General features: G+C 74.0%; 49 protein-coding genes. 19 read left to right on the forward strand and 30 right to left on the reverse strand.

From position 1 onward, the window contains the following. Window positions 1-1,129, reverse strand: a 1,129-nt coding sequence (locus ABZY91_RS20830) for an alpha-amylase family glycosyl hydrolase (protein WP_355404265.1), incomplete at its 3' end; no start/stop codon positions are given. A gap of 230 nt (window positions 1,130-1,359) precedes the next feature. Beyond that, on the reverse strand, window positions 1,360-3,516 hold the full coding sequence (gene glgX / locus ABZY91_RS20835; RefSeq protein ID WP_355404267.1) for a glycogen debranching protein GlgX: 2,157 nt from the start codon (window positions 3,514-3,516) through the stop codon (window positions 1,360-1,362). 584 nt (window positions 3,517-4,100) lie between these two features. Between glgX and ABZY91_RS20840 the strand changes: the two genes are divergently transcribed. The 4 genes from ABZY91_RS20840 (at window position 4,101) to ABZY91_RS20855 (ending at window position 8,429) form a co-directional block, all read left to right on the forward strand. Next, window positions 4,101-5,381 carry an SAV2148 family HEPN domain-containing protein gene (locus tag ABZY91_RS20840; RefSeq protein ID WP_329881889.1) on the forward strand — a complete coding sequence of 427 codons (1,281 nt, stop codon included), beginning with the start codon at window positions 4,101-4,103 and terminating at the stop codon, window positions 5,379-5,381. Between the two features lie 323 nt (window positions 5,382-5,704). Further along, complete coding sequence (locus ABZY91_RS20845; RefSeq protein ID WP_355404269.1) at window positions 5,705-6,967, forward strand: Dyp-type peroxidase; 1,263 nt, start codon at window positions 5,705-5,707, stop codon at window positions 6,965-6,967. Between the two features lie 93 nt (window positions 6,968-7,060). Continuing rightward, window positions 7,061-7,762: an exonuclease domain-containing protein gene (locus ABZY91_RS20850; protein ID WP_329881891.1), complete on the forward strand. Its 702-nt coding sequence runs from the start codon at window positions 7,061-7,063 to the stop codon at window positions 7,760-7,762. Between the two features lie 205 nt (window positions 7,763-7,967). Further along, window positions 7,968-8,429 carry a GNAT family N-acetyltransferase gene (locus ABZY91_RS20855; protein ID WP_355404273.1) on the forward strand — a complete coding sequence of 154 codons (462 nt, stop codon included), beginning with the start codon at window positions 7,968-7,970 and terminating at the stop codon, window positions 8,427-8,429. Here the strand turns inward: ABZY91_RS20855 and ABZY91_RS20860 are convergent. From ABZY91_RS20860 to ABZY91_RS20880, 5 genes are all read right to left on the reverse strand, one after another. After that, the gene (locus tag ABZY91_RS20860) at window positions 8,408-9,265 is read right to left on the reverse strand and encodes a DUF3592 domain-containing protein (protein ID WP_355404275.1); all 858 of its coding nucleotides are present in this window, start codon (window positions 9,263-9,265) and stop codon (window positions 8,408-8,410) included. The two genes, ABZY91_RS20855 and ABZY91_RS20860, sit on opposite strands and share 22 nt — an antisense overlap. A gap of 96 nt (window positions 9,266-9,361) precedes the next feature. Further along, window positions 9,362-10,270, reverse strand: coding sequence for an SHOCT domain-containing protein (locus tag ABZY91_RS20865; protein WP_355404277.1), 909 nt, complete (start codon window positions 10,268-10,270; stop codon window positions 9,362-9,364). A 55-nt stretch (window positions 10,271-10,325) separates the two neighbouring features. Beyond that, a complete protein-coding gene (locus ABZY91_RS20870; RefSeq protein ID WP_355404279.1) occupies window positions 10,326-11,378 on the reverse strand; it encodes a polysaccharide deacetylase family protein in 1,053 nt (350 codons plus the stop codon). A gap of 219 nt (window positions 11,379-11,597) precedes the next feature. Next, on the reverse strand, window positions 11,598-12,491 hold the full coding sequence (locus ABZY91_RS20875) for an aminoglycoside phosphotransferase family protein (protein ID WP_355404281.1): 894 nt from the start codon (window positions 12,489-12,491) through the stop codon (window positions 11,598-11,600). 189 nt (window positions 12,492-12,680) lie between these two features. After that, entirely contained in the window at window positions 12,681-14,948 is a 2,268-nt protein-coding gene (locus tag ABZY91_RS20880; RefSeq protein WP_355404284.1) for an MMPL family transporter, read from the reverse strand. A gap of 533 nt (window positions 14,949-15,481) precedes the next feature. Between ABZY91_RS20880 and ABZY91_RS20885 the strand changes: the two genes are divergently transcribed. The 4 genes from ABZY91_RS20885 to ABZY91_RS20900 all read left to right on the forward strand — a co-directional run bounded on the left by ABZY91_RS20885 (window position 15,482) and on the right by ABZY91_RS20900 (window position 21,316). Next, a complete protein-coding gene (locus tag ABZY91_RS20885) occupies window positions 15,482-17,659 on the forward strand; it encodes an MMPL family transporter (protein ID WP_355404286.1) in 2,178 nt (725 codons plus the stop codon). 361 nt (window positions 17,660-18,020) lie between these two features. Next, window positions 18,021-18,224 carry a cold-shock protein gene (locus tag ABZY91_RS20890; protein WP_329881899.1) on the forward strand — a complete coding sequence of 68 codons (204 nt, stop codon included), beginning with the start codon at window positions 18,021-18,023 and terminating at the stop codon, window positions 18,222-18,224. 159 nt (window positions 18,225-18,383) lie between these two features. Then, entirely contained in the window at window positions 18,384-20,081 is a 1,698-nt protein-coding gene (locus tag ABZY91_RS20895; protein WP_355404288.1) for a DEAD/DEAH box helicase, read from the forward strand. A 404-nt stretch (window positions 20,082-20,485) separates the two neighbouring features. After that, window positions 20,486-21,316 (forward strand): ricin-type beta-trefoil lectin domain protein, encoded by an 831-nt coding sequence (locus ABZY91_RS20900; RefSeq protein WP_355404290.1) that lies wholly within the window; start codon window positions 20,486-20,488, stop codon window positions 21,314-21,316. A gap of 15 nt (window positions 21,317-21,331) precedes the next feature. Here the strand turns inward: ABZY91_RS20900 and ABZY91_RS20905 are convergent, their stop codons facing one another. Further along, complete coding sequence (locus ABZY91_RS20905; protein WP_355404293.1) at window positions 21,332-21,940, reverse strand: helix-turn-helix domain-containing protein; 609 nt, start codon at window positions 21,938-21,940, stop codon at window positions 21,332-21,334. A gap of 127 nt (window positions 21,941-22,067) precedes the next feature. Between ABZY91_RS20905 and ABZY91_RS20910 the strand changes: the two genes are divergently transcribed. Then, the gene (locus ABZY91_RS20910; protein ID WP_355404295.1) at window positions 22,068-22,736 is read left to right on the forward strand and encodes an NAD(P)H-dependent oxidoreductase; all 669 of its coding nucleotides are present in this window, start codon (window positions 22,068-22,070) and stop codon (window positions 22,734-22,736) included. 4 nt (window positions 22,737-22,740) lie between these two features. Further along, window positions 22,741-23,061: a multidrug efflux SMR transporter gene (locus ABZY91_RS20915; protein WP_329881904.1), complete on the forward strand. Its 321-nt coding sequence runs from the start codon at window positions 22,741-22,743 to the stop codon at window positions 23,059-23,061. A gap of 372 nt (window positions 23,062-23,433) precedes the next feature. On the opposite strand, the gene ABZY91_RS20920 is transcribed toward ABZY91_RS20915, so the two are convergent. The 11 genes from ABZY91_RS20920 to ABZY91_RS20970 all read right to left on the reverse strand — a co-directional run bounded on the left by ABZY91_RS20920 (window position 23,434) and on the right by ABZY91_RS20970 (window position 33,525). Further along, on the reverse strand, window positions 23,434-24,216 hold the full coding sequence (locus ABZY91_RS20920; protein ID WP_355404297.1) for a CbiX/SirB N-terminal domain-containing protein: 783 nt from the start codon (window positions 24,214-24,216) through the stop codon (window positions 23,434-23,436). Between the two features lie 11 nt (window positions 24,217-24,227). Next, window positions 24,228-25,142, reverse strand: coding sequence for an ABC transporter permease (locus ABZY91_RS20925; protein ID WP_355404298.1), 915 nt, complete (start codon window positions 25,140-25,142; stop codon window positions 24,228-24,230). Further along, the gene (locus ABZY91_RS20930) at window positions 25,129-25,932 is read right to left on the reverse strand and encodes an ABC transporter ATP-binding protein (protein ID WP_329952128.1); all 804 of its coding nucleotides are present in this window, start codon (window positions 25,930-25,932) and stop codon (window positions 25,129-25,131) included. Before ABZY91_RS20930 ends, ABZY91_RS20925 begins: the two co-directional genes overlap by 14 nt. Before the next feature lie 215 nt (window positions 25,933-26,147). Next, window positions 26,148-27,314 (reverse strand): aliphatic sulfonate ABC transporter substrate-binding protein, encoded by a 1,167-nt coding sequence (locus ABZY91_RS20935; RefSeq protein WP_355404300.1) that lies wholly within the window; start codon window positions 27,312-27,314, stop codon window positions 26,148-26,150. Window positions 27,315-27,585: 271 nt separating this feature from the next. Next, window positions 27,586-28,932, reverse strand: a complete 1,347-nt coding sequence (locus ABZY91_RS20940; RefSeq protein WP_355404302.1) for a GTP-binding protein — start codon at window positions 28,930-28,932, stop codon at window positions 27,586-27,588. Beyond that, window positions 28,932-29,888, reverse strand: coding sequence for a sulfate adenylyltransferase subunit CysD (cysD, locus tag ABZY91_RS20945; RefSeq protein ID WP_329952131.1), 957 nt, complete (start codon window positions 29,886-29,888; stop codon window positions 28,932-28,934). Before cysD ends, ABZY91_RS20940 begins: the two co-directional genes overlap by 1 nt. Then, a complete protein-coding gene (gene cysC, locus ABZY91_RS20950; RefSeq protein WP_329881912.1) occupies window positions 29,885-30,484 on the reverse strand; it encodes an adenylyl-sulfate kinase in 600 nt (199 codons plus the stop codon). Before cysC ends, cysD begins: the two co-directional genes overlap by 4 nt. Window positions 30,485-30,563: 79 nt before the next feature. After that, window positions 30,564-31,268 (reverse strand): phosphoadenylyl-sulfate reductase, encoded by a 705-nt coding sequence (locus tag ABZY91_RS20955; RefSeq protein ID WP_355404304.1) that lies wholly within the window; start codon window positions 31,266-31,268, stop codon window positions 30,564-30,566. After that, entirely contained in the window at window positions 31,249-31,521 is a 273-nt protein-coding gene (locus ABZY91_RS20960; RefSeq protein ID WP_355404337.1) for a hypothetical protein, read from the reverse strand. Before ABZY91_RS20960 ends, ABZY91_RS20955 begins: the two co-directional genes overlap by 20 nt. Continuing rightward, on the reverse strand, window positions 31,518-33,242 hold the full coding sequence (locus ABZY91_RS20965; RefSeq protein WP_329881914.1) for a nitrite/sulfite reductase: 1,725 nt from the start codon (window positions 33,240-33,242) through the stop codon (window positions 31,518-31,520). The genes ABZY91_RS20960 and ABZY91_RS20965 overlap by 4 nt, the downstream gene beginning before the upstream one ends. Before the next feature lie 199 nt (window positions 33,243-33,441). After that, window positions 33,442-33,525: a putative leader peptide gene (locus tag ABZY91_RS20970; RefSeq protein ID WP_310593185.1), complete on the reverse strand. Its 84-nt coding sequence runs from the start codon at window positions 33,523-33,525 to the stop codon at window positions 33,442-33,444. Window positions 33,526-33,836: 311 nt separating this feature from the next. Here ABZY91_RS20970 and ABZY91_RS20975 point away from each other — a divergent pair, with 311 nt between their 5' ends. Beyond that, window positions 33,837-35,132, forward strand: coding sequence for a YihY/virulence factor BrkB family protein (locus ABZY91_RS20975; RefSeq protein ID WP_355404307.1), 1,296 nt, complete (start codon window positions 33,837-33,839; stop codon window positions 35,130-35,132). A 390-nt stretch (window positions 35,133-35,522) separates the two neighbouring features. Then, window positions 35,523-36,653, forward strand: coding sequence for a ribosome small subunit-dependent GTPase A (rsgA, locus tag ABZY91_RS20980; RefSeq protein WP_355404309.1), 1,131 nt, complete (start codon window positions 35,523-35,525; stop codon window positions 36,651-36,653). 181 nt (window positions 36,654-36,834) lie between these two features. Here rsgA and ABZY91_RS20985 read toward each other — a convergent pair whose 3' ends face one another. Then, the gene (locus ABZY91_RS20985) at window positions 36,835-37,290 is read right to left on the reverse strand and encodes an ASCH domain-containing protein (RefSeq protein WP_355404311.1); all 456 of its coding nucleotides are present in this window, start codon (window positions 37,288-37,290) and stop codon (window positions 36,835-36,837) included. Window positions 37,291-37,506: 216 nt separating this feature from the next. Here ABZY91_RS20985 and ABZY91_RS20990 point away from each other — a divergent pair, with 216 nt between their 5' ends. After that, window positions 37,507-39,021: an AlkA N-terminal domain-containing protein gene (locus ABZY91_RS20990; RefSeq protein ID WP_329881917.1), complete on the forward strand. Its 1,515-nt coding sequence runs from the start codon at window positions 37,507-37,509 to the stop codon at window positions 39,019-39,021. A 2-nt stretch (window positions 39,022-39,023) separates the two neighbouring features. Continuing rightward, the gene (locus tag ABZY91_RS20995) at window positions 39,024-39,662 is read left to right on the forward strand and encodes a methylated-DNA--[protein]-cysteine S-methyltransferase (RefSeq protein WP_355404313.1); all 639 of its coding nucleotides are present in this window, start codon (window positions 39,024-39,026) and stop codon (window positions 39,660-39,662) included. Window positions 39,663-39,738: 76 nt separating this feature from the next. On the opposite strand, the gene ABZY91_RS21000 is transcribed toward ABZY91_RS20995, so the two are convergent. Together ABZY91_RS21000 and ABZY91_RS21005 are read right to left on the reverse strand one after the other, a co-directional pair. Beyond that, window positions 39,739-40,257, reverse strand: a complete 519-nt coding sequence (locus ABZY91_RS21000; RefSeq protein WP_355404315.1) for a GNAT family N-acetyltransferase — start codon at window positions 40,255-40,257, stop codon at window positions 39,739-39,741. Between the two features lie 58 nt (window positions 40,258-40,315). Beyond that, window positions 40,316-40,831, reverse strand: coding sequence for a MarR family transcriptional regulator (locus ABZY91_RS21005; RefSeq protein WP_355404318.1), 516 nt, complete (start codon window positions 40,829-40,831; stop codon window positions 40,316-40,318). Window positions 40,832-40,973: 142 nt separating this feature from the next. Here ABZY91_RS21005 and ABZY91_RS21010 point away from each other — a divergent pair, with 142 nt between their 5' ends. Continuing rightward, a complete protein-coding gene (locus tag ABZY91_RS21010; protein WP_355404320.1) occupies window positions 40,974-42,539 on the forward strand; it encodes an MFS transporter in 1,566 nt (521 codons plus the stop codon). Between the two features lie 73 nt (window positions 42,540-42,612). Here the strand turns inward: ABZY91_RS21010 and ABZY91_RS21015 are convergent, their stop codons facing one another. From ABZY91_RS21015 to ABZY91_RS21025, 3 genes are all read right to left on the reverse strand, one after another. After that, complete coding sequence (locus ABZY91_RS21015; RefSeq protein ID WP_329952138.1) at window positions 42,613-43,323, reverse strand: DUF305 domain-containing protein; 711 nt, start codon at window positions 43,321-43,323, stop codon at window positions 42,613-42,615. Next, on the reverse strand, window positions 43,320-43,997 hold the full coding sequence (locus tag ABZY91_RS21020; protein WP_329881922.1) for a DUF3105 domain-containing protein: 678 nt from the start codon (window positions 43,995-43,997) through the stop codon (window positions 43,320-43,322). Before ABZY91_RS21020 ends, ABZY91_RS21015 begins: the two co-directional genes overlap by 4 nt. A gap of 142 nt (window positions 43,998-44,139) precedes the next feature. After that, window positions 44,140-44,691: a hypothetical protein gene (locus tag ABZY91_RS21025; protein WP_355404322.1), complete on the reverse strand. Its 552-nt coding sequence runs from the start codon at window positions 44,689-44,691 to the stop codon at window positions 44,140-44,142. 282 nt (window positions 44,692-44,973) lie between these two features. Here ABZY91_RS21025 and ABZY91_RS21030 point away from each other — a divergent pair, with 282 nt between their 5' ends. Further along, entirely contained in the window at window positions 44,974-46,740 is a 1,767-nt protein-coding gene (locus ABZY91_RS21030) for a hypothetical protein (RefSeq protein ID WP_355404324.1), read from the forward strand. Between the two features lie 40 nt (window positions 46,741-46,780). On the opposite strand, the gene ABZY91_RS21035 is transcribed toward ABZY91_RS21030, so the two are convergent. Next, window positions 46,781-47,389, reverse strand: a complete 609-nt coding sequence (locus tag ABZY91_RS21035; RefSeq protein ID WP_329952142.1) for a TetR family transcriptional regulator C-terminal domain-containing protein — start codon at window positions 47,387-47,389, stop codon at window positions 46,781-46,783. Window positions 47,390-47,564: 175 nt separating this feature from the next. Here ABZY91_RS21035 and ABZY91_RS21040 point away from each other — a divergent pair, with 175 nt between their 5' ends. Then, on the forward strand, window positions 47,565-47,789 hold the full coding sequence (locus ABZY91_RS21040) for a hypothetical protein (RefSeq protein WP_355404325.1): 225 nt from the start codon (window positions 47,565-47,567) through the stop codon (window positions 47,787-47,789). A gap of 162 nt (window positions 47,790-47,951) precedes the next feature. On the opposite strand, the gene ABZY91_RS21045 is transcribed toward ABZY91_RS21040, so the two are convergent. The 4 genes from ABZY91_RS21045 to ABZY91_RS21060 all read right to left on the reverse strand — a co-directional run bounded on the left by ABZY91_RS21045 (window position 47,952) and on the right by ABZY91_RS21060 (window position 52,330). Then, window positions 47,952-48,455, reverse strand: coding sequence for an FxLYD domain-containing protein (locus ABZY91_RS21045; RefSeq protein WP_355404327.1), 504 nt, complete (start codon window positions 48,453-48,455; stop codon window positions 47,952-47,954). 337 nt (window positions 48,456-48,792) lie between these two features. Further along, window positions 48,793-49,836: an agmatine deiminase family protein gene (locus tag ABZY91_RS21050; RefSeq protein WP_355404328.1), complete on the reverse strand. Its 1,044-nt coding sequence runs from the start codon at window positions 49,834-49,836 to the stop codon at window positions 48,793-48,795. 65 nt (window positions 49,837-49,901) lie between these two features. After that, entirely contained in the window at window positions 49,902-51,614 is a 1,713-nt protein-coding gene (locus ABZY91_RS21055; RefSeq protein ID WP_355404335.1) for an urease subunit alpha, read from the reverse strand. Between the two features lie 5 nt (window positions 51,615-51,619). Continuing rightward, window positions 51,620-52,330 (reverse strand): urease subunit gamma, encoded by a 711-nt coding sequence (locus ABZY91_RS21060; RefSeq protein WP_355404330.1) that lies wholly within the window; start codon window positions 52,328-52,330, stop codon window positions 51,620-51,622. 564 nt (window positions 52,331-52,894) lie between these two features. On the opposite strand from ABZY91_RS21060, the gene ABZY91_RS21065 reads away from it, so the two are divergent. Continuing rightward, a complete protein-coding gene (locus ABZY91_RS21065; RefSeq protein WP_355404332.1) occupies window positions 52,895-53,338 on the forward strand; it encodes an ATP-binding protein in 444 nt (147 codons plus the stop codon). A 261-nt stretch (window positions 53,339-53,599) separates the two neighbouring features. Continuing rightward, the gene (locus ABZY91_RS21070) at window positions 53,600-55,870 is read left to right on the forward strand and encodes a SpoIIE family protein phosphatase (protein ID WP_329881931.1); all 2,271 of its coding nucleotides are present in this window, start codon (window positions 53,600-53,602) and stop codon (window positions 55,868-55,870) included. Window positions 55,871-55,909 lie beyond the last annotated feature (39 nt).

Genomic DNA, 55,909 nt, shown 5'->3' on the forward strand with positions numbered 1-55,909 from the left:
GCGCAGCTGCCGTGAAGCCCGTCCGGGGGCCGCTCCCAGCGTGCTCCGCTGGTCGTCCAAGCTCGGCGCACGGTTCGCCGGCCGGGGCCGCGCCGTCGGCGGGCGACGCGCCGGTGACGAACGCCTCGTACGCGCCGGCCAGCCGGCAGGCGCCCGCGTGGTCGGTGAGCACCCCGTCGATCCGGCGCAGCGCGTCGTACCCGGTGGTGCCGGCGCACGGCCAGTCGGCGGGGAGCCGCTCGTCGCCGGTGAGGATCTTCTCCACCACCGTGTACGCCCCGCCGGTGGCCCGGGCCAGCCGCTCCAGGTACCCGCGCGGATCGGCCAGACCGTCCGGGTGGTCGATCCGGAAGCCGTCCAGGACGCCCTCGCGGTGCAGCCGCAGCAGCACGCCGTGCGTCGCCTCGAACACCTCGGGCTCCTCGACCCGGACGGCGATCAGCTCGTTGACGGTGAAGAACCGCCGGTAGTTGAGTTCGGTGCGGGCCAGCCGCCACCAGGCGAGCCGGTACCACTGCCGGGCGAGCAGCTCGGGCAGCGGGAGCCGCTCGGTGCCGGGGCGCAGCGGGAGGGCGTGGTCGTGGTAGCGGAGGGTGTCGCCGTCGACGGCCAGGTCGCCGAGGACGGCGCCGAGCCGGTCGCCGAGCAGCGGCAGCAGGACCCGTCCGCGCCCGGGGGCGTCGGGCGGGCCGGGCTGGGCGCTCCAGTCGATGTCGAACCAGCGCGCGTACGGCGAGTCGGGTCCGTCCCGCAGGACGTGCCAGAGCGGCCGGTTGAGGTGCTCGGGTGCGGGGACGGCCATGTGGTTGGGCACCACGTCGGCGATCAGCCGCAGGCCGTGCCGGTGCGCCTCGGCGGCCAGCGCGCGCAGGGCGTCCTCACCGCCGAGCTGCTCGCCGATCCGGCCGTGGTCGACGGTGTCGTAGCCGTGGGTGGAGCCGGGGACGGCCTCCAGCAGCGGGGAGAGGTGCAGGTGGGAGACGCCGAGGGCGGCCAGGTAGGGGACGGCCGCGGCGGCGTCGTGCAGGGTGAAGCCCGGCTGGAGCTGGAGGCGGTAGCTGGCGGTGGGGACGCCGGCGGGAGGGACGACGGCCGGGCGGGGCTGCGCGGGCTCGGCGGCGTTGGTCATGTGTCCATGCCTACCCGGCCGGGCCGGTACGCAAGACCCGTTGCTGACCCGAACAGGTGAGCGGCGCGGTGGACGGCCGGGCCCGGAGGCTCCCGCCGGGGCCGGTCGCGCCCTCGCGGCCCGGTCCCCTGCCACCCGGTGCCCGCCACCGGCCGGCAGGGCTCTCGCCGGCCGGTGGCGGGCACCGTCCTTCCTGCGGGGGAGGCGGTGCGCCGGACCCCCGGGGGATCTCACGCGGGCCGTTGCAGCACCATCAGCGAGCGGTCGGTGAGCCAGAGGGTGTCCCCGGCCTTGACCCGGGCGCCCGACCCCGGCGGGGGCAGCCGCGGCTGCGCGGTGTCCACCACCACCTGCCACTCCTGCCCGTGCCCGGCCGGGACGGTGAACTCCAGCTGTTCGAAGTGCGCGTTGAACAGCAGCAGGAAGGAATCGTCGACGATCCGCCCGCCGCGCCGGTCCGGCTCCGAGATGGCGTAGCCGTTGAGGAAGACGGTGAGGGACTTGGCGTAGCTGGCCCCCCAGTTGCGCTTGGTCATCTCCTCCCCGCCGGGTGTGAACCAGGCGATGTCGGTGAGGTCCTCGTACCCGCCGGTGCCGTCCCCGGCGGGGCGGCCGGAGAGGGCGGGGCCCGAGACGGGGCGGCCGTGGAAGAAGCGGCGGCGCCGGAAGACGGGGTGGTCGCGGCGGAGCCAGACCATGCCCTGGGTGAACTCCAGCAGCCGGGCGCCGGGCCCGTCGCCGTCCGGCCAGTGCACCCAGCTCAGCTCGTTGTCCTGGCAGTAGGTGTTGTTGTTGCCCAGCTGGGTGCGGCCGAACTCGTCGCCGTGCGAGAGCATCGGTACGCCCTGGGAGAGCATCAGGGTGGCGAGGAAGTTGCGCTGCTGGCGCGCGCGCAGCTCCTCGACCGCCGGGTCGTCGGAGGGCCCTTCGGCGCCGCAGTTCCAGGAGCGGTTGAAGGACTCGCCGTCCCGGTTGCCCTCGCCGTTGGCCTCGTTGCGCTTCTCGTTGTAGGAGACGAGGTCGCGCAGGGTGAAGCCGTCGTGGCAGGTGACGAAGTTGATCGAGGCGATCGGGCGGCGGCCGTCGTCCTGGTAGAGGTCGGAGGAGCCGGTGAGCCGGGAGCCGAACTCGGCGAGGGTGGCGTTCTCGCCGCGCCACAGGTCGCGGACGGTGTCCCGGTACATGCCGTTCCACTCGGTCCACAGCGGCGGGAAGTTGCCGACCTGGTAGCCGCCCTCGCCGAGGTCCCAGGGCTCGGCGATCAGCTTGGCCTGGGAGACCACCGGGTCCTGCTGGACGAGGTCGAAGAACGAGGACAGCCGGTCGACCTCGTGGAACTGCCGGGCGAGGGTGGCGGCGAGGTCGAAGCGGAAGCCGTCGACGTGCATCTCGGTGACCCAGTAGCGCAGCGAGTCCATGATCAGCTGGAGCACGTGCGGGCTGCGCATCAGCAGGCTGTTGCCGGTGCCGGTGGTGTCCTCGTAGAACCGCTGGTCCCGGGCCAGCCGGTAGTAGGAGGCGTTGTCCAGGCCGCGCATCGACAGCGTCGGACCGAGGTGGTTGCCCTCGGCGGTGTGGTTGTAGACCACGTCGAGGATGACCTCGATGCCGGCCGCGTGCAGGGCCTTCACCATCGACTTGAACTCCTGCACCTGCTGGCCGCGGTCGCCGGTGGAGGAGTAGGAGGAGTGCGGGGCGAAGAAGCCGATCGTGTTGTAGCCCCAGTAGTTGGAGAGGCCGAGGTCGCGCAGCCGGTGATCACGGACGAACTGGTGCACCGGCATCAGTTCGATCGCGGTGACGCCGAGCTTGGCCAGGTGCTCGATCACGGCGGGGTGGGCGACGCCCGCGTAGGTGCCGCGGATCTCCTCCGGGATGCCGGGGTGGAGCCGGGTGAGGCCCTTCACGTGGGCCTCGTACAGGACGGTGCGGTGGTAGTCGGTGCGCGGCGGTCGGTCGGTGCCCCAGTCGAAGTAGGGGTTGATCACCACCGAGTGCATGGTGTGGGGCGCCGAGTCGAGGTCGTTGCGGCGCTCGGGCGCGCCGAAGTGGTAGCCGTAGACGGACTCGTCCCAGTCGATGTTCCCGCTCATCGCCTTGGCGTACGGGTCCAGCAGCAGTTTCGCGCTGTTGTGCCGCTGACCGAGCCCCGGGTTGTGGGGGCCGTGGACGCGGAAGCCGTACCGCTGGCCGGGCTGGACGCCCGGGAGGTAGGCGTGCCGGACGAAGGCGTCGGTCTCGCGCAGCTCGACGGAGGTCTCCGCACCGTCCTCGCCGAGCAGGCAGAGCTCGATCCGGTCGGCGCTCTCCGAGAACACCGCGAAGTTGGTGCCGGCCCCGTCGTAGGTGGCACCGAGGGGGTAGGGCTTCCCTGGCCAGACCTGCATGGCTCCTCAACTTCCTTGCTTAGAAGGAGAACTGACAGATAGTCCGATGGTCGGGCCGGACCCCGACGCTCTCTTCCCGGCCGGGCGGCCGGGCATGTGCGACGGTCGTGTGCCGTGACGCACGGCACAGTCCGCATACTCCCCGACGCGTCCCCCGAGGGCGGGGCCATTTGTGCCGTATTCGCCCGAACGGGTGTCCGCCCGGACTCCCGGGACCGGTCCGGGACCGGTCCGGGGTGCGTCGGGGGCCCGGCCGGAGCGGTTCCGGCGCCCGTGCGCGGCCCTGCGCGATCCGGCGCGTCCCGGTGCCGTCCGGGGGCTTCCGGGCGGGCGGGGCAGGTGAGACGGTTGGGGCGGGCGGGGGTCGGGGCGCCGCCGTGGCCGAACCGGCTGCGGGCGGTTCGCGGCGGGCAGTACTCTTGATCGTCCGGCCGCCCCGCACTCGTGGCGCAGTATCAGAAGGCCCGGCGGTGAGCCGTTCCGGACGAGCCGGACGGGCAGCACACAGACAGCAGCAGAGCCGGCCGTACGGCGAGCCGTACAGCGAGCAGGCAGCTCCGAGCAGGAACCAGGTGAGGTGGCGCATGGTGTTCCCCGCCGGCGGACGTGGCGGTGGGCCCGGCGGCCCCGACCGGGGCAGCGCCCGCAGCGAGGCGCAGACGGTCGTCATGCGCCCCGCCCTGACCGGCCGGGCGGTCGTGCCCGCGCAGGGCGGCCCGGTCGAGGTCCCCGCGCTGGCCTGGTCCGGCGCCGAGTGGGAGGACGCCTACCAGCGGGTCCGGCTGTCCGGCCGCGCCTACGTCTGGCTCAACCTCGTCGAGCAGCGGCTCCGCTCGCTCGTCGACGAGGTGCTGCACCCGATCTACGCGCCCGCCCACGGCGAGGACTGGGTCACGGCCGCAGCCGGCCCGGCGGGCGAGGAGTGGGCGCACCGGGCGGGCGCCGTCCGCGAGGTCAGCCGCCGCAAGGGCTACCTGCTCGACCCGGCCGACGACGACCCGCTGGTCTTCCTCACCCTGCCCCAGCTGCGGGAGCTGATGGTCCAGCACTGGCCCTGCTTCGAGCCCTACCTGGCGGACCGTCGGGAGATAGAACTGGCGTTGGACGAGCTGGAGGTCGCCCGGCACGTCGTCTCCCGCAACCGCGTCCTCACCGGCACCGTCCTCGCCCAGACCGAACGCGCCGCCGCCCGGCTGCTGGCCCTGCTCGACGGCGGCGCCGGCGGCGTCCCCGCCGACGTCGTCGAGTCCCTGGTCGCCGGCCGCTACGCGGACGTCGTCGCCGTCCACCCCGACCGGGTCCGGCTCCAGCGCGACCTGCCCGTCGAGGACCTGCTCGACGGCGCCAGGCGGCTCGACGCGCTGGGCATCGGCCTCGGCATGCTCTGCCAGAACTACACCGGCAAGCGGCTCGTCCGGCTCGCCACCGACGGCTGCCGGGTCCGGCTGCTGTTCCTCAACCCGACCAGCAGCGCCGTCCGCCGCCGCGAACGCGAGCTGGGCCTCGGGCGCGGCGAGCTGGCCCGCTCGATCCAGATGAACATCCTGCACGTCCGCCGGGTCCGCGCCCGGCTGCGGGACCAGGGCGGCTTCGAGATCAGGGTCTTCGACGAGACTCCCCGGTTCACCGCCTACCTGGTCGAGGGCCCGGCCGGTGCGGGGCAGCTCGGCGCCGGCGGTCGCCGCCAGACCCGGGACCTCGGCGTCGTCCAGCCCTACCTGCGCCGCGCGCGCGGCATGGAGTCGCCCGCGCTGGTGCTGCGCGGCGGTGCCGGCCAGCAGCCGGGCGGGACGGACGCCGGGCTGCTGGAGGTCTACCGCGAGGAGTTCGAGGGCATCTGGGCGGACTCCCGGCCGGTCTCCTGACGCCCGCCTCCCCGGGCGAGGAGCCCGCGCCCCGGGGCCTCACCGAGGCGACCTCGTGACGGGACCTCGGCGAGGGGCCTCGTGACGGGTACGGGCAGGGCGGCGGACGGGCCGTAGGCCGGACGGATGGCGACCGGCGGCTGATCGGCCGACGGACGGTCAGCCGGGGTGCCCGTTCCGGGGGCGGGCCGGGCCGGGGCTTGCTAGCGTCGATTTCATGATCAGCAGGCCGGTTCCGGGCCTGCCGCGCGTCCCCCCGGCTGCCGCGAGGCCCCCTTCGGCATGCCCGCGCACCCCTGCCCGTCGATCCGGAAGGCCCGCCGTTGTCCAGTCAGTACGCGACCGACCCTGGCGCCCCCGGCGCCTCCCGCCGCAGCTTCGTCCGCACCGCCCTCGGGGCCGGCGCCGCCGGGGCGCTCACCCTCGGCACCGGCGGCGCCGCGCCCGCGGCCCCCGGGCCGCGCGCGACCACCGGCCTGATCCCGTTCCACGGCCTCCACCAGGCCGGCATCCTGAACCCCCCACCCGGGTACGGCACCTTCCTCGCCGTCGACGTCAACGTCGCCGACCGCACGGCGCTGGGGGCGCTGCTGCGCACCCTCACCGACCGGATCCGCTTCCTGACCGGCGGCGGCACCCCGCCCGACCTCGGCCCCGACGCCCCGCCCGCGGACAGCGGCACCCTCGGGACCGCCGCCGCCCTGCCCACCGACGACCTCACCGTCACCGTCGCCGTCGGCGCCTCCCTCTTCGACGCCCGCTACGGCCTCGCCGACGCCCGCCCCCGCAAGCTCACCGCGATGCGGACCTTCCCCAACGACGCGCTGCGCCCCGCCGAGTGCCACGGGGACCTCTCGCTCCAGGTCTGCGCCACGAGCCGGGACACCGTCGAGCACGCCGTGCGCGACCTGCTGCGGGCGCTCCGGGGCGCGGTCCGGCCGCGCTGGCAGCTGGACGGCTTCCAGAACCGCGCCCGTCCGTCCGGCGCCGCACGGAACCTGCTCGGCTTCAAGGACGGTATCGAGAACCCCGACACCGGCTCCGCCCGGGACATGGACGAGCTGGTCTGGGTCGGCGCGGGCGGCGGCGAACCCGCCTGGGCGGTCGGCGGCAGCTACCAGGTGGTCCGGGCCGTCCGCACCCTGACCGGGCCCTGGGACGAGGTGCCGCTGACGGACCAGGAGCGGATGATCGGCCGCCGCAAGTCCGACGGCGCCCCGCTCGGCCGCGCCAAGGAGAACGACAAACCGGACTACGGCCAGGACCCGAAGGGCGCCGTGATCGCCCTCGACTCGCACATCAGGCTCGCCAACCCGCGCACCGACGCGGCCCGGGGCAGCCGCATCCTGCGCCGCGCCTTCACCTACGACCGGGGCCTCGACGCGGACGGCGTCCCCGAGCACGGCCTGGCGTTCTGCTGCTACCAGCAGGACGTGGTCCGCCAGTTCGAGGCGGTCCAGACCCGGCTCGCCGACGAGCCGCTGGCCCGCTTCCTCCGCCCCACCGGAGGCGGCTACTTCTACGTCCTCCCCGGAGTCCGGGACGCCGCCGACTGGCTCGGCCGGACCCTGCTCGACGCGGCCTGAGCGCCGCCCCCGCCCGCCCCACCGGCCGGATTGTCGGAGGGGCGGGCGATGATAGGGGCTGTTTCGACCAGTAGGACGGAAGGACACACCCCTATGAGCTGGTGGCAGCAGCCACTGGTCGGCTTCGACCTGGAGACCACGGGCACCGACCCGGCCGTGGACCGCATCGTCACGGCCGCCCTCGTGGACACCGTCGGGGCCCGCCGGCTGAGCGCCACCGGCTGGCTCCTCGACCCGGGCGTCCCGATCCCCGCCGAGGCCGAGGCGATCCACGGCATCGGCGACGGCCTCGCCCGCGCCAAGGGCCGCCCGGCCAAGGAGGCGGTGGACGAGATAGCCGCCGCCCTCTGCGAGCGGCTCGCCGCCGGGCGTCCGGTGGTGGCCTTCAACGCCACCTTCGACCTCTCGCTGCTCGACGCGGAGCTGCGCCGGCACGGACTGCCGTCGCTCGCCGAGCGCCTCGGCGGCCCCGTCGGACCGGTCCTCGACGCGCTGGTCATCGACCGCGCCGTGGACAAGTACCGCAAGGGCTCCCGGACGCTCCAGCGGGTCTGCGAGGTGTACGGCGTCGAGCTGACCGACGCGCACGAGGCCGGCAGCGACGCGCTCGCCGCCGTCCGGGTGGCCGTCGCGCTGGGTGAGCGCTACCCGGCCGAGGTCGGCGCCGTCCCGCCCGCCGAGCTCCACACCCGCCAGATCGGCTGGTACCGGGTCTGGGCCGAGGACCTCCAGGCGTGGTTCCGCCGCGGCAAGGACCCGCAGGCCGTCATCGACCCCCGCTGGCCCCTGCGCTGAGGCGGCCGGCGACCGGCGACCGGTGATCGCACTGCGCCCGCCCGCCCGCCCGCCCGACGCGGTGCGGGCGGCGGTGCGGGCGCCGGTGCCCGGCGGCGCACCCGGTCCGTGACCGGAGCGCGGGCCGGGTGCGGTCGCGTTGCCGATCCGCCGCCGGGCCGCCCGGCAGCCTGCCGTGCGGAGGCCCGTCTGCGACACTGCCGCAATGATCATCAGACTGGCTGAGCACGATCTCCCCGTCTTCCTCGGGCTCGCGGCCGAGGTGGAGGAGTGGTTCGGACCGATGGTGGCCGAGCCCGGGTTCCACCGGGCGGTGGCCGGGCACACCGAGCGCGGGCTCGCGCTGGTCGCCGACGGCCCGGACGGCCCGCTCGGCGGGCTGCTCTTCGGGACCGGCCCGGACGGCCGCCACCACCTGCACTGGCTGGTGGTGGCCGAGCGGGCCCGGGGGACGGGCGTCGGGCGGGCCCTGGTCGACGACGCGCTGCGGCGGTACGTCCGCGGCCCCGCGACGGTGGAGGTGATCACCTTCGGCGCCGACCACCCGGGTGCGGTGGCCAGTGGCGCCAGGGTCTTCTACGAGCGGCTCGGCTTCGCCCCGGGCGGGCCCGCCGCGCCGGGGCCGGAGGGCGGCTCGCGACAGGTCTACCGGCTCGCCGTGGAGTAGCCGGCCTCCGGCGCGGGGGCGAGGAGGCGTGTCTTGGCGAGGGCGAACTCGGCGCCGTCCAGGAGGCCCTCCCGGTGCAGCACGGCCACTCGCTCCAGCTCCCGGGCGAGGACGGCGTCGCCGGACTGCTCGTCGGGCGGGCGGACGGCGATCTCGGCACCGTCCGGGTGCTGAGGGTCGTAGCGGACGGTCACCCGGTCGCCGACCCGGGGCAGCGCGTAGGCCGGGAACGCCCCCGGCTGGGTGGTCGCGCGCTCCTCGCCGTCGAGGGTGCGGTACTTCACGGTGAGCCGCAGACCGACCCGGCGAGGAGCGGGGGTGGCCGCCTCCGCGAGCGCGGTGACGGTGCCGGCGACGGTGACGCCGTGGTCGGCCAGTCGTCGGGCGAGGGCCCGTGCCCGGCGGTGCACCGCGGTCTCGCGGGCCACCCGCCGTTCCGCGGGGACGCCCGCCAGGAGGGCGATCAGGGCAAACGCACCGATCGGGACCAGGAGCCAGGGGCGAGGGGCCCCGTCGGCGCCGTAGGCGCCCACCAGGGTGAGCAGGAGCCAGACCGGGAGGATCAGGCCGCCCGACATGCGGTGGCAGCGGTCGTCCTCGTCGGCGTTGTTGGCCAGGGCAGCCGCGCAGACCATCGAGAGCAGCCAGCACACCAGGCCGCAGGTGATCTCCAGCACCATGGCGTTGGCGTCGCAGCCCGTCTCCCGGCCGCAGGGGTCGGCGGCGGGCACCCGCACCAGTCCGGCGGTGCCGAGCCGACCGGCCGCCACGGCGAGGCCGCACAGGAGGACGAGGGCCAGCAGACGGGGTCCGGTGATCCGGCGCTCTGTCGTCATGCGGGGACGGTAGTGCCGTTCGACCGTCCCCGGGGTGAACCGGGGCGGCCCGCGGGGGAAGACCCGGGTGAACGGGAGGCGTCGGCGGTGCGGCGTCTACGGCAGCGCGGGCCGGCGGTCCTCGGGGGCGCGTCCGAGCAGCTGGGCCTTGGCCAGGGCGAACTCGACCTCGTCCAGGGCCCCTTGACGGTGCAGGGCGGCGAGGCGCTCCAGGCCGTCCACGATCTCCGGCGGTGCGGCTCCGGGGGTGGTGGTGGGGACGGCGTCGTCGGGGCCGGGGTCCGTGACGGTGGCCCGGGCCACCGACGGGTCGGCCGGGTCGTAGCGGACCTCGGCGGGGCTGCCGCGGCGCGGGCCCCCGGGGGCGGGGAAGGCGCCGGTCACGGTGGTGGTGCGGACGGTGCCGTCCGCGGTGGTGAACTCGACGGTCAGCCGAAGGACGGGGTCGCCGTCGTGAGTGCTGCCGTCACCGGCGACGCCCACCACCGTGCCGGTGACGGTGACACCGGACCCGGCCAGCCTGCGCTCCTGTCCGGCGGTGCGGAGCTGCTCCGTCCGCGTGGTGCGCCACCGCCGGGCGCCGAAGCGGTCGAGTCCGATCGTGGCCAGCGCGAGCGGGGCGACCGGGGCGAGCAGCCACGGGTGGAAGGTGTTGTCGGCGAAGGAGGCGCCGACCAGACCGAGGGCGACGCAGCCGAGCAGGACGCCGCGGTCGGAGGTGGCCGAGTCGCCGTCCAGCGGACCGTCCCCGTGCGCGGTGGTGGCGGTGCCCACCAGGGCTGCCAGCCAGCACAGGAGGCCACCGGCGAGGTGGACGGCGATGTCGAGGCCGCCGCAGGACCGTTCGGGCCCGCAGGCGTCCTCGACGAAGGCCCGGACGAAGCCGGTGCCGGTGATCCAGCCGGCCGCCGCGACGGGGGTGGCGAGCGCGAGCAGTCCGAGGACCCGACCGGTACTCAGGCGTGGTCCGAGCGGTCCGAGTTCCGTGGGGTGATCGGTGGCCATGGGCCGGATCCTAGGGGGCGTGGGTGACGGGACGGACGGTGCCCGGGTGACCGGATCAGCTCGCCGGGACGTCGAAGCGGTAACCCTGGACCACCAGCCAGGGCAGCAGTTGCCGGAGCGCGGCGACGGTCTGGCTGCGGTCGCCGCCGCCGTCGTGGAGCAGGACGACGCCTCCCGGCCTGAGCCCGGTCCGGACGGCCGAGACGATCGCGGCCGTGCCGGGGCGGGACCAGTCGCGCGGGTCGACCGACCAGCCGAGCGGTCGCAGGCCGTTGTCCGCGGCGATCCGCCGGTTGTCCTCGGTGAACGCGCCGCCGGGGGCGCGGAACCAGCCCACCGTGGAGCCCGGGCCGCCGGCCCGGACGATCATGGTCTCGGCGTCGGCGATCTGACGGACCGCCCGGTCGTGCGGGAGGGCGGCGAACGGCTGCGGGTGGTCGACGCTGTGGTCGCAGAGCCGGTGGCCGGCTGCCACGATCCGCCGGACGGTGGCCGGATCGGCGGCGGCCTGCTTGCCGACCAGGCAGAACGTGGCCTTGGCGTTGTACTGGGCGAGCAGGTCCAGGACCTGGCCGGTGGCCGGGCCGGGGCCGTCGTCGAAGGTGAGCGCGACCGTCCGGCCGCCGGACGCGGTGGAGCTGACGATCGCGGTGGAGACCCCGGCGGAGGGCGCCGGGGGCGCCGGCGTCCTGGGCGCGGTGGTGGTGGGGGACGGCGCCGGTGCGGGGGGTGTCGTCGGCCTCGCGGTCGGGGGGCGGGGGGTGGTGGGCTTCGGGGCGGGCGTGCGGGTGGGCGGTGACGTGACCGGCGGGGTGGCCGGGGCGGAGCCGGACACCGGAGGGCCGGACGGCGGAGGCACGGACGCCGACGACCCGGGCGACGGCGGTCCGGACGGCGGTGGCGCGGACGGCGACGCGGGGGCGGTCGGTACCGGGCCCGTCGGCGACGAGGGTGCGGCGGTGGTCGTGCCCGGTTCGGGCCGGAGCGCGCCGTTGGCGGTGCCGCAGGCGGCGAGCGCCAGCGAGGCGGCGAGCGCGGCGCAGCCCGTGGCGAGTCGGCGGCGCCGGGCGGAGGACGAGGGGCGCGGCGGGGCGGAGTGCTGCGGCATGGCGGCGGCTCCTGAGGTGCAGAGGCGGATGCCGATCCTAGGTCGGTATGACTGTCGGATAAGACGCCGGCAGCATCGACCCGGTTGCGCCCTCCTCGGGGGACACCCCCGCCCCGACGGCCCTTCAGGGCCGCCGCCACGCGCGGTCCGCCGCACCCCCGCCCGTGCCCCCGCCCGCACCCCCGCCCGCCGGACCGGCCCGCCGCACCGGCCGCAGGGTCAGAACGGGTACCAGCGCACGTCCGTCGCCCCCGAGCGCAGCGAGTCCACCCGCCGCCGGAACTCGGCGAGCGCGGCCGGGTTGCCCGGCACCTGCTGGGCGACCCAGGAGGCGCTCGCCGTCTCGCGGGCCCCGCGCAGCACCGTGAAGCCGGACCACTCGCGCACGTCCCAGCCGTACGCGTCGGTGAACGCCCGGTACTCCTCGGCGGGGACGCCGTAGCGGTCGTGGCTGAGCGCCAGGACCACCAGGTCGTGCTCACGCAGGTCGCGCGAGACGGTCTCCAGGTCGAGCAGGACGGGCCCGTCCGGCCCGATGTGGACGTTGCGCGGCAACGCGTCGCCGTGGATCACCCCGGTCGGCAGGTGCGGGTGGAGGTCGGGCAGGGCCGCGGCGAAGGTGTCCCGGCGGTGGCGCAGGAAGTCCACGTCGGCCGGGTCGACGTGGCCCTCGGCGGAGGCGAGCCAGCGTTCGACGGGGGCGAGCAGGTCGCGCCGGGCGAGCCGGAACGGCGGGTCGGGCAGCAGGTGCAGGGCGGTCAGCAGCGGGGCGAGGTCGGCCGGGCGGGCGGGCCGCCCGGCGGGCGGGAGCCGGTGCCAGAAGGTGACGGGGTGCCCGAGGGTGTGCCGCGGTTCGGCGGGCAGCGCGTCGTACGGGCGGACCACGGGGATGCCCCGGCCGGCCAGCCAGTCGGCGACGGCGAGTTCACGGCGGGTGCGCTCGGCCAGTTCGGGGCCGCGCCCGACCTTGGCGACCACGGCCGGGTCGCCGAGGTCGAAGACGGCGTTCTCGCCGAGCGCGAGCAGCCGCGCGCCGTCGGGCGCGGGAAGGCCGGCGGACTCGCAGGCGTGGGCGAGGATCAGCCGGGCCCGGCTCTCGTCGAAGGGGAGCATGGGGGTCCGTTCCGTGGTGGCGGTCAGGGCCCGCCTTCGTCCTGCGGCCTGCCGGGCTCCGGACGGACGGCGGGGGTGTGCGGGCGGGGGTGAGGGCGGGCTCCGGGGGGAGACGGCGATCATTCTGGCAAAGAGGTGCCGGGCCCCGCGTGTCGCGGGGCCCGGCGGGTGTGAGGTCGGAGGGGAAGGTCAGACCTCGATCCGGCGGTGCCGGGCCTGGAGGGCCGGCTCGGGGGCCGGCGGGGCGATCGTCGCGGCGGGGGCGCCGACCGGCGGGAAGGTCTCGCCGTGCGAGAGGTTCGGCAGCCAGCCGAGCCAGCGGGGCAGGTACCAGTTGTGGTCCCCGAGCAGGGTCATCACCGCGGGCAGCAGGACCGCGCGGATGATCGTCGCGTCGATCAGCACCGCGACCGCGAGGCCGACGCCCATCTGCTTCATCGCCTGCATGGAGAGGGTGCCGAAGACCCCGAACACCGCCACCATGATCACCGCGGCGCTGGTGACCACCCCGGCCGTGGAGCGGATGCCGTGCGCGACGGCGGCCCGGGTCGGCATGCCCCGGTCGTGGCCCTCCTTGATCCGGGAGACCACGAAGACGTGGTAGTCCATCGAGAGGCCGAAGAGGATCACGAAGAGGAAGAGCGGCACCCAGGACTCGACCGCGCCGACCCCGGCGGTGCCGAGCAGCGAGGCGCCGACACCGTGCTGGAAGACCAGGGTGAGCACGCCGTACGCGGCGCCGACCGAGAGCAGGTTGAGCACCACGGCGGTGCCGGCGACGGCCAGCGAGCGGAACGAGGTCAGCATCAGGAGGAAGGCGAAGGCCACCACGAAGCCGAACACCAGCGGCATCGAACCGGTCATCTTGGCGTTGAAGTCGTACGAGCCGGCGGTGCGACCGGTGACCGGGGCCTCGGTGCCGGGCACCTTGAGGACGGTGGAGGGCACCAGGTCCTCGCGGAGGGCCTTCAGCGCGCCGTTGCTGACGTCGTCGTTGCCGGTGCCGTTGAGCGGTATGTCGACGGTGGCGACGTTCTGCTCGGCGTGGACGGTGACGTCCACCGGACCGTGCATCCGGCCGCTGGCCAGGGCCTTCGCCTTGAGGTCGGCGATCGCCGCGGTCATCGCGGGGGAGTCGATGTCGGTGGACTTGATGACCACGGAGGCGGGGGCCGGGCTGCCGGGGAAGGCGGCCTCGATCTTCTGCGAGACGGCGACCAGCCGGTTGCCCTCGGGCAGCTGCTGCTGGAACGTGAGGTTGGCGGTGTGCATGGTGAGCATGGGCGCGGACAGGCCGAGCAGGACGGCGCCGGCGAGGACGGTGGCGGCCAGCGGGCGGCGCAGCACGGGGGTGAGGACGGCGTTCCAGAACCGGCCGCCGGTGGTGGCGGCGTCGGCGCGGCGGAGCTTGCGGAGGAAGGGGACGCGGCCCTTGTCGACCCGGTCGCCGAGCATGGACAGCAGGGCGGGCAGCACGGTGAGCGAGCCGAGCACCGCGGTGACGACGACCACGATGGTGGCGTAGGCCATGGCCTGGAACTCGGCGATTCCGGTGAGGAACATGCCGGCCATGGCGACCACCACGGTGACGCCGGAGACCAGGACGGCCCGGCCGCTGGTGGCGGCGGCGACCTTCAGCGCGGTGTCCAGGTCGCGGCCGGCGGCCCGCTCCTCGCGCTCGCGGCGCAGGTAGAACAGGCAGTAGTCGACGCCGACGGCGAGGCCGACGAGGAGCATCACGGAGCTGGCGTTGTTGCTGGTGTGGAGGAACCCGCTGCTGAGGGCGACCAGCCCGCCGGCCGCGACGAAGGCGGTGATGGCGAGGACCACGGGGAGGACGGCGGCGACCAGCGCGCCGAAGGCGATCAGCAGGATGCCGAGGGCGAGCGGGACGGCCGTCCACTCGGCGCGGGCGAAGTCGTCGGCGAACTGCTGGTCGATCCACTTGCCGGAGCTGGCGTCGCCGAGTTCGACCACGGTGAGGTCGGGGTGCTGCTTCTGCACGGCGGCGACGGCGTCCACCACGGCGGTGACGTTCTCGACCGCCTCGTCGTGATCGCCCTTCACGGTGAGCTGGACGAGGACGGAGTGGCCGTCCGCGGAGATCGCCCGGGTGTCGTACGGGGAGCGGATGCCGTCGGCCTTGCCGGTGCCGTCGACGCCCTTGATCACCTGCTCGACGGTGGTCCTGAAGGCGGGGGCCTCGGAGGTCAGGGTGGCGCTCTGGATCAGCACGGTCTCGCTCGCCGGGGACTTGAGTCCGGCGTCGTCGAGGATCTTGGCGGCCCGGGAGACCTGGCCGGGCATCGCCTCGGACTCCTTGACCTGGGTGCTTCCGTGCAGGCCGCCGAGGAACGCGGCGGCGACGACGAAGATCAGCCAGCCGAAGACGGCCGTCTTTCTGTGCCGGGCGCTCCATGCGCCCATCGCGGCGGCCATGCCGAGCTTGGTCTTCACGAGGTCCCCCTGGGAGAGCGGCCGGAGCCCCGGTGAGCGGGTGCGGCCGGTGGTACGGCGGTGGTCGGCCGCCGGGAGCGGAAGCCGGCTGCGGATCCGGCGTCGCAATCGACCTTAGGGAGACGGAGGTTGACGGAGTATCCGGCTGGCGGGGGAGTTTCCCCTGTGGTCTTCCTCGGGGGAGGGGTGGGGTTTTCCCTACCAGGGAACCCTGACTTCTCCTCCCTGCGGGAGGGTAAAAACTCCACCCTGAGGGGGATCGGTCTCCACCCGGAGCACGAGGTCACGGGTGTCGTACGCGCGCGAAGATGGGTGCGGCCTCCGTACGGCGGCCTCAGGGGGATCGGCTACAGGGTTACGGGGGTTGCTTGCCGGCCGGCAAGCAAGCGGTCGTAGGATGATGCTCCCTGAATACTTACCTGCCGACCGGCTAGGTGCTGTGCCCCTGCACGGCCCGGGCCGGTCTCGATCCGTCGCCCGGCGTCCCGTCCCCCAAGGGCTGCGGTGAACCATGCCCAGGAGGCATCACGAGCATGTTCCACCGACTAGGACATTTCGTCGTCCGTCGCGCCTGGTGGGTGATCGCGGCGTGGGTCATCGCGATGATCGCCATCGCCGCCTCGGCCCCGAAGATCACCGCGCAGACCGACGAGGCCTCGTTCCTTCCCAAGCACTACGAGTCGATCCAGGCCTCGGTGCTCCAGGAGAAGGCGTTCCCGGCCAACTTCACGCCGTCCGCACTCGCGCTCTTCGAGCGCAACGACGGTGCCCCGATGGACGCGTCCGACAAGGACGCCATGGCCAAGATCGTCCAGGGTCTCACCGACAAGAAGATCGAGCACGTCGAGAAGATCGTCCCGGCGAGCGAGCAGTCGACCTCCAAGGACGGCAAGTACGCGCTCGCCCCGATCGCCATCGACAAGGCCACCCAGCAGTCCGACGAGTTCGGCGAGGCCGCCAAGAAGCTCCGGGACGAGGGCAAGTCCCTCACCTCCGGGACCAACCTCAAGTTCCAGCTCGGTGGCGCAGCCGCCCAGGCGCTGGACCAGAAGGAGTCCTCCGGAGCCGCCGACGCCGTGATCGCGCTGGCCACCCTGGTGCTGGTCGTGATCATCGTCGGGATCATCTTCCGCAGCGTCCTCGCCGGACTGCTGCCGATCGTCGTCTCGCTGATCATCGCCATGCCGGCGGCCAACGGCCTGATCGCCTACGCCACCAAGGCGTTCAAACTGGAGAGCACACCGGTCCTGTCGGCGATCCTGATCGTCGTGGTGCTCGGTGTCGGCACCGACTACTTCCTGTTCCTGGCGTTCCGCTACCGCGAGCGGCTGCGCGCCGGTGACGACCGCAAGGAAGCCGTCGCCAACGCGGTCGGCCGGGTCGGCGAGGCCATCGCCTCCGCGGCCGGCGCGGTCACCGTCGCCTTCGCGGTGCTGATCCTCTCCAGCCTCGGCATGTTCAAGGCGCTCGGCCCGGCCCTGGCCATCGCCGTCGTCGTCACCGCGTTCGCCTCGCTCACCCTGGCCCCGGCCCTGCTCGCCGTCATCCCGGCGCGCGCGGTCTTCTGGCCCGGCAAGAAGTGGATGAACGAGCCCAAGGACGCCCGCTTCCTCGCCCTCGGCCGCCTGGTGCAGAAGCGCCCCGCCCTGGTCGCCGTGGCCTCCGGCGGCGTGCTGCTGGCCCTCTCGGCCGGCGCCCTCGGCTACAACGGCACCTTCGACCTCGCGGGCAGCTCCATGCCCAAGGACAAGGAGTCGATGGTCGTCCAGGACAAGCTGGTCAACGGCTTCTCGGCCGGCGCCGCCGACCCGAGCCACGTCTACCTGACCACCACCGGCGGCGGCAAGCTCGACGCGGGTGCGTTCGAGGGCTTCGCCGCCAAGCTCGGCGGCGTTCCCGGCGTGGCCACCGCCGCGTCGAAGCCCCAGCTCAGCGAGGACGGCGCCACCGCCGACTTCACCGTGCTGCTCAAGAACGAGCCGTCCAGCAACGAGGCGATAGACACCCTCACGAAGCTGCGCGAGGTCGCCCACGCGCAGGCGCCGAGCGGCACCGAGACCAAGGTCGGCGGCCTGACCGCCGTCTACAAGGACATCAACCTGGCGATGAGCCACGACTACAAGCTGGTGTTCCCGATCGCAGGTCTGCTGATCCTGCTGATCCTCGGGCTCCAGCTGCGCAGCGTGGTCGCCCCCTGGTACCTGATGGCCTCGGTGGGCCTCGGCTTCACCGCCACCCTCGGGTCCTCGACCCTGCTCTTCCAGAACATCAAGGGCGAGCACGGCATCATGTTCATGCTGCCGATCCTGATCTACCTCTTCGTGGTGGCGATCGGGACCGACTACAACATCCTGATCATCGCCCGTCTGCGTGAGGAGGCCCGCGAGGGCCGCTCCCCGCGCGAGGCGGCCCGGGAGGCGCTGCGCCACGGCGGTCCGACCGTCGCGGCGGCCGGCTTCATCCTGGCGGCGTCGTTCGGGACGTTCATGCTCGCGGGCAACATCTTCATGCTGGAGTTCGGCTTCGCGATGGCCTTCGGCATCATCCTGGCGGCCTTCGTGATGGCGATGTTCTTCACCCCGGCGCTCACCGCGCTGATCGGCCGGGCGGCCTGGTGGCCCGGCCACGGCGACGCCCCGGGCGCCGGCCACGCCCCCGTGGGCGGCTCGCAGGACGCGCACGGACTGCCGGAGGCGGCCGGGCGCCGCTGACCGACCGGTCACCCGGCGGGTACGGCGCAGCACGTACGGCGTATCCGCCACCACGCACCACGCACGCGCACACGGCGCCCGCTCCGGCGGGCGCCGTGTGCGCTTTTCGCCGCCGGGTTGCCCCTTTCCCGAGGGCTGCAAACGTGATCTGTAGAGCAGAAAATCCCCGGTCAATCGGGGTGCGGCCGTGCTACAGTCGAACCAGTTGCAGTTTTGGTTCCCATGAACGCTTGTGTGCGCCTGCTGGTTCCAACCAACAGGCGCATTTGTTTTGTCCGGTGTTTCAGCCTCCGGATGGGGATCGCGGCTACACGGGGTCCACGAGGTGTGGGCTCCGATGCCCCAGTTAGAGGAGACGGTTATGGCTACCGGCACCGTGAAGTGGTTCAACAGCGAAAAGGGCTTCGGCTTCATCGAGCAGGAGACCGGCGGCCCGGACGTGTTCGCCCACTACTCGAACATCAGCGCCCAGGGCTTCCGCGAGCTGGTCGAGGGTCAGAAGGTCGAGTTCGACGTGACCCAGGGCCAGAAGGGCCCGCAGGCCGAGAACATCCGCGTCATCTGAGTCCGGCTTCCGAGCTGACTCGCGATCTCGCGTAGCGAGGGCCCGTACCGCACGGTGCGGGCCCTCGTCCATGCCGCCGAACGGCCGGGGCGGCGCACTCCTTTCCCGACGGCCGGGCAGCCCTTTGAACGGGGCTGTTGACCGACGGATGGAGAAACCGTGACCACCCCTGCCCAGCCGCCCCGCGACGGCGGTCGCACCCGCAAGCCCCGCACCACCCGCACCGGCGGTGCCCCGCGCACCGGCGCGCCCCGCACCGAGGGCGCCCGTTCCGGCGCCCCCCGCGGCGGCGCCCCCCGCACCCCTCGCCGCAACGCGCCCCGCGTCGCCGAGGCCGCCGACTTCACCGTCGTCGAGGGCACCCCGGCCCGGCCCCCGGCGGCGAGCTTCGCCGAGCTGGAGCTCCCCAAGGGCATCCTGAGCGCGCTCACCCGCGAGGGCGTCACCGAGCCGTTCCCGATCCAGGCGGCCACCCTGCCCGACTCGATCGCCGGCCGCGACGTGCTCGGCCGCGGCCGTACCGGCTCCGGCAAGACCCTGGCCTTCGGCCTGCCGGTCCTCGCCCGCACCGCCGGCAAGCGCGCCGACGCCCGCCACCCGCTGGCGCTCGTGCTGACGCCCACCCGCGAGCTGGCCCAGCAGGTGACCGAGGCGCTCACGCCGTACGCCACCGCCGTCAACCTGCGGATCGCCACCGTCGTCGGCGGTATGTCGATCACCCGGCAGGCCAACGCCGTCCGGCGCGGCGCCGAGGTGCTGGTCGCCACCCCCGGCCGGCTGGACGACCTGATCGGCCGCGGCGACGTCAACCTCTCCGACGTCGCGATCACCGTGCTGGACGAGGCCGACCAGATGGCCGACATGGGCTTCCTGCCGCAGGTCACCAAGCTGCTGGAGCAGGTCGCCGAGGGCGGGCAGCGGATGCTGTTCTCCGCCACCCTGGACCGCAACGTCGACCGCCTGGTCAAGCGCTTCCTGACCGACCCGGTCACCCACTCGGTGGACCCCTCGGCCGGTGCCGTCACCACCATGGACCACCACCTGCTGCAGCTGGAGCAGGCCGACAAGGCCTCCGCCGCCGCCCACATCGCCTCCCGCGACGGGCGCGTGATCATGTTCGTGCACACCAAGCACGGCGCGGACCGGCTCGCCAAGCAGCTGCTCGCCACCGGTGTGAAGGCCGCGGCCCTGCACGGCGGCAAGTCCCAGCCGCAGCGCAACCGGGTGCTCGACCAGTTCCGTGACGGTCATATCACCGCGCTGATCGCCACCAACGTCGCCGCGCGCGGCATCCACATCGAGGGCCTCGACCTGGTCGTCAACATCGACCCGCCGATCGACCACAAGGACTACCTGCACCGCGGCGGCCGCACCGCCCGGGCCGGCGAGTCCGGCACCGTGGTCACCCTCGTGCTGCCCGACCAGCGCCGCGAGGTCAACCGGCTGATGACGGTGGCCGGCATCCGCCCGACCACCACCAGGATCCGCCCCGGTGACGCCGAGCTGACCCGGATCACCGGCGCCCGTACCCCCAGCGGCGTCCCGGTCACCCTGGCGGTGCCCGCCCCGGCCGCCGCCCCGGCGGCCGAGGGCAAGTCCTCCGCCCCGCGCCGTCGCCCCGGCAAGCGCTCCGCGCTGCCCGCCGACGTCGACATGAACGGCAACCCGCGCCGCCCCCGTCCGAAGCAGCGGCTCGGTGCCGGTGGTTCCGGCAGCGGCCAGGGCGGCCAGGGCGGCGGCGGTTCCCGCCAGGCGGCCGGATTCATCGGCCGCTCCTCCGGCCGTGCCAAGCCCGGCAGCGGCGCCAAGTCCGGCTCCAACTACGGCACCGGCCGCCAGCGCCGCCAGGCCGACTGAGCGACTCGACCGTGAACGGCCCGGCTCCCCCGGTGAACGGGGGAGCCGGGCCGTTCGGCGTTGCCCCCGCTGACGCGGTGCGGGCGGCCACTGCCGACGTGACACGTGCGTACCCGGGGGCGGTGGCGGGTGCGGGGCGGGTGCTTTCCGGACGGATCGGCCCGTCCGGCGGGTGCGGTCCGGTGGCGGGTCCGGCTCCTCGCGGGTGCTGGTCCCGGGTGGTTCGTCCACCCGGGACCGGGGCCGCTCCGTGGACGGAGGGTTGGCGGATATCGGACGGCGGTCATTGACGGCCGTCCGGTATCCGCTGAGGCTTTCACGCGACCCGCACAACTGGCGCACCGTCACCACACGGCTGCCGCCGGCGGGTTGACCGGCCCACCCGTCTCCGGAAGGACCTTCCGATGCGCCGTACCGCCGCCCTGTTCAGCACCGTTCTGCTCGGAGCCGCCGCCGCGATCGTCGCGCCGGCCGCCACCGCCCAGGCCGCACCTGTCGCACCTGTCGCGCAGGCCGCACCCACCGCGCAGGCCGCGCAGGCCGTACCCGCCGGGCAGGCCGCGCAGGCCGTACCCGCCGGGCAGGCCGGTGCGGAGGTGCTCGCCGGGACCTGCTACGCCTACACCTCCGGCTGGAACGCCTACGGCCAGTGTTCCGGCATCGACCCGCTGCAGACCTGGTACGTCACGGCCACCTGTCAGTACCTCTCCAACGGCCACCCCTACAACCGGTTCGTGAGTAGCTACAGCTGGGTCGGCGACGGCTCCGTCTCGCTGTCGTGCAGCGTCAACGAGACCGCGATGGCGGCCGGTGTGATCGCCGGCCCCAAGCTCCCGCCGCAGCCGGCCGGCCCGATCGGTCAGATCTCCGGGTACGCCGGCAAGTGCGTGGACGTGAAGGGTGCGAGCAGCGCCGACCGCACTCCCGTCCAGATCTACGACTGCAACGGCACCAACGCCCAGCAGTGGAAGATCGCCGTCGACGGCACCGTCCGGGCGCTCAACAAGTGCCTGGACGTCACCGGCGCCGCGACGGCCAACGGCACCAAGGTGCAGCTGTTCACCTGCAACGGCACCGGCGCCCAGCAGTGGCAGGTCCGGGCCGACGGTTCGATCCTCAACCCGCAGTCCGGCCGCTGCCTGGACAACCTGGGCTTCGTCGCCACCAACGGCAACCAGCTCGGCATCTGGGACTGCAACGGCGCGGACAACCAGATCTGGCACGTCCCCTCCTGACCGGGCGCCCGGGCCTCACCGGCCCAGGGTGCCGTGCGCGAGGGTCGAGAGGCCGGCGGTGATCTGCTCGGGGGTGCGGCCGCTGTCGCGCTGGTGGCGGAAGAGTTCGGGGGCGAGCGGGGCGAGGAGCTGGTCGGCGAGCGTCTCCGGGTCCGGCAGGCCGGCCTGCCGGGCGAGGTGGGCGAGGTGCAGCCGCCAGAACGCGTAGGCGCCGGTCCGGAAGCGGGCGATGCCGGTCTCCGCGCCCAGCACCAGGTGGACGTGGGTCTCCAGGAGGTCGACCATCGCCCGGTAGAACGCGGCCAGCCGGTCGGCCGGCGTCGGATGCGCCTCGCCCGCCCCGCCGCCCGGTCCGAGCGGCGGGGCGCCGCGCAGCAGTTGCTCCTGGAGGGCCCGCTCGTGCTCGTCGAGCAGGGCGCGGGCGATCGACGCGCGGTCCGGGTAGCGGCGGTAGAGGGTGCCGCGGCCGATGCCGGCCGCCTTGGCGATGTCGTCCATGGTGACGGCGGCCGGATCGCCCGCCGCGAACAGCCCCTCGGCGGCGGCGAGGACCTTGGCCCGGTTGCGGGCGGCGTCGGCCCGCTCGCGCGGTGGGGGGCCGTCGGCCATCGGGAGTTCCGTCATGGCTTCACCGTAGAGCGAAGTGGACACCTGGTCCACTTCGCTCTACGGTGGACGGCGGACGTAAGTGGACGGAGTGTCCACTTATTGCCCAGGCCCTTCCGTACCCGTCTCCACCCGGGGGTTCACCGTGTCCCACCTCCTGCACCTCGACAGCAGCGCGCGCTCCGACTCCTTCACCCGCCGTCTCGGCGAGGCGTTCGCCGAAGCCTGGCTGGGGGGCGGGGGCGAGGTCACCCACCGCGACCTCGCCGCCGAACCCCTGCCCCCGATCCGCGAGGGCTGGACCCGGATCTGCGACACCCTGCTGCGCGAGGGCATCACCGAGACCGACCGCTACCCCGAGGCCGTCCGCACCGCACAGGAGCAGGAGGCCTGGGCGGTCGTCCGGCCGCTGCTCGACGAACTGGTCGCGGCGGACGTGGTGCTGATCGGGGCGCCGATGTACAACTTCGGCATACCCGCCGCGCTCAAGGCCTGGATCGACCAGGTGACGTTCCCGAAGATGGTCCTCGCCCCGCGGAAGTTCGTGGTCGTCGCCGCCCGCGGCGGCGCCTACGGGCCCGGCACCCCGCGCGCGCCCTTCGACCACAACGGCCGCTACCTGCTCGACTTCTTCCGCGGCCACTACGCGGTCGAGGACGGCGAGGTCATCGCCGCCGAACTGGTCAACTCGCTGGTCGACCCCGCGCTGGCCGGCCGGCTGGCCCAGCACCGGGAGTCGGCCGCCGACGCGCTGTACCGGGCCCAGGAGCTCGGCAACAAGCTCGTCGGCTACCGCATCCCGCGGGCGGGCTGACGCCGTGCCGTGGATCTGGCTGCTGCTGGCGGGAGCGGTGGAGGTCGCCTGGGCGCAGTCCATCAAGCCGACCGAGGGGTTCACCCGGCTCCCGCAGACCGCGCTCTGCCTCGTCCTGATGCTCGGTGCGGTCTACCTGCTGTCGCGCGCGCTCCAGGACCTGCCGGTGGGCACCTCGTACGCCGTCTTCACCGGCATCGGCACGATCGGAGCCGTCCTGACCGGGCTGGTCCTGCGCCACGAGACGCCGTCCCCGGCGGCCCTCGCGGGCCTCGCCCTGATCACCACCGGCCTGGTCACCGTCCACCTCGGCACCACCGACTGAGCCGGGGCCTCCGGATCGATGGTGGTGGCGCACAGTCCCATGTGCATAACCAACATCGATACAGCGGAGGCGTGAATGTCCGTGACGGCCGGGAGTACGACGAGATCGCCGAGATGTTCACCGAGCTCTACCCGGACGTCTCGGTGCCCGAGGGCGCGGGGCGCTGGATCGGGGCGGTGCAGCGTCGGACGGCTCTCACCGGCCGGCACCGGAGCGCTTCCGCGGTCGGCCTCCTGATCGCGGCGACTGCCGCGCACCACGGGCTCACCGTGCTGCACGACGACGCCGACCACCGCACCGTGGCCCGCCACGCCCCCGACCTCGGCGAGCACAGCATCCTGGACCACGCCCGAGCCCGAGCCGCGCTCCGGATCAGGCGGTCAGTGCGGGGGCGGCCGACGCGGTCCGGCGGGCCGCGTCGTAGCGGTGGAGGAGGAGACGGGCGACCTCGGGGGCGGCGCCGAGGACGTCGGCGAGGAGGTCCGCGCCGTCGGCGGCCCCGGCGATGCGGTCGGGGAGACGGCCGGGGGCGAGCAGGTAGGGGGCGACGGCGGTCCGCCGGGCGCCGGCGCGGCGCAGCGCGGCCAGGGCGTCGTGGACGCGGGGGCCGTCGGCGGAGGCGTAGGCGACCTCGACGGCGGCCCAGCCGCGGGTGCGGCGCCACTCGGCGGCGACGGCGCGGGTGGCGGCGTCGGCGGCCGGGTCGGAGGAGCCGGCGGCCGCCAGGACGACGCCGGTGCGGGCCCGGACGGCGGCGGACGCGAGCTCCGGGCCGGCCTCGGTGAGCCGGCGGTCGAGGGCGGCGAGCAGCAGCGGGGACGGGCCGAGGACGTCGGCCGTCGGCAGTCCGGCACCGGCCGCGCGCAGGGCGGCGGGGATGTCGTGCTTGGCGTGGAACGCGCGGTTGAGGAGCAGCGGCACGGCCACCGCGGCGGAGCCGAGCCGGGAGACGACCTGCGGGATCCGCGGGGCGCAGTGGTCCAGGTAGGCGGTGGCGACGTCGAGGCCGGGGCGCAGCGCGCGGACCCGGGCGACCAGGTCGGCGACGGTGGCGGCGTGCCGGGCGTCGCGGCTGCCGTGGGCGATCAGCAGCAGGGCGGGGCTGCCCGCCGCCACCGGGGTGGCGGGGGCGGCGGACAGCCGGCCTTCGTTCATGCGGAGCGGCCTTACTTGACGGCGGCCAGCAGGCCGCGGTTGCGCAGGACCCGGCGCTCGACCGGGGTGAAGACGAGGAGTTCGATGGCGATGCCGACGAACAGGATGAGGATGATGCCGAGCAGGACGCCGGCCATGTCCGAGAACTCGCGCTGGTTCTCCAGGTACCGGCCGAGGCCGAGGCCCAGGTCGGGGGAGGAGGCGACGAGTTCGGCAGCCATCAGCGAGCGCCAGGAGAACGCCCAGCCCTGCTTGAGTCCGGCCAGGTAGCCGGGGAGCGCGGCGGGGAGCAGGATGTGGCGGGCGCCGGTCAGGCCGGTGGCGCCGATGGTGCGCCCGGCCCGCAGGAACAGCGGCGGCACCTGGTCGATGCCGGCCACCAGGCCGTTGGCGATGGACGGGACGGCGCCGAGCAGGATGACCGCGTACATCATCGAGTCGTTGATGCCGAGCCAGATGACGGCGGCCGGCACCCAGGCGACCGAGGGCAGTGACTGGAGGCCGGAGAGGACCGGTCCGAGAGCGGCCCGGATCGGCTTGACCCGGGAGACCAGCAGGCCGATCGGGGTGCCGATGATGACGGCGACGACGAAGCCGGAGAGGCCGCGCCAGACGCTGGTCCAGATGATCGAGAACAGCGTGCCGGCCGACCACAGGTCCGTGGCGGCCTGCCAGACGTCGGCCGGGCTGGGCAGCTTGTAGGAGCTGGTGATCTCCAGGCTGTAGGCGCCCTGCCACAGGGCGAGCACCAGGAGCACGCCGAGCAGCGGCGGCAGCGCCTTCTGCCGCAGGGTGTCCGCGACCGAGCTGCCCTGGGTGCTGACGGCGTCGAGCGCGTCGAGGCCGGCGCCGACGTCGGCACTGTCCGCACCGGGGGCCTTGTCCAGGGTGGCCCGGCTGGTGGGCGTGGTGTCAGTGCTGGCCATGGCGGCGGATCTCCCCACGCAGTTCTTCGGTGATCTCGATGGACAGGTCGGCCACGCCGGAGGACTCGATCCGGCGCGGCTGCGGGAGGTCGATCCGCCACTCGCGGGCGACCCGGCCGGGGCGCGAGGAGAGCAGCACCACGCGCTGGGCGAGCCGGACGGCCTCCCGCACGTTGTGGGTGACGAAGAGGACGGAGAGCTTGCGCTCGGCCCAGATGCGGGTGATCTCGTCGTGCAGGACGTCGCGGGTGATGGCGTCGAGGGCGGCGAACGGCTCGTCCATGAGCAGCAGCGAGCTGCCCTGGGCGAGCGCGCGGGCCAGGGCGACGCGCTGGCGCATGCCGCCGGAGAGCTCGTGCACGCGCTTGCCGTGGGAGCCCTGGAGGCGGACGAGTTCGAGCAGCCGCTCGGCCTCGGCGCGGCGCTCGGCCCGGGGGACACCGGCGAGCTTGAGGGCGAGTTCGATGTTCTTTCCGGCCGTGAGCCAGGGGAAGAGCGCGTGTTCCTGGAACATCAGCGCGGGGCGTCCCCCGGGTACCTCGATGGTGCCCGCGGTGGGCGCGTCGAGGCCGGCGACCAGGTTGAGCAGGGTGGACTTGCCGCAGCCCGAGGCGCCGAGCAGCGTGACGAACTCGCCCGGTGCGACATCGAGGGTGATGTCGTCCAGGACGTGCGTCTGCGCGCCGGGGCGGCCGAAGGACTTGTGCACGTGCGATATCCGGACGGCGGGCGCGCCGTTCCGGGTGCCGACGCCGGGGGCGTCGTCCGAGGTGGTCAGTGCCGGGGTCATCCGGGCACCTCCTGCGTGGTGTGGTCATGGGCCCCTCCGGCCCGCCGGCGGGCCGTGGAGGGGTGGTGGCGAAGGGAGCCGGGGTCCGGGCCCCCGCCCGCACCGTGCTCGGGGCATCGAGCGGGCACGGGGCCTGGGCGGGCGGGGGGTCCGGACCGCGGGGCTTGAACGCGGTGGGCACGCTGCAGGCGCGCCCACCGGTGCCGTGGGGGGTGTTACTTGGTGCCGAGTCCGGCGTCCGCCACGGTGGTCTGGCCCTTCTCCTTGAGCACCTTGTTGAGCAGGGTGAGGTCGTAGATCCCGCTCAGGTTCGGCTTCTTGAGCAGACCGGCGGTCACCGCGTTGTCGGCCTCGGTCTGCAGGGTGGCGGCCAGCGGGTCGTCCAGGAAGTCGATGTCGGCCCACGCGGGGTCGAGGATGGCGGCCTCCAGGGCGTTGCCGGCCTCCTTCTTGATGGCCTCGTTGGCGATGGCCTTGGCCTTGTCCGGGTTGGCCTTGATGAAGGCGTTGGTGGTCACCGAGCCGCGCAGGACGGCCTCGACCACGTCGGGGTGCTCGGCCAGGAACTTCTGCGAGACGATGATGTTGGTGATCACGAACTGCTTGTTCGGCCAGATGTCCTTCTCGTTGAGGAGGACCTTCGCGCCGAGGGTGACCAGCTTGGACGCGGTCGGCTCCGGCACCCAGGCGCCGTCGATCGAGCCCTGCTTGTAGGCGTCCGGGGTGACCTTGTTGTCCGAGCGGACCACGCTGACGTCGCCGGCGCCGGACTGGGCGTCGACCTTGTAGCCCTTGCCGGCCAGGTAGTTGAGGAGCGCCACGTCCTGGGTGTTGCCCAGCTGCGGGGTGGCGATCTTCTTGCCCTTGAGGTCGTCCAGGGTGGCGATCTTCTCCGGGTTGACCACCAGTTTGACGCCACCGGAGGCCGAACCGCCGATGATCTTCAGCGACTTGCCCTCGGACTTGGTGTAGCCGTTGATCGCGGGGGAGGGGCCGATCCAGCCGATGTCGATGGAGCCGGCGTTGAGCGCCTCGATCTCGGCCGGGCCCGCGTTGAAGACCTGGGTCTTGATCTGGGTGGCGCCGAGCTCCTTCTGGAGGATGCCCTCCTGGAGGCCGACCAGCGGGGTGCCGTGGGTGAGGTTGGCGAAGTAGCCGATCTTCACCGAGTCGGCGGAGAGCTTGGCGGCGCTGGCGGAACCGGCGGCAGCGGTGCTGGGCTTGCTGTCGTCGCTCTTCGAGCCGTAGCCGCAGGCGGAGAGCAGGGTCACGGCGGTCAGCCCGGCCACGGCTGCGGCGGCGGAGCGTCTGATCCGGCCGGCGCCGGGATGTGCCGGGCTATGCGGCTGGTGGGCGTGCGGGAGCGCCTGGTGCGGTGCCATGGTGGAAGTCCTTCTCGCGGACGGACCGCCGGGATGCGGTCTCGGGGCGGACAACGGTCAGGGTGGTGCTTGCGGCATCGAGTGATGCGGGGCAAGCCGGGTCGGCACTGCTGTTCCGGCTGTGGGGCGGAACAGTGACCGGCCCGGTGACAGGGCTGTTGTCAGCCCTGTCGGCTCACACATCGCGTCAGGCCGCCCTGGCCGCTGCCGAGGACGCCGCTGCCTATGCGGCCGCCTTCCTTGTCCATGCCCGAGAACGCCTCGCTGGGCATCAGACCCAGTCCTCCTCGTCCGGTGTGTCGGAAGCGTCGTTGCTGCGTACGGTGTCGAACGCCTCGCCCGCCATGCCGGCGGTGAGGGTGGTGCCGTCGGCCGGGTCGATCAGCAGGAACGACCCGGTCAGACGGTTGTCGGAGTAGCCGTCGAGCGTCAGCGGTTCGGCGGTGCGGAGCACCACGTGGCCGATGTCGTTGACGTTCAGGCCGTCGGCGCCGGAGCCCTGTTCGAGCTTCCCGTCGCGGATCGGCGCGGTGATGTCGATCCGGTAGGAGATCTCCTTGACCAGCGCGCGGACCGTGCGGGTGGTGTGCTTGAGCAGCACCTTGTCGCCGGCCCGCAGCGGGCGCTCGCTGAGGTGGCTGACGGTGGCCTCGATGTCCTTGGTCGGGACGGGGGCCGGGCCGGCCGCGATCAGGTCGCCGCGGGAGATGTCGAGGTCGTCGGCGAGGCGGACGGTCACCGACTGGGGGGCCCAGGCGGCGTCGGTCTCCCGGCCGAGCGCGTCGATGCCCACGACCGTGGTGGTGTGGCCGGAGGGCAGCACCGTCACCGGGTCGCCGACCCGCAGCACGCCGGAGGCCAACTGCCCCGCGTAGCCGCGGTAGTCGGGGTGGTCCTCGGTCTGCGGGCGGATCACGTACTGGACCGGGAAGCGGACCGGCTCGATGCTCGGGTCGCTGCCGACCGGGACGGTCTCCAGGTGCTCCAGCAGGGTCGGACCGCCGTACCAGTCCATGTGCGCGGAGGGCTCGACGACGTTGTCCCCGGCCAGGGCCGAGATCGGGACGGCCACCACGTCCTTGACGCCGAGCGAGGCGGCGTAGGCGGTGAACTCCTCCGCGATGGCGGCGAACACGGGCTCCGCGTACTCGACGAGGTCCATCTTGTTGACGGCCAGCACGACGTGCGGCACGCGCAGCAGCGCGGCGACGGCGGCGTGCCGGCGGGTCTGCTCGACCACGCCGTTGCGGGCGTCCACCAGGACGACGGCGAGCTCCGCCGTGGAGGCGCCGGTCACCATGTTCCGGGTGTACTGCACGTGCCCCGGGGTGTCGGCGAGGATGAACCGCCGCCGCGGGGTGGCGAAGTAGCGGTACGCGACGTCGATGGTGATGCCCTGCTCGCGCTCGGCGCGCAGGCCGTCGGTGAGCAGCGCGAGGTCGGGCGTCTCCTGGCCGCGGCTGCGGGAGGCGTGCTCGACGGCCTCCAGCTGGTCGGCCAGCACCGACTTGGAGTCGTGCAGCAGGCGGCCCACCAGGGTGGACTTGCCGTCGTCGACGGAGCCGGCGGTGGCGAAGCGCAGCAGCGAGGTGGCGGTGGTTTCCTGGGTGGTGCTCATTAGAAGTATCCCTCGCGCTTGCGGTCTTCCATCGCGGCCTCGGAGAGCTTGTCGTCGGCGCGGGTGGCGCCGCGCTCGGTGAGGCGGCTGGCCGCGATCTCGACGATGACGGCCCGGATGTCGGTCGCGTCCGAGTCGACGGCGCCGGTGCAGGACATGTCACCGACGGTCCGGTAGCGGATCAGGCGCCGCTCGACCGGCTCGCTCTCCTTGGGGCCGCCCCACTCGCCGGCGGTCAGCCACATGCCGTCGCGGGCGAAGACGTCGCGCTCGTGGGCGTAGTAGATCTCCGGGAGCTCGATGGACTCGCGCTCGATGTACTGCCAGACGTCCAGCTCGGTCCAGTTGGAGAGCGGGAAGACGCGGACGTGCTCGCCGACCGCGTGCCGGCCGTTGTAGAGCGACCACAGCTCGGGGCGCTGGCGGCGCGGGTCCCAGGCGCCGAACTCGTCGCGCAGCGAGAAGACGCGCTCCTTGGCGCGGGCCTTCTCCTCGTCGCGGCGTCCGCCGCCGAAGACGGCGTCGAAGCGGCCCGTCTCGATGGCGTCCAGCAGCGGGACGGTCTGCAGCGGGTTGCGGGTGCCGTCGGGGCGCTCGCGCAGCCGGCCGTCGTCGATGAAGTCCTGGACGTGGGCGACGTGCAGGCGCAGGTTGTGCTCGGCCACCACGCGGTCGCGGTAGGCGATGACCTCGGGGAAGTTGTGGCCGGTGTCGACGTGCAGCAGCGAGAACGGGACGGCGGCCGGCCAGAAGGCCTTGAGCGCCAGGTGCAGCATGACGATGGAGTCCTTGCCGCCCGAGAACAGGATCACCGGGCGCTCGAACTCCCCCGCGACCTCGCGGAAGATGTGCACCGACTCAGCCTCCAGCGTGTCCAGGTGGGACAGCGTGAAGGCCCCCCCGGCGTTCTGGTCGGGGTCGTCGGCCTGCACCGGGTTCTGGGTCGCGGTGGTCATGCGAGGCCCCTCTCGGTCAGGAAGGCGTGCAGCTCCGCGGCGGACTCGGCCACCGCGCGGCCCTGCGTCTGCAGGCGCAGCTCCGGATGCTCCGGCGCCTCGTACGGGTCGTCAACCCCTGTCAGGCCGGAGATCTCGCCGGCGGCCTGCTTCGCGTAGAGCCCCTTGACGTCGCGCTCGGCGCAGAGCTCGACCGGAGTGGCGACGTGGATCTCCAGGAAGTCCGTGCCGTTCGCGGCGTGCCGCTCGCGGACGGCGGTGCGGGAGTCGGCGAACGGCGCGATCACCGGGGCGAGCACCTTGACGCCGTTGGCGGCGAGCTTCTCGGCGACGAAGCCGATCCGGGTGACGTTGGTGTGCCGGTCCTCGCGGGAGAACCCGAGGCCCTTGGAGAGGAACTCGCGGATCTCGTCGCCGTCCAGCACCTCCACCCGGTGGCCCTCGGCGCGCAGCCGCTCGGCCAGGGCGAAGGCCAGCGTGGTCTTGCCCGCGCTCGGCAGCCCGGTCAGCCACACGGTGGCGCCGCGCTCGCAGGGGGCGGCCGCACGGGCCGCCTCTGCGGCTCTCTCGGCGACCGGGGTGTGGACTGTGCTCACGGTGACTTCTCCAGACGGAAGGGGTGTTGACGATCGATCATGTGCGGCAGGGGTGGCACGGAGGATGCCCGGAGGTGGCTCAGAGGTGAATGCCGCACTCGGTCTTGCCGGTGCCGGACCAGCGGCCCGCCCGGGCGTCCTCGCCCTCCCCGGGCTTGCGGGTGCAGGAGAGCGGCGAACAGCCGATCGACGTGTAGCCCTCCCACAGCAGGGGGTTGAGCAGCACGCCGTTGGCGTTGACGTAGGCGTCCACGTCCTCCTGCGTCCACCGGGCGATCGGGGCGATCTTGACCTTGCGGCGCCGGGCGTCCCAGGAGACCACCGGGGTGCCGGCGCGGGCCGGTGAGTCGTCGCGGCGCAGCCCGGTGGCCCAGGCGTCGTAGCCGCCGAGGCCGCGGTTGAGCGGCTCGACCTTCCGCAGCGAGCAGCACAGGTCCGGGTCGCGGTCGTGCAGGTGCGGCCCGTGCAGGGCGTCCTGCTCGGCCACGGTCAGCGCCGGGGTGAGCGTGATGACGTTGACCGGCATCACCGCCGCCACCGCGTCCCGGGTGCCGATGGTCTCCGGGAAGTGGTAGCCGGTGTCCAGGAAGACCACGTCCACGCCGGGGAAGACGGAGGAGGCGAGGTGGGCGACGACCGCGTCCTCCATGGAGGAGGTGACGCAGAACCGCTTGCCGAAGGTGTCGGCGGCCCAGCGCAGGATCTCCTGCGGGGTGGCCTCCTCCAGCTCCCGGCCGGCCTGCTCGGCCAGCGCCCGGTAGTCATCAGTGGTCGCGGTGGTCATGCGGTGCGCTCCCCCCACTGGTCCGACTCGCGTTGTCCTGGTCGCCGTCGCCCTGGGCCCCACCGGTCTGGTTCCCACCGGTCCGGGCGCCGTCGGCCTGGGCCCCGTTGGCGGGGGAGAGCAGGCCGAGGAACTTCAGCTGGAAGGCCCGGCGGCAGCCGTGGCACTCCCAGGCGCCGTGTCCGACCTCGGAGGGGCGCAGGTCCTCGTCACCGCAGTACGGGCAGAAGAACGGTGCGGCGCGCTCGCTCACGACAGCTGCTCCTCGCCGGCCCTGGCCGCCCACTGGGCGAACCGCTCGCCCTCGGCGCGGTCGGCTTGGTACCGGGTCAGGACGCGCTCGACGTAGTCGGGCAGGCCGTCCTTGGTGACCTTGAGGCCGCGGACCTTGCGGCCGAAGCCGGCCTCCAGTCCGAGCGCGCCGCCCAGGTGGACCTGGTAGCCCTCGACCTGGTTGCCCTGCTCGTCGGTCACCAGCTGGCCCTTGAGACCGATGTCGGCGACCTGGATGCGGGCACAGGCGTTCGGGCAGCCGTTGATGTTGATGGTCAGCGGCTCCTCGAAGTCGGGGAGGCGCTTCTCCAGCTCGTCGATGAGCGTGCGGCCGCGCTCCTTGGTCTCGACGATGGCGAGCTTGCAGTACTCGATGCCGGTGCAGGCCATGGTGCCGCGGCGGAACGGGGAGGGCGTGACCCGCAGGTCCAGCGCCTCCAGGCCGGCCACCAGCGACTCGACCCGGTCCTCGGTGATGTCGAGGACGAGCATCTTCTGCTCGGCGGTGGTGCGCAGGCGGTCGCTGCCGTGGGCCTCGGCGAGGTCGGCGATCTGTCCGAGCAGCTTGCCGTCGACCCGGCCGACGCGCGGCGCGAAGCCGACGTAGTAGCGGCCGTCCTTCTGCCGGTGCACCCCGACGTGGTCGCGCCAGCGGCCGGCGGGCTCCGCCGGGGCGGGGCCGTCGACCAGCTGGTACTTGAGGTACTCGTCCTCCAGCACCTGGCGGAACTTCTCCACGCCCCAGTCGGCGACCAGGAACTTCAGCCGGGCGCGGTTGCGCAGCCGGCGGTAGCCGTAGTCGCGGAAGATGCCGATCACGCCGCCGTAGACGTCGGCGACCTCGTCGAGCGGGACCCACGCGCCGAGCCGCACGCCGAGCTTGGGGTTGGTGGAGAGGCCGCCGCCGACCCAGAGGTCGAAGCCGGGGCCGTGCTCGGGGTGGACGACGCCGACGAAGGCGATGTCGTTGATCTCGTGCGCGACGTCCAGCAGCGGGGAGCCGGAGACGGCGGACTTGAACTTGCGCGGCAGGTTGGAGAAGTCCTTGTTGCCGATGAACCGGCGCTGGATCTCGTCGATGGCGGAGGTGCCGTCGATGATCTCGTCCTCGGCGATGCCGGCCACCGGGGAGCCGAGGATGACGCGGGGGGTGTCACCGCAGGCCTCGGTGGTGGAGAGGCCGACGGCCTCCAGCTTCTGCCAGATGGAGGGGACGTCCTCGATCCGGATCCAGTGGTACTGGACGTTCTGCCGGTCGGTCAGGTCGGCGGTGTTGCGGCCGTACTCCTGCGAGACCTCGGCGACGGCGCGGAGCTGGGCGACGGTCAGCCGGCCGCCGTCGATGCGGACGCGGAGCATGAAGTACTCGGCGTCGAGCTCGTGCGGGTCGAGGATCGCGGTCTTGCCGCCGTCGATGCCTTCCTTGCGCTGGGTGTAGAGACCCCACCAGCGCATCCGGCCGCGCAGGTCGGCCGGGTCGATCGAGTCGAAGCCCCGGTGCGCGTAGATCGTCTCAATACGTGTCCGCACGTTGAGACCGTCGTCGTCCTTCTTGAACTGCTCGTTGGCGTTCAGAGGGGTGAAGTGGCCCATGCCCCACTGGCCCTCACCGCGGTGACGGGTCACCTTGCGAGGCGCGGCGGGGCGTCGCGCGGGGGCGGCGTCGGCCGTGGGCTCGGCGGTCTCGGGAGTGGTGGCCATGGTGAAGTCCTTCGGGGCAGGTGGCTCTGACGCCGGGTGGGTCGCTGGACGAGCTCGGCGGTTCGGTGCTGCTGTGACCTGCGGGTTCTCAAGGCCTGCGATGCAGTGACCGGCTGACCGGGCGGGCGCCTGCGCGTCCGCTGCGGCGGGGACGGCGAGGTGGTGGCGCCGGGTGCGGTGGGTGGCGGCGGGGTGGGGCTCAGGTCACCGGACAGATGGCGCTGGACACGCGAAGGAGATCGACGTGAAGTCGACCTACTAGGGTGGTTCCGGCGCTCGGCATGGCAAGAGATTCGCACGGAGCACGACTCGCGGTCCACTAACGTCCGTATTCTGGACCAGAAGGTTTCGAATGCTGAGATGTCGGAGCGTTCCCGCCGCTCCCCGTTCCGGGCCCCTCGGCAGATCGTCGACGGACGGTCGGCACGGCCTCGCCCCGGGGCCGGCGCGAGGCCGGCAGGTGGTCGGCGGGTGGTCGGCGGGTGTTCGGGAAGTGTCCGGCGCGCGGCCGCCGCGGGTCGGACGACGGGTCGAACGGCGGCTCCGCGCCACGGGAGATCAGTGGACCGGCCACGGCCCGATACCGTTAGCCCTGTGCAAGCAGCAGGCGAAACGACCAGACCGAACCCCGAGCGGCCCTCCCGTCGTCGGGGCAAGGGCTCCCGGCGGGCGGCCAGACAGGTCACCTGGCGGTCCACCACCTGGGCCCTGGTCAAGGACACCACCAACACCTGTGTCGAGTACCGGGTCACCGGCCTCGCGGCGGAGGCGGCGTTCTTCACCCTCCTCTCCATCCCACCCCTGCTGCTCTGCCTCGCCGGCACCCTCGGCTACCTCGACGACTTCCTCGGCGCCGGCACCATCGACAACCTCAAGGCCGACATCGTCAAGGCCGCGGGGACCGTCCTCTCCGACTCCTCGATCACCGAGGTCGTGCAGCCGCTGCTGGGCCAGGTCTTCGACCAGACCCGGCCCGACCTGATCTCGATCGGCTTCCTGCTCTCGCTCTGGTCCGGATCCCGGGCGCTCTACATCTTCATCGACACCATCACCGTGATGTACGGGCTCGACGGCAAGCGGGGCATCGTCAAGACCCGGCTGATGTCGCTCGGCCTCTACCTGGGCGCCCTGGTCATCGGCTCGCTGGTGCTGCCGCTGCTGATGGCCGGGCCCGGGCTGGTGATGAACGCCGTCCCGGAGATCGCCGGGCTGGTCAACGCCGCCTACTGGCCGTTCGCCATCCTGCTGCTGATCGTCTCGCTGACGACCCTCTACCACCTCGCCGTGCCGGTCTCCACGCCCTGGCGGGAGGACATCCCCGGGGCCCTGGTCGCGCTGGTGGTGCTGGTCTTCTGCAGCGTCGCGCTCCGCCTCTACCTGGTCAGCTCCATCGAGGGCCACTCGGTGTACGGCTCGCTGGCCGCCCCGGTCGCCGTCCTGCTCTGGATCTTCGTGGTGGCGCTCGCGGTGCTCATCGGCGCCGCGATGAACGCGGCCATAGACCGCCGCTGGCCCACCCTGGAGACGGCCGACGCCCGGGCCGAGAACGAGCGCGCCCACGAGGAGGCGGCCGCCGCGGTGGTCCGCGAGGTGGCCGCCCGCCGTGCCGTCGAGCGGGCCCGCCGGGCGCGTGAGCTCGGCCTCGCCGAGGGCGGCGAGGAGGAGCACTGGGAGGACGAGGGCGAGGAGGTCGACGTCCCCTCCGAGTACCCCGAGCGGTGGGCCGACGTGCTGGCCGCCGACAACGTCCGCGGCCGGATCGCCGCGCGCGGGGGCGGTCCGCACCACCGGCCCGCGCCACCCCCGCCGGACAGCGACCGGCCGGTCGCACCGCCCCCGGAGTACCCGCTGCCCAGCCACCCGCCCCGCCCGCCGTGGGACCGGCGCTGAGGCGGGTCCCACCCCGGGACGCGGGCGGACCCGGGGCGGGGCGGCGGCGGGGGCGGGACGGCGCCGGGCTCGCGTCCGGGTCCGGGACCGGCTTCGGGACCGGCTTCGGGGCAGGGTCGGGGCCGGGTTCGTCGCGGTGAATCCGCCGGTGAAAAACCGGTTGGCAGGCGGGGGCGGCTTGGCTACGGTGTGAGTCGTCCGGTTCGGGCCGTGCCAATGCCGGTCCGAGGAGAGAAAGCAGGAGGTGGGTCCCATGGCCACGACTGTCATGACGGCTGCCCTGGGCAGCGCCCGCATCCACCTCTCCCTGCCGGCCGTCGGCTGACGTAGCCCCTCGCACGTGCAGCCGCAGCCCGGCGGGATCACTTTCCTCCCGAAGGGCCCACTGCGTTGTTCAACGCTGCCTCCGCTTCCGTTTCCTCTTCTCTTCCCGTCTCCTCCTCCCCCGAGGACTCCCCGCTGGCCGGGTACGGCTGGACGGCCGAGCTCGACGACCTGTTCGCGCCCCTCGCCGAGGCCGGTCTGACGCCTGCCCGGATCGTCCGGGTCGACCGTGGCCAGTGCGACGCCGTCCTGACCGACCCGGAGACCGGCACGCTGCGTACCGTCCGGGCCGACACCCGGCCGGTCGGCGACGCCGACATGATCAACTGCCCCTGCACCGGGGACTGGGCCGCCGTCGACCTCGCGGCCCGGCCGATGGCCACCGTCGTGGCGCTGCTGCCGCGGTCCACCGCGATCATCCGCAAGGTCGCGGGCAAGCGCTCCGACGGCCAGGTGCTGGCCGCCAACGTCGACACCGTGGTGATCGCCGCGTCGCTCGCCGCCGAGCCCGACCTGGGCCGGATCGAGCGCTTCCTCGCCCTCGCCTGGGAGTCCGGCGCCGAGCCGCTGGTCGCGCTCACCAAGGCCGACCTGGTCGACGACGCCGACTTCATCCGGGCCGACGTCGAGGCCGCGGCGCCCGGCGTCACCGTGCTGGTGGTCAGCGCCGAGACCGGCGAGGGGGTGGACGTGCTGCGCGCCTGCACGCCCGGCACCACCGCCGTGATCGGACAGTCCGGCGTCGGCAAGTCCACCCTGACCAACGTGCTCGCCGGGGCCGACGTGATGGCCGTCCAGCAGGCCCGCGCCGTCGACCAGAAGGGCCGGCACACCACCACCACGCGCGAGCTGGTCCCGCTGCCCGGCGGCGGCGTGCTGATCGACACGCCCGGTCTCCGCGAGGTCGGCCTCTACGGCGGCGAGGGCGTGGCACTCGCCTTCGCCGACATCGAGGAGCTGGCCGAGGACTGCCGCTTCCACGACTGCAACCACCACACCGAGCCCGGTTGCGCGGTGATCGCCGCGCTGGCCGAAGGGAGCCTCCCGGAGCGTCGGCTGGAGAGCTACCGCAAGCTCCAGCGGGAGGGCGAGTGGATCGCCTCCCGCTCGGACGCCCGGCTCGCGTCGGCCCGGCTGAAGAAGTGGAAGACCATCACCAAGTCGATGCGCGCGGCGGGAGGTCCCGTGAAGCGGTGACGTCCTGCTCCGCGGCCGGTCGGCCGCCGGCCGGTCGGTGGTGGGTGGTGGGTGGCGGCGGGCGGCGGGTCCCCCGGGGGCTCGTCCCTCCGCCCCGCCGACCGTGGCCGCCCAGCCGCCGGCCTGCCCCGTTGACGCCGGCCCGCCCGACTGGCCGCCTGGCCGGCCGGGCGGGCGGGCGTCAACGGAGGTCGGCCACCAGCCGGAAGCGCTCCAGCACGACCGGGGTGACGTCGTCCACGGTGAAGTCCGGGTCGCCGAGGGCCGCGCGCAGCTCGTCGCCGTGCCAGAACCGCTCGTGCGCGGCCCGCCACTCCGCGACCGTCGCATAGCCCTCACCCTCGTCCAGGGCGTGCTGCAGTCCGACCTCGCCGAGCAGGACGACCCGGACGTCCGTCGTCTCGGTCACCGCGACGACCCGCCCGGCCGAGTCGACCACCGCGCCACGGGTACCGGCCCTGGGGAGCGGCTCCCCCTCGTGCTCGTACTCGACGACCAGCCCGGTGGTGCTGGTCTTGGCGCCGGAGAGCACGGCCGCGACCAGCTTGTCCCGGAGCGGTCCGGGGAACGCGAACTCCTCCACCCGCAGCCCGGCGATCCGAGGGTCGTCCGGGCCGGTGTAGGACTGCTCGGGCATGCGGGGCTCCTCAGGACGCGGTTCGGCCGGGGTCGGCCGGGGCGGGATCGAGCGCAGCGTAGCCGTTCCGCCGTCGGGTGGCGCGCGGTTTTCCGACCGGTCGGGCGGCGGCTCGGCGGGCCCGTCCCGCCCGCCGCCCCGGCGTCCCCACGGGTCCGGACGGTCACGTCCGATTTCCGCCAGTCGAGCCCCCTCCGGTGCCGCAGACTGGACAGCGTGATCGACGACGACATCCGGTACCGAGCCGTGGACAGCCGGGACGCCCGCTTCGACGGCGTCTTCTTCACGGCTGTCACCTCGACCGGGATCTACTGCCGGCCGAGCTGCCCGGCCGTGACCCCCAAGCGCGTCAACTGCACCTTCTACCCCAGCGCCGCCGCCGCCCAGAGCGCGGGCTTCCGGGCCTGCCGCCGCTGCCGCCCCGACTCCGTCCCGGGCTCGCCGGAGTGGAACCACCGGGCCGACCTGGTCGGCCGCGCGATGCGGCTGATCGGTGACGGCATCGTGGACCGCGAGGGCGTCGCCGGCCTGGCCCAGCGCCTCGGCTACAGCTCCCGCCAGCTCCAGCGTCAGCTCACCGCCGAACTCGGCGCCGGCCCGATCGCGCTGGCCCGTGCCCGCCGGGCGCAGACGGCGCGGCTCCTGCTCCAGACCACCGAGCTGCCGGTCACCGAGATCGCCTTCGCCTCCGGGTTCGCCTCCGTGCGGCAGTTCAACGACACCGTCCGCGAGGTGTACGACCGCACGCCGAGCGGCCTGCGCGCCGAGGTCACGGCGGGCCGGCGGACCGCCACCCCGGCGGGCGGCCTCGCCCTGCGGCTGGCCTACCGGGGCGCCCTCGACAGCGACCACCTGATCGACTTCCTCGCCCTGCGCGCCGTCCCCGGCGTGGAGGAGGTCGTGCCCGGCTCCCGGCCGGGCGTCCGCACCTACCGCCGCACCCTCGCGCTCCCGTACGGCCACGGCATCGCCGAGGTGGACGGCCTCGCCCCCGGCGAGCCGCGTGCCCGCGGCTGGCTGGACTGCCGGCTCTTCCTCACCGACCTGCGTGACCTGCCGACCTCCGTCCAGCGCCTGCGGGTCCTGTTCGACCTGGACGCCGACCCGCTCGCGGTCGACGACCAGCTCGGCGCCGATCCGCTGCTCGGCCCGCTGGTCCGGGCCCGCCCGGGCCTGCGCTCGCCCGGCCACGTCGACCCGCACGAGCTGGCCGTCCGGGCCGTCCTCGGTCAGCAGGTCACCGTCGTCGCGGCCCGTACCCTGGCCGGCCGGCTCGCCGTGAAGTACGGCTGCGCGCTGCCCGAGCCCAGCGGCGGGCTGCGGCTGCTCTTCCCGACCGCCGCAGCCCTCGCGGTCGCGGATCCCGAGGACTTCGCGATGCCGGCCGCCCGTCGCCGGGCCCTCACCGGCCTCTGCGCCGCCCTCGCCGAGGGCGTCGTCCGGCTCGACGGCGGGGTCGACCGGGAGGAGGCGGCCGCGCAGCTGCTCGCCCTGCCCGGCATCGGCCCGTGGACCGTCGGCTACCTGCGGATGCGGGCCCTCGCCGACCCGGACGTCTTCCTGCCGACCGACATCGGCGTCAAGCACGGTCTGCTCCGGCTCGGCGCCGACGGCGACCCGAAGTCCGCCGCCCGTACGGCAGAGGCCTGGGCCCCCTGGCGCTCCTACGCCCTCCACCGCCTCTGGGCGGGCCCGGCCACCGACCCCAGCACTGGAACGGAGAACACCTGACGATGAGCAGCACCGAGCAGACCGGCACCGAGCCGAGCACCACCGAGCCGAGCACCACCGAGTACACCGAGCAGACCGGCACCGAGCAGACCGGCACCGAGCAGACCGGCACCGAGCCGAGCACGGCCGGCGCCGGCACCACCGTCTTCACCTTCATGGAGAGTCCGTTCGGGCGGCTGATGCTCAGCGGCGTCCGCCCCGTGGACGGCGGTCCGGCCGCGCTGGCCACCGTCACCGCCCCCGGCCAGAAGTACGCGCTCGCCGAGCCCGACGACGACTGGGTGCACGATCCGGACGCGCTGACCGAGCCGGTGGCCCAGCTGACCGCCTACTTCGCCGGGGAGCTGACCCACTTCGAGCTCCCGCTCGCCCCGGTGGGTACCGACTTCCGCCGCCGGGTCTGGGCCGCCCTCGACCGGATCCCGTACGGCGAGACCGTCACCTACGGCCGGCTCGCCGCGCTGGCGGGCGAGTCCCCGAAGGCCGTCCGCGCGGTCGGTGGCGCGGTCGGCGCCAACCCCCTGCTCATCGTCCGCCCCTGCCACCGCGTCCTCGGCGCCAACGGCGCCCTGACCGGCTTCGCCGCCGGGACCGACCGCAAGCGCTGGCTGCTGGACCTGGAGAGCGGCGCCCTGTTCTGAGCCCGGCCCCACCGGCCCCACCGGCCCGGCCGGCGGTGCGGTACGCGGACGGTCGGCGGCCCGCCGCGGGAGCCGGTCAGGCCGGGTCGGCCGTCAGCGCCACGCGCCAGTCGTTGCTGCGCATCCGGCGGCCGGGCGGGAACTCGAAGTCGGTCTCGCCGAGGAGGGTGAAACCCGCCTTGCGGCAGACCGCGTTGGACGCGGGGTGGCCGACGGAGGGGAAGGCGTGCAGCCAGGGGTGGCGGGCGGTGCGGGCGGCGGCCCTTACGGCGGCGCGGGCCGCCGCCGCGGCGATGCCCCGGCCCTGGTGGCCCGGCAGGACGTTCCAGCCCATCTCGTAGACGGTCGCCCCCTGCCAGTCTCGCTCGGCGTAGCCGACGCTGCCGACGGCCTCGCCCTCGGGCTCCAGCACGATGCGGTACATGCAGCCGATGCCGGACGGGACGAGGTCCAGGTAGCGGCGGTGGCGGACGAGCATCCGCTCCTCGCTCTCGGGGCCGCCGACGTGCGCGCGCATGTCCGGGGTGTTGATCCGGCGCAGCAGCCCGAGGTCCACGTCGGTCCAGGGTTCGAGACGGAGGAGGGAGGGGTCCATGGCCGGACGGTAGTCGGCGGTGCGGCCTCCGGCGACCGGTTTTCGCGGTGCCCGCTGCTCAGAGGACCGGTTCGGCGAGCGCCCGGGCGAGGTTCTCCAGGGCGGGCAGGGCGTGCATGACGGCGTCGCGGTCGGCGGGGGACAGGGCGTCGAGCGCGGTGGCGATGCGGCGCTCGTGGGCGCGCTGCCAGTCGTCGAGCTGGCGCCGGCCGGCCGGGGTGAGGGCGATCCGGGCGGTGCGGCGGTCGCCGGGGTCGGCCTGGCGGTCGACGAAACCGGCCTCCAGCAGTTTGCCGACCAGACCGCTGACGGTGTTCGGGGCGAGCCGTTGCCGGCTGGCCAGTTCGCCGACCCGCAGCGGGGCGGCGGCGAGCGTCTGGAGGAGCTCGACCTGCGCCATCGGCAGGGATTCCCAGGGGTAGTCGGTCCGGATGCTGCTGCGCAGGGTGCGGCGGAGCCGGGTGACCACGTCGGTGAGCCGTCGGGCGCGTTCGACCGCCGCGGTTTCCGGGTCCTGGGGGCCGACGACGGCCGGCCCGGAGGCGGGTTCGGGAACGGGTGGTGACGACGGCATGGCGGACAGCGTAGCGCCTGGTGCGGACGGTCTCCGACGGCCTTGATCCGGTCGACGGCGATCGATCCCGGTCGTCGGCCGCCAGATCGCACACCGATCATCTCGTAGAGAGAACATATCTGCATCCGATATATTTCGCCGTATGAACGCCGCGTCGACCCTCGCCACCCGGCTGCTCACCGAGCACCCCCGGCCGCGCGGCATAGCCCGCCGACGGCACGCCCACTGGCTCGCCGTCGCCACCGTCTGCCTGGGCGCCTTCCTCGGCCAGCTCACGGCCAGCGTCACCGCCCTCGTCTACCCGGAGCTCCAGCGCCACTTCCACACCGGATTCGCCGCCGTCGAGTGGGTCGCCCTCGCCTACCTCCTGGTCCTGGTGGCCCTGCTCGCGCCGGTCGGGCGCCTCTCCGACCTGGTCGGCCGCAAGACCGTCTACCTCGGCGGGTTCGCCGTCTTCGGCCTCGCCTCGCTGGGCGCCGGGTTCGCCGGCGGACTCGGGACGCTGGTCGCGTGCCGGGCGGTGCAGGCGGTCGGCGGCGCCATGATGCAGGCCAACAGCGTCGCCCTGGTCGCGCGCGGCGTGCCCGGGCACGCGATGCGACGGGCGCTCGGCGTCCAGGCGACCGCCCAGGGACTGGGACTGGCGCTCGGGCCCAGCCTCGGCGGGCTGCTGGTGGAGCACGCGTCCTGGCGCTGGGTGTTCTGGGTCAACGTGCCGATCAGCCTGGTCGGCATCGTCGCCGGCTGGTTCCTGCTGCCCCGGACGCGCCCCGACGTCCTTCCCGGCGCGGCCCCGTCCGCCGCCCGTCCCGGCACGCCGGGCCCGCGTCCGTCGCCACGTCCGGCCCCACGTCCGGGTGGCCTCCCCGGCGCCCGGAGCGCCGCGCGCCTCCCGCGTCCGCGCCGGGCCCCCGACTCCGACGGTGACGCCGGCCGCTTCGACCTGCCCGGTCTGCTGTTGCTCACCGGCTCGTCCACCGCCCTGCTGCTGGCCCTCTCCGCCGCCTCCGGCCTGCCGCTCCCCGGCTGGGCGGTGATCGGACTGCTGCTCGCCGCCGTCCTGCTCGCGTTCGGCCTGGTCCGCCAGGAGCGCCGGGCCGCCCGGCCGATCCTCGCGCCCGGCCTGGTCAACACCCCCGGAGTCCGGCCCGGCCTCGCCGTCTCGCTGATCGGGTACCTGCTGCTGTTCTGCCCGCTGGTGCTGGGCCCGGTCCTGCTCGCCGAGTCGGGCCTGCCGACCGCCGGGGCCGGCCTCGTGATCACCCTGCTCCCGGCCGCCTTCGCGGTGGCCGCGTCGGCCGGTGGCGCGCTGCTCCCGCGCGGCTGGACGGACGTCGCCCGGTGCCGCTTCGGTGCCGCCCTCGCCGGGACGGGTCTGCTGTGCTGCGCGCTGCTCCCGGCCGCCGGCGCGCCCGCCCACCTGCTCGCCCTGCCCCTGGCGGTCGTCGGCTGCGGGCTCGGTGTGCTGCTGCCGGCCAACAACGCGCTGGTGATGCGGGCGATCCCGGCGGAGTGCTCGGCGGTCGGCGGCGGCATGGTCAACATGGCCCGCAGCCTCGGTACGGCGCTCGGTACCGCGTTGCCGGTGCTCGGCGTCCACCTGGCGGGCCCGGCGCTCGGCGGCCGGTCGGTGCTGCTCCTCCTCGCCGGGGTCGCCGCCCTCGCGGTGGCGCTCACCCGTCCGGTCCGTCCGGCGGTCCGCCGCTGAGAGGACGGGAACGGCCGGGGCGGCGGACGGGTCCCCCGTCCGCCGCCCCGGCCGTGCCGTGCTGTTCCGTCGCTCAGGAGGCGGGCACGCCGGGGGCGGCGCCGCGCTCCTGGAGCATGTCCGTCATCAGCTGGATCTCCGAGTTCTGCCCGACCACCATCGACCGGGCGAGCCGCTTCTCGGTCTCGTTCTTCGCCACGTCGACGTAGCCCTGGGCCATCTCCACCCCGCCCTTGTGATGCTCCAGCATCAGCTGGAGGAAGAGCACCTCGGCGTCCTGCCCGCTCAGCGAACGGAGCTTGGCGAGCTGGGTGTTGGTGGCCATGCCGGGCATCAGCGAGCCGTCGTGCGCCTCGTAGGTGTGCTTCATGCCCATCCACGCCATCGGCTTGGCCGGCGAGTGCTGCGGGAGCCCCCACTGGTCGAGCCAGCCCATCATCATGCCGCGCTGGTTGGCCTGGGTGTTGATGATGTCGAAGGCGAGCGTGCGGGTGTGCCCGTCCGTGGTCCGGTCGCGGACGATGAACGACAGGTCCACCGCCTGCTGGTGGTGGGTCGCCATGTCGCGGGCGAACCCGGCCTCCGGGGAGTCGTCCGCCGGCGCGGAGGCCGAGGAGGATCCGGAGGCGGACGTGCCGCCGGCCACCAGGGCCGGCACACCGAGCGCGAGGGCGAGCGCCGCCGCCAGGGCGGCGGGCCACCAGAGCCGCTTGCGCGAGGTCGCGGGGACGAGGTCGTCGTCCCCGAACTCCTCCTCGCCCGGTGTCACGTCGGGGGCGGTCACATCGCCCCCATGGTGCAGGAGGCCCCGGGCTCCTGGGTCTGCTTGCCCTGGACGTACTTGGTGAAGAACTGCTCCACCCGCGGGTCGGAGGCGCTGTCCACGGTCAGCTGGGTGGACCAGGCGTTCAGGGTGATGGTGCCCTGCTCGTCCGGGTACGGGCTCATCAGCGAGTACGGGGTGGCCTTCACCTTGGCCGACAGGGCCTTGATGTCCTCCGGGGTGGCCTTGCTGTTGTAGGTCACCCAGACGGCTCCGTGCTCCAGCGAGTGGACGGCGCGCTCGTTCTCGACCGGCTGGTCGTAGACGGTGCCCATGCAGTCCAGCCAGATCGCGTTGTGGTCGCCGCCGACCGGCGGGGTCTGCGCGTAGGTGACCTTCTCCTTGACGTGGTTCCGGGTCAGCTCGCCGAAGGTCTGCACGCCGTCGATCGGGGCGCTGGCGGCGACCTCCTTGGCCTTCTTGTCCTTGTTGGCGTCGACCACGATCCAGGTGCCGGTGGCTATCGCGGCGATCACCAGCACGCCGGCGACCGATCCGGCGAGGACCTTGTTGCGACGGTCGCGGCGCTGCTCGGCCGCGCGCAGCTCGGCGATCCGGGCGCGGCGGTCGAGACCGGCCTGCTTGGCGCCCGGCTTGTTCGACTGTGCCTTGGACTGCTTGGAGGCGGAACCCATGTGGTGTCCTTGTCCCCACCGCACATCGGGCGCGGCGGTCTGAAGAAGTGGCGGGATGGGGCGGATCCGCCGGTCCCGTCCGTCCGTCGGCCCGCACGGGAGCGCGGGCGGGTGGCACGGGAGGGCCGGCGGCGGGTTCCGCTCAGGACCGGTGTACTTGGAGTTCGTGCAGGTCGGGCGCGGGGTGCGGGCCGACCAGCAGCCCGGCGGGCACCACCCGGGGCAGTGCCTCGGGAGCCTCCGTCAGGGGTGCCGCCGCAGGTTGCGGGTGCGGCGGCGGGTTGGGGAGCTGGGCGTCCTGGGCGCAGTACGGGTGACCGGAGCAGCCGTTGTCGCGATGCGGCGGATCACCGTCGACCGAGCACCACGTCCAGTGCCGGTGGCTCTCCGCGTGGACGCGGTCGCCGACGGTCTGCGGCGTGGTGGCCGGGCCGGTGGTGGTGGTGCGGTGTCCGTGATCGGGCGCCGGGGTGGCGGCCGGTGCGTCCCGGAAACCGGTCGGCGGGCCGATCAGGGGGCCGGCCGGGGCTGCCGCCGGTGCTTCCGGCCGCTCGGTCGTGACCGCCCTGGCGTGGCCCGCGCACGGGAGCGCCGTCAGCAGTCCGGCGAGCAGCAGGATCCACAGCGCGCCGACCGGGCGACCCGCGAGTGCGGTCCTCCACGGTCGGGGTGTGCTGGGGGCCGACGCGGTCATGCGCACATTTAATCAGCCGAACGAGTGAAGCGAGTCCCCTCCCGGGTTCTCACTTTCGGTGGCCGACGGGCCGGAATCCACCGGAAACACCCTGGTCGGGGCGGTTCGGGCGAGCACGGGAGGAACGGAAACGAAACGGACGGCGAATCCGGTGATCGATATCGGTCGATGTGTGCGCGGTTGTCGTCGAAACCCGGACAGCGTCGTTGCCCTTGGAGACAATGTCGTCGAGCCCGGCCCGCCCGGGGGCGGCGCGATCACGGAGCGACCAGGAGCCGCCAGATGACCAAGCAGGGTGCACCCGCGCAGCAGCCCCGGCCGGACGACGGCTGGTGGGACACGGTCTACGCGGGCCCGGCGGGCACCCTCCCCGACACTCCGGACGCGACGCCGGGTGAGGGCAGCGTCGACGACTGGTTCGAGACGGCGGCCGGGTTGATCGGGCACCAGCGGAGCGGGGAGGACGCGGCCACGCAGCCCGAGCCCGAGCCCGAACCTGAACCTGAACCCGGTCCTGGCCCTGAGGCGGCGGTCGGGGCCGATCCGGTGGTCGACACCCAGGTGCTGGAGCGGGACAGCATCGACGACTGGTTCGACACGGCGGTCGGCGTGATCAGCCCGCAGCCCTCGGACCCCGGAGAGACGCACCGCTTCCCCGCCCCGCCCTGGGCGGACGACGGGCCCGTGAAGAGCCCGGGGGCATCGGCACCGGCACCGGAACGGGCACCGGCACCGGAACAGCGCCCGGCCACGCCGCCGGAGCAGGCGCCGGAGCAGGCGTCGGAGCCGGAGCCCGCCGCGGAGCGGCCCGACCTGCGGAAACCGGAGCCGGAGCCGAAGCCGGAGGCCGCCCGCGTGCCGGAGCCCCGGCCCCGGCCGGAACCGGCCGCCGTCGAGGAACCGGTCCCCGCCTCTGTGCCGGTGCCGGTGCCGGTGACCGAATCGGTGCCGGCCGTCGCCGAGCGGCCCGAGCCGGACCCCGCGCCCGAGCAGGCTCCTGCCGCTACCCCCACCGCCGCCGCGCCCGCCCCCGCCCCCGCGCCGCGTCCCGCCGTGCGGGCAGGCCGGCCCGGCACCGCGCCCGCCGTCCCGCACGTCGGCGAGCGGCCGCCCACGTACGGGCCCGAGCCGACCGCCGTGCCGGAGGCGGACCCGGGCGCGCTGGGTTCCGTCGTCGCCGACACCGTGCTGGAGGGCGCCCAGTACGCCACCACCACCCTGCGCGCCACCTCCGTCCGCGGAGACTCGGCCCGCTACCGCGGCGAGCCGCGGCGCGACGCCCTGCTGGTGACCCGCTTCGGCGAGGGGACCGACGGCCTGCTGCTCGCCGTGCTCGGCGGCTTCGACCGGGCAGGCCCGGCCGGTGGTCCGGCGGCGGAGGAGGTCGCCGTCGCCGCCGCCGAGGCCTGCCGTCAGCTCGCCACCTCGATCGGGCGCAGCCGGACGGGCCTCGCCGCCGACCTGCGCGACGGCGCCCGGGACCGGCTCCGGTACGGCCTCCAGCGGCTCGCCACCGGCGCGTCCGCCCCGCTGCGCGCACTCGTCCCGGACCCGGACCCGGCTGCGGACCCGGCTTCGGACCCTGCTGCTGACCCGGCCTCCGCGACCGGCCCGGACGGGGAGGCCGAACCGTCCCCCGTGTCGCTGCACTGCCTGCTGGTCTCGCTCGACCCGGCGGCGGGCTACCGCGCGGCGTTCGGGGTCGGCCCGGGCGGGCTGTACCTGTTGCGTTCGGGGCACTGGATCGACGCGTACGCGGCGCGCCTGCTGCACCACCCGGACGGTCAGCCGCCGGTGCCCGAGGGACAGGTGCCGGGTGCGCGCCCGTTCCGCTTCCGGATGGTTCCGGCGACGCCCGGCGACATCCTGCTGCTCTGCACCCCGGGTCTGGCGCGGCCGATCGCCGACGAGCCGGCGGTCGCGCACTTCCTGGCCTCGCACTGGGCGCACCCGCACCCGCCGGGCACGGTGGACTTCCTGCGCCAGGTCCAGGTCCGCGCCAAGGGCTACGCCGACGACCGCACCGCCGCCGCGGTCTGGACGGAGTAGGCGCGGACCGTCCCGGCCCGGCTTCCGGCGCTCGCCCCGCTCAGGCGGGCGTCGTGCCCAGCAGGGTGCCGCAGGCGGATTCGGCGAGGTGGAGGGCGCGGGGGCGGAGGGCGCCGGGGAGCCCGAGGGCGAGCGGGACGGCGAGGCCGTCGAGCAGGGCGCGGATCTGGCTGGCACGCTCCGCGGCGTCGCCGGGGGCGAAGCGGCCGGCGGCGGTGCCCTCCTCGATCAGGGCGACGAGGTCGGCCTGCCAGGGGGCCTCGATCTCCAGCTGTCCCCGGCGCAGTTCCTCGCCTGCGGGGGAGCGGCCCCACACCTCGACCCAGAGGATCCAGCGCGGGTCGCCCGGGCCCTCGGGCAGGTAGAGCGCCGTGTACCCGGAGAGCCGTGCACGGACGTCCCGGCCGCCGTCGGCGAGCAGGTCCCGGCGGCGGGCGCCGAGCTGGTCCTCGCTCCAGCGGAGGGTCTCCAGCAGGAGCTGGTCCTTGCTGCCGAAGTAGTAGAGCAGGTGGCCGGCGCTCATCCGCAGCTCCCTGCCGAGGCCGGCCATGGTGAGCTTGGCCAGCCCGTGTTCGGCGATGGCGGCCCGTGCGGTGGCGAAGACCTCCTCGCGGGGGCGTGCCGGTCGGCGGGGGCGGGCGTCCGCCATCTGTCCTGCTCCTCTGGAACCTGGGGGCGGCACGGGAGACCCGCGGGAGGCCACCACGATACCGGCCGTGTCCGGGAGGCCACGGAGGGGGACGAGGGCCGGTTCGGCCCGCACTCCTGCGGGTACGTACCAACTACGCCGATCAACAGGACCATCCCGATCGGAGGGGATGCCCATGGCCACACTGATCGCCCTGTTCGCGGGGCTCGCGGTGATCGTGACCGGACTGTCGCTCCACCTTCACCGCCGTCACAGCCGTCCCACCGAGAACCTCGACGGCCTGCTCGCCGAGCAGGAGCGGCTCGCCCAGCTGCGGGCCCTCCGCTCCTCCTACAGCTCGATCGCGATACACAGCACGCACGGGCTCACCACCGACGACATCGGGAGGTACCACCGGTAGCCGCCCCACCGCCCAAGGCCCTGGTGCCGACGGCGGACGCGCGCGCCGGCCCAAGGTGCCCGGCGCGACGCGTCGGCTGCGGAGCGGTACCCGTGGAGGGCGGCCGGGAAAGGCAGGCCCCCGCTCGGCCGCGGCCGGCGGGGGCTCGATCGCGTCCGGGGATCAGAGCGAGGCGTACCGGGTGACGTTGGTGACCTTGCAGCTGATCTTGCCCTTGGTCTCGACCGCGCCTTGCGCCTTGAGGGTGGCGGCCTGGCCGGCGGCGAGGTTGTTGGTGGCGGCCAGGCCTTCGCCGATACGCGTACCGGCCGCGTCGACGAACTCGACCTGGATCATGTAGTTGCTGCTCTTGCTGCTGCGATTGGTGACCTTGAGCTGCGCGGACGGCCAGTGCAAGGTGGCGTCGACGTCGCAGGAGGTGAGTTCGACGTCGCCTGTGGCGTCGGCGTTGCCGGGTGCTGCGGGCAGGGTCGGCACGGCGGTGGGCAGGGTCGGCACTGCGGCGGGCAGCGTGGGTGCGGGGGTGCCCGGGGCGGGGGGTGCTCCGGTGGTGGTGGCCTCGACGGCGGGGCCGGTCGGCGTGCTGGTGGTGATGCTGGGGTCGCACGCGGCCAGGCCGAGGACGGCGAGGCTGACGGCGGTGATGGCGAGGGTGGTGCGGCGCATGGGTCCCCCTGGGACACGGCGGGTCGTGGTGAGGGGACCGTATCGGCGCGCACCGGGACCGCGACGTGGTGTGACGGAGCTGTGACCAAACTGGAAACGGTAAATGGCCTTCCCGGCCCGTGAGTTGCCCCGGTGTCGATCCGCCGGTCGTGCCGAAACGTCCTGCTTCGGGGCCGCCGGGGTCGGACCGTTGCGCGACGGTCCGACCCCGGCTCTTTCGTGATCTAGCGGGAGGGGCCGGGAGGAGGCCACGGCAGGGGGCTGCGACCTCGTCCCGCCGGCGTCCGCCGTGGCGATGTGACGCCCCGGCCTGTCACGGTGTCGACCTGATGGAGCGTCACGCCGTCGGCTGCTGCTGGGTGATGCAGTGGATGCCGCCGCCGTTGGCGAAGATCTCGCGGGCGTCGACCAGTTCGACCGTGCGGCCGGGGTAGGCCGCGCCGAGGACGGCGGCGGCCTCCTGGTCGCGCGGGTCGTCGAAGGCGCAGAGCACGACGACGCCGTTGGCGACGTAGTGGTTGATGTACGAGTAGTCCACCGGCTCGCCGTCCTCGTCCGACAGGACGGTGGGGGCGGGCAGTTCGATGACCTCCAGCTGTCGGCCCCGGGCGTCCGTGGCGGCGCGCAGGATCGCCACCAGCTCCCGGCACACCTCGTGGTCGGGGTGCGACGGGTCGGGCTGGACGTGGGCGACGACGACGCCCGGGCGGACGAAGGCGGCGACGATGTCGATGTGGCCGCGGGTGCCGAACTCGTCGTAGTCGCGGGTGAGTCCGCGCGGCAGCCAGATCGCCTTGGTGGTGCCGAGGAAGGCGTGCAGCTCGGCCTCGACCTCCTCCTTCGTCCAGTCGGCGTTGCGGCCCTCGCCGAGTTGGACGGTCTCGGTGACCAGGACGGTGCCCTCGCCGTCGACGTGGATGCCGCCGCCCTCGTTGATGAGCCGCGAGGCGAACCGCCGGACGCCGGTCAGTTCGCCGATGTGCTCGGCGACGTGCTGGTCGTTCTCCCAGCGGGCCCAGGACTGGGCGCCCCAGCCGTTGAAGATCCAGTCGGCGGCGGCCAGGCCGCCCTTGCCGTCGATCAGGAAGGACGGGCCGATGTCGCGCATCCAGGCGTCGTCCAGCGGGCGCTCGACGATCTCGACCTCCTCGGCGACGTACTTGCGCGCCTCCGCCGTCCCGCCCGTGTTGACGACCAGGGTGACCGGCTCGTACCGGACGACGGTGTTGGCGACCGCGGCCCAGGCCTCGCGCGCCGCGTGCAGGTGCTCGGGGGTGTCGAAGGTCGGGTTGTCGGTGGGGAACGCCATCCAGGTGCGGTCGTGCGGGTGCCACTCGGCGGGCATCCGGTAGCCGAGCGAGGCGGGGGTGGGGGTGGTCATCGTCGTGTTTCCTTGCGGGGCGGGTGAGGGTGGCCGGGGGGAGGGGGAGTCGGGTCGGAGGTCGGTCAGAGGAAGTAGAGGCGGCTGAGCGAGACGCTGTCGGCGGGCTCGGAGCGCAGCGGGGAGCCGTCGAGCGACACCAGGCCGGTCTCGGTGACGTCGACGCGGCCGATCCTGGCGTTGCGGACCATGTCGCGCGGACCGATGCCGCGGGTGTTGCGGACGCCGACGCGTCGGCGTCGGGTGGGCAGGCCGTCGGCGGCCTTGTCGAGGTAGGCGCCGTCGGCGGCGGCCTGGGAGACGAAGGCGACGGAGAGGTCGGCGGCGGTGGCGCCGTGGGCGCCGAACTGGGGCCCGAGGACGAGGGGTTCGCAGCGGTCGGTGGAGGCGTTGGGGTCGCCGACGACGCCGTAGGCGGGGAAGCCGGCCTTGAGGACGAGCTGGGGCTTGGCCCCGAAGTGGTCGGGGCGCCAGAGGACGATGTCGGCGAGCTTGCCGATCTCGATGGAACCGACCTCGTGGGCCAGGCCGTGGGCGATGGCGGGGTTGACGGTGAGCTTGGCGATGTAGCGCAGGACGCGTTCGTTGTCGTCGCCGCCCTCGGTGGTGCCGTAGGAGCCGGTGCCGTCGAGGGGGCCGAGCTCGGCCTTCATCTTGCCGGCCATGGCGAAGGTGCGGCGGACGGTCTCGCCGGCGCGGCCCATGCCCTGCGCGTCGGAGGAGGTGATGCCGATGACGCCGAGGTCGTGCAGGACGTCCTCGGCGCCCATGGTGCCGGCGCGGATGCGGTCGCGGGCCATGGCGGCGTCGCCGGGGAGGTCGACCTTGAGGTCGTGGGCGGAGACGATCATGCCGAAGTGCTCGCCGAGGGCGTCGCGGCCGAAGGGGAGGGTCGGGTTGGTGGAGGAGCCGATGACGTTGGGGACGCCGGCCATCTTGAGCACGTTGGGGACGTGTCCGCCGCCGCAGCCCTCGATGTGGAAGGCGTGGATGGTGCGGCCGTCGAGGACCCTGAGGGTGTCCTCGACGGAGAGGCACTCGTTGAGGCCGTCGGTGTGCAGCGCGACCTGGACGTCGTACTCCTCGGCGACGCGCAGGGCGGTGTCCAGGGCGCGGGTGTGGGCGCCCATGTCCTCGTGGACCTTGAAGCCGGAGGCGCCGCCCTCGGCGAGGGCCTCGATCAGGGGGGCCGGGTCGGAGGAGGAGCCGCGGCCGAGGAAGCCGATGTTGACCGGCCAGGCGTCGAAGGCGTTGAAGGCGTGCCGCAGGGCCCAGGGCGAGTTGACGCCCACTCCCCAGACCGGGCCGAACTCCTGGCCGATGACGGTGGTGACGCCGGAGGCGAGCGAGGCCTCCATGATCCGCGGCGAGAGCAGGTGCACGTGGGTGTCGATGGCACCCGCGGTGGCGATCATGCCCTCACCCGAGACGATCGTCGTCCCCGTCCCGACGACCACGTCGACGCCGTCGAGGGTGTCCGGGTTGCCGGCCCGGCCGATCGAGGCGATCCGGCCGCCGATCAGGCCGATCGAGGTCTTCCGGATGCCCTGGACCGCGTCGATCACCAGGACGTTGCTGATCACCACGTCGCAGGTGTCGCGGACGGCGGCGGGCTTGAGGTGCAGGCCGTCGCGGGCGGTCTTGCCGAAGCCGGCCAGGAACTCGTCGCCCGGCGCCTGCGAGTCGGACTCGACCCGGACGATCAGGCCGGAGTCCCCGAGCCGGACCCGGTCCCCTGCGCGGGGGCCGTGGACGGCGATGTAGTCGTGCGGGGTGATGGCGGTCACGACTCGACCTCCGCGTCGTCGAAGCCGGTCAGGTATCCGGTGGCGCGGGCCTTGGCCAGCGCGGCCTCCTTGGCGCCGGGCGCGTCCAGCGGGCCGTCGACCAGGCCCGCGAAGCCGATCGCGACCCGGCCGCCGCCGATCGGGACGAGGCCGACCTCGACGGTGGCGCCCGGGTCGAAGCGGACCGAGGAGCCCGCCGGCACCGCGAGGTGGGTGCCGTAGGCGGCGGCCCGGTCGAAGGCCAGCCGGGGGTTGGCCTCGAAGAAGTGGAAGTGCGAGGTGACCGAGATCGGCACCCCGGAGGTGTTGTGGACGGGCAGGACGACGGTCTCCTCGACCGGGTCGTAGCCCGCGCCGTCGCCGGCCAGCGTGCCGCCGGGGGCCTCGTCGCCGAGCGAGCCGGCGCCCCGGAACGGGTCGTTGACCACGGCGAGACGGGTGCCGTCGTCGAAGACCGCCTCGACCTGGACCACGGTGACCACGTCGGGCACGCCGGGCAGGACGTCGTCGGCGCCGAGGACCGAGCGGCCGGCCTCGACGGCCTCGGCCAGGCGCCGGCCGTCGCGGGCTGCCTCGCAGACGGTGTCCGCGATCAGCGCGGTGGCCTCGGGGATGTTGAGGCGCAGGCCTCTGGCACGGCGGGCGCGGGCCAGCTCGGCTGCTGTGAAGATCAGCAGCCGGTCCCGCTCGGTGGGGGTCAGTCGCACGGTTCCTCGCTCGCGGTCGCCGGGGAGGGTGGGTGGGGCGGTGGGCGGTGGGGCCGGGGTTCCTGGGGGAGCTGGTGAACGTGGTTCCGGAGGGAAGTTAGAACGCCGTTCAAACATCCCGGGTCATTGAACCCGGACCCGGCCACCCTGTCCAGCGTTGCCGCTCGGGCGGCGTTCGGCTCGCCGGGAGCCGCCATCGGGCCCGGCGTGTCGCCGACGCGGCCGGGCGGCGGGCCTCGAAAGCGGACCGTATGCTTCGCAAACCTGTCCGGTGCGGCCAGTTGGATCACGCAGAAAGCCCCGTGCCCCTTTCACCCCAGGTGATCGCCCGTGCACTGTTCCAAATGCCGAAAGGTGGGCATGAGGATGGGTGGTCAGAACCACGGGGCCACCCGACCGGCGGGGGATCCGGCCCGGGGGCCCGGAGCGAGGGCGGGGGCAGGAGTGATGGACGGTCAGTCGCGATTCCCGCGACAGCGGACGGGTTCGGGGGGCGCCTTCCGGCCCACGGGTCACAGCGGTACGGCGACCCCGGCGGGCACCGGCCCGGCAGGTGCCGGTTCGGTGGGCGCGGCCGGCGCCGCGCTGCAGGGCGTACCGGCGCCGGGGTGTGCGCTGCACCGCCGGCTCCACGTGGCGGTGGAGGCGGCAGACCTGGTCGCCGTCGGCGCGGTCCGCCGACGGCTGCGTGCGGCCCTCGGGCACTGGGGGGTGCCGGAGCTGGCCGACACGGCCGAGCTGCTCTCCTCCGAGCTGGTCACCAACGCACTGCAGCACACCAGTCAGGGCGCCGTCTTCGACGCGGTGCTGACCGCCGACCTGCGGCTGCGGATCGAGGTCCAGGACGCCGCCGCCCGGCTGCCCGGTCGCCGTCGCGACCCGGAGGCCGAGTACGCCACCTCGGGGCGAGGGCTGGTGCTGGTCGAGGCGCTGGCCGATTCCTGGGGCGTTCAGCTGAGAGGGGACGGCAAAGTCACCTGGTTCGAGCTGGCCTCGGCCGTGGCCTGACGCGGCCGAACACTGTTCGCTGTCGAACGATGCCCTGAAGTGAAGGGCAATGCCAAGATTTCCGGCCCGTTGCCATTGCCGCTGGGCCGAACATTGGCCAGGATGGTGGGAATGTGTGTCCACGTGCGAGGAGCGGCGGGGAATTCTCACCTCGACTGACCGTCGCCCGTCGGCACCGAGCCACCGAGCACCACCCATCACACCGCCATGCGGCCCGTCCGGACGGTCGGCGCGGTCCGCCACGGCAGCGGCAGGAGCAGCATGCCCACAGAGCCCGAGTCACCGGGGCCGGCCCTCCCGTCCGGCTCGTCCACGACCGGGTCGGGCCGGACCAGACCCCCCGCCCAGGCGGCCCGGCGGCACGCGCTGCGCACAGCTCCCGGCCTGGCCGCCGGCCGCCTCGCGCCGATGCTCTCCGGTGGCCTGCCGGTCGTCCAGAGCGACTCCACGCCGGACTGGCTGGAACCGGCGATGGCCGCCAACGGCATCGGCTCCTTCGACTGGGACATCCGCCGCGACGTCCTGGAGGGCGACCAGCGGGCCTGCACGATCGTCGGCCTGGACACGGCGGACAAGAGCCGGTTCGACCGCACCTCCGCCTCCTTCCTGGCCCTGCTCCACCCCGAGGACGCCCCCGTGGTGCGCCGCCGCGTCGAGCGCGCCGTCGCCGAGCTGGGCCAGTGCGGCGCCTACTACCGCACGGTCGGCCCCAGCGGCACCATGCGGGCCGTCCGGTTCCGCGGCCGCGTCCTCGCCGACGCCTTCGGCCGCGCCTCCCGGATGGTCGGCTTCGTCTGGGACGCCACCGTCGAGCTGCACAAACGCGACCGCGCCGACCGGATGGCCCTGCTGCGCGAGGAGCGCTCCCGCTTCATCAAGGAGGCCGCCCGCGCCCTCTCCGAGGCCGTCACCGTCCGCGACGTCGCCCGGGTCTTCACCGAACTGCCGCTGCCCGGCCTCCCGCCGGACGGCCTGGTGCTCGCCGCCTTCGAGGCCGGCCGGGTGCAGATCCTCGGCGCCTCCGGCTACCGGGCCGAGGAGCTCGCCGGCTACGACCGCTCGGTGCTGCCGCAGACCCACCCGGCCGCCGAGTCCCTGCGCAACCGCTCGCCGGTCTTCTGCGCCAGTCGCGAGGAGTACCGCGAGCGCTACCCGGAGGTCTGGGAACAGACCCGGCGGACCAGCCGCAGCTCCTGGGCCTTCCTGCCGCTGGTGGCCAGCGGCCGGGCGATCGGCGTCTGCGTGGTCAGCTTCGACGACGACCGCCAGCTGGACGCGGACGAGCGCACCCTGCTCTCCACCCTCGGCGGGCTGGTCGCCCAGTCCCTGGCCCGGGCCCGGCTGCACGACGCCGAGCACGAGCTGGCGGCCGGCCTCCAGCGGGTCATGCTCCCGCGCACCGTCCCCTCGGTGCCCGGCGTCACCACCGCCGTCCGCTACCTGGCGGCCGGCTCCGGCCTGCAGATCGGCGGCGACTGGTACGACGTCGTCCCCCTGCCCGGCGGCCACGTCGGCCTGGTGATCGGCGACGTCCAGGGCCACGACGTGCACGCGGCCGGCATCATGGGCCAGCTGCGGATCGCGCTGCGCGCCTACGCCGCCGAGGGCCACCCGCCCGCCGCGGTGATGGCCCGGGCCTCCCGGTTCCTCGCCGACCTCGACACCGACCACTTCGCCACCTGCACCTATGCCGAGGTCAACGTCGACTACGGCGTCGTCTACGCCGTCCGGGCCGGCCACCTCGACCCGGTGGTCCGGCGCGCGGACGGCACCGCGACCAGCGTTCCGGTGGCCGGCGGACTGCCGCTGGGCATCGCCCCGGACGAGGAGTACCGGGTCACCCGGTTCAGCCTCGACCCGGGCGAGACCGTGCTGCTCTGTACCGACGGACTGGTCGAGTCACGCGGCATGGACCTCGACGAGGGCGTGGCCCGGCTCACCGCGGTGCTCGCCGAACCGCTCGCCGACCCCGCGCGGGCCGGCCGCGACCCGCTGGAGGTCCTGGCCGACCGGATCGCCTCCCAGGCCGCCGACTCCAGCGAGCGCGAGGACGACATAGCGCTTCTGCTGCTGCGCTGGGACGGCCCCGAGGGCGGCCTGGCCGCGCAGCAGCTGCGCCGCCGGATCGGGCAGGCGGACCTCGCCCGGATCTCCGAGGTCCGCGCCGAGCTGCGCGACGCGCTGCGCCGCTGGGGAGTGGCCGAGCTGATCGACACCGCCGAGCTGCTCACCTCCGAGCTGGTCACCAACGCGATCCGGCACACCGACCGCGACGCGATGTTCACCGCCCGGCTCTACCGGGAGCCGGCGGCGGACGGCGGCCGGGCCAGGCTGCGGGTCGAGGTCGAGGACGAGTCGGACCTCTGGCCGACCCGCCGTACGCCGGGCGAGCAGGCCTCCTCGGGGCGCGGGCTGATGCTGGTCGAGGCGCTGGCCGACGGCTGGGGCGTGGAGCCCCGGGGGTCGGGCAAGCGGATGTGGTTCGAGATCACGGCGACGGCGACCGCCGCCGCCGGGGCGACGGCGGGCTGACCGGCGGCCGGGCCGGCGGCGGGCCTGCGCCCGGCGGCG

Origin of the sequence: Kitasatospora sp. NPDC002965 (assembly GCF_040611255.1) — a bacterium.
Taxonomy (GTDB): Bacteria; Actinomycetota; Actinomycetes; order Streptomycetales; family Streptomycetaceae; genus Kitasatospora.

Bases quoted from the DNA above. Each gene is read 5' to 3' on its own strand.
- ABZY91_RS20995 (WP_355404313.1), top strand. From the start codon at position 39,024: ATGAGCAGCACCGAGCAGACCGGCACCGAGCCGAGCACCACCGAGCCG.
- ABZY91_RS20855 (WP_355404273.1), top strand. From the start codon at position 7,968: ATGATCATCAGACTGGCTGAGCACGATCTCCCCGTCTTCCTCGGGCTC.
- ABZY91_RS21070 (WP_329881931.1), top strand. From the start codon at position 53,600: ATGCCCACAGAGCCCGAGTCACCGGGGCCGGCCCTCCCGTCCGGCTCG.
- ABZY91_RS20955 (WP_355404304.1), bottom strand. From the start codon at position 31,268: ATGACCACCGCGACCACTGATGACTACCGGGCGCTGGCCGAGCAGGCC.
- ABZY91_RS21045 (WP_355404327.1), bottom strand. From the start codon at position 48,455: ATGCGCCGCACCACCCTCGCCATCACCGCCGTCAGCCTCGCCGTCCTC.
- ABZY91_RS21050 (WP_355404328.1), bottom strand. From the start codon at position 49,836: ATGACCACCCCCACCCCCGCCTCGCTCGGCTACCGGATGCCCGCCGAG.
- ABZY91_RS21010 (WP_355404320.1), top strand. From the start codon at position 40,974: ATGAACGCCGCGTCGACCCTCGCCACCCGGCTGCTCACCGAGCACCCC.
- ABZY91_RS21025 (WP_355404322.1), bottom strand. From the start codon at position 44,691: ATGACCGCGTCGGCCCCCAGCACACCCCGACCGTGGAGGACCGCACTC.
- glgX (WP_355404267.1), bottom strand. From the start codon at position 3,516: ATGCAGGTCTGGCCAGGGAAGCCCTACCCCCTCGGTGCCACCTACGAC.
- ABZY91_RS21020 (WP_329881922.1), bottom strand. From the start codon at position 43,997: ATGGGTTCCGCCTCCAAGCAGTCCAAGGCACAGTCGAACAAGCCGGGC.
- ABZY91_RS20870 (WP_355404279.1), bottom strand. From the start codon at position 11,378: ATGCCGCAGCACTCCGCCCCGCCGCGCCCCTCGTCCTCCGCCCGGCGC.
- ABZY91_RS20905 (WP_355404293.1), bottom strand. From the start codon at position 21,940: ATGACGGAACTCCCGATGGCCGACGGCCCCCCACCGCGCGAGCGGGCC.
- ABZY91_RS20985 (WP_355404311.1), bottom strand. From the start codon at position 37,290: ATGCCCGAGCAGTCCTACACCGGCCCGGACGACCCTCGGATCGCCGGG.
- ABZY91_RS21040 (WP_355404325.1), top strand. From the start codon at position 47,565: ATGGCCACACTGATCGCCCTGTTCGCGGGGCTCGCGGTGATCGTGACC.
- ABZY91_RS20840 (WP_329881889.1), top strand. From the start codon at position 4,101: ATGGTGTTCCCCGCCGGCGGACGTGGCGGTGGGCCCGGCGGCCCCGAC.
- ABZY91_RS20925 (WP_355404298.1), bottom strand. From the start codon at position 25,142: ATGGCCAGCACTGACACCACGCCCACCAGCCGGGCCACCCTGGACAAG.
- ABZY91_RS20965 (WP_329881914.1), bottom strand. From the start codon at position 33,242: ATGGCCACCACTCCCGAGACCGCCGAGCCCACGGCCGACGCCGCCCCC.
- ABZY91_RS21000 (WP_355404315.1), bottom strand. From the start codon at position 40,257: ATGGACCCCTCCCTCCTCCGTCTCGAACCCTGGACCGACGTGGACCTC.
- ABZY91_RS20920 (WP_355404297.1), bottom strand. From the start codon at position 24,216: ATGAACGAAGGCCGGCTGTCCGCCGCCCCCGCCACCCCGGTGGCGGCG.
- ABZY91_RS20875 (WP_355404281.1), bottom strand. From the start codon at position 12,491: ATGCTCCCCTTCGACGAGAGCCGGGCCCGGCTGATCCTCGCCCACGCC.
- ABZY91_RS21030 (WP_355404324.1), top strand. From the start codon at position 44,974: ATGACCAAGCAGGGTGCACCCGCGCAGCAGCCCCGGCCGGACGACGGC.
- ABZY91_RS20885 (WP_355404286.1), top strand. From the start codon at position 15,482: ATGTTCCACCGACTAGGACATTTCGTCGTCCGTCGCGCCTGGTGGGTG.
- ABZY91_RS20850 (WP_329881891.1), top strand. From the start codon at position 7,061: ATGAGCTGGTGGCAGCAGCCACTGGTCGGCTTCGACCTGGAGACCACG.
- ABZY91_RS20970 (WP_310593185.1), bottom strand. From the start codon at position 33,525: ATGCCGAGCGCCGGAACCACCCTAGTAGGTCGACTTCACGTCGATCTC.
- ABZY91_RS20890 (WP_329881899.1), top strand. From the start codon at position 18,021: ATGGCTACCGGCACCGTGAAGTGGTTCAACAGCGAAAAGGGCTTCGGC.
- ABZY91_RS21005 (WP_355404318.1), bottom strand. From the start codon at position 40,831: ATGCCGTCGTCACCACCCGTTCCCGAACCCGCCTCCGGGCCGGCCGTC.
- ABZY91_RS20900 (WP_355404290.1), top strand. From the start codon at position 20,486: ATGCGCCGTACCGCCGCCCTGTTCAGCACCGTTCTGCTCGGAGCCGCC.
- ABZY91_RS20935 (WP_355404300.1), bottom strand. From the start codon at position 27,314: ATGGCACCGCACCAGGCGCTCCCGCACGCCCACCAGCCGCATAGCCCG.
- ABZY91_RS20860 (WP_355404275.1), bottom strand. From the start codon at position 9,265: ATGACGACAGAGCGCCGGATCACCGGACCCCGTCTGCTGGCCCTCGTC.
- cysD (WP_329952131.1), bottom strand. From the start codon at position 29,888: ATGACCACCGCGACCCAGAACCCGGTGCAGGCCGACGACCCCGACCAG.
- ABZY91_RS20940 (WP_355404302.1), bottom strand. From the start codon at position 28,932: ATGAGCACCACCCAGGAAACCACCGCCACCTCGCTGCTGCGCTTCGCC.
- ABZY91_RS21035 (WP_329952142.1), bottom strand. From the start codon at position 47,389: ATGGCGGACGCCCGCCCCCGCCGACCGGCACGCCCCCGCGAGGAGGTC.
- ABZY91_RS20930 (WP_329952128.1), bottom strand. From the start codon at position 25,932: ATGACCCCGGCACTGACCACCTCGGACGACGCCCCCGGCGTCGGCACC.
- ABZY91_RS20865 (WP_355404277.1), bottom strand. From the start codon at position 10,270: ATGGCCACCGATCACCCCACGGAACTCGGACCGCTCGGACCACGCCTG.